Source organism: Mesorhizobium sp. NFR06 (assembly GCF_900115245.1).
In the GTDB taxonomy this organism is placed as follows: Bacteria; Pseudomonadota; Alphaproteobacteria; order Rhizobiales; family Rhizobiaceae; genus Mesorhizobium.
Window position 1 is genome coordinate 460891 of sequence record NZ_FOVT01000002.1, and the last position, 56323, is coordinate 517213.

The window sequence follows — 56323 nt, forward strand, 5'->3', positions numbered from 1 at the left end:
GTCGGCAACCCTATTCCCGTTCGCACGTCGAGCGCTAGGTTGCTGTCTAGGAGGTCATCCCAGTCGATAGAGACCGGGAGGAGAGAACATGAATGCATCGAACACGCTGCCGCGTCAGGGCCATCGCCTGCTGCAGTTCGGCGTCGCCCTCCTGCTTTTTTCGTCATTCGAGGGGTTTGCGATCCCATACCTCGCAGCGCCGCGGCTCGGATTGTCCGCGCACACGCTCAGCGGCCTGCAGGGCGTTCTCCTGTTGGCGCTGGGTCTCATGTGGCCCAGGCTCAAACTCGGCGCCGCAATGTCGCGGGTTGCATTCTGGTTCCTGATCTATTCGGCCTTGGCCATCCTGGCCGCCTATGTGATGGCCAGCATCTGGGGCGCCGGCAACGAGACAATGCCGCTGGCGGCCGGGGTCTTCCATGGGAGTGCCTTCCAGGAAGGCGTGATCAAAGGAGTGGGGTATTCGTCTGCGCCGGCCGGCCTGGTCTCTTTCGCCCTCATCCTGTGGGGCCTGCGTCTCGCGGGCGGTTCGTCCGCCGACGCCTAGAGCGAGATGTTCAGCCGCGCAGCTCCGCCATCGCCGCGGCGTGCAATTCCGGTGTCGCCGCCGCCAATATGTCGCCGCCCTTCTCCGCCGGTCCGCCTTCGAAAGTGGTGATGACGCCGCCGGCCTTCTCGATGATCGGAATCAGCGCGACGATATCGTAAGGCTTCAGGCCTGGGTCGGCGACGATGTCGACGCTGCCCGCAGCCAGCATGGCGAAGGCGTAGCAGTCGGTGCCGTAGCGGGCGAGCTGGACCTTCGTCTCGAACTGGTCGTAGCGCTCGCGCGCATCGCCCTTGAACAATGCCGGCGTCGTGGTGAACAGCGTCGCTTGCGCAAGCTCGGTCGTCTTGCGGGTCGCGAGCCTGCGCGGACCGCCCGGTCCCTCGAAATGCGAACCCGAGGCGTTCGCGTAAAACAGCTCGCCGGTGAAGGGTTGCGACATCATGCCGGCCACCGCGTCGCCGTCGACGGTCAGGCCGACCAGTGTCCCCCAGACCGGGATGCCCGAGATGAAGGCGCGCGTGCCGTCGATCGGATCGATCACCCAGACATGCCGGCTCGACAAGTTCTCGCTGCCATGTTCCTCGCCAAGGATGCCGTGATCGGGGTATTCGGCCGATATCAGTGCCCGGATCGCGCGCTCCGCCTCGCGATCCGCCTCCGTCACCGGGTCGAAACTCTCGGCCAGCTTGTTGGCGACTGCCCCCTGGCTGCGGAAGCGCGGCAAGGTCTCCGCGGCGGCGGCATCAGCGATACGCCGCATGAAATCGATGCTGATATCCAAGTTACTCTCCCCACTGCGGCCCTTGCCGGCCGTTCTTTCTCGCAGAACAGGCGCGCTGAAGACCCCTCAGACGCCCGCCTTCTGTTGCCCGAATGCCACATTTGAGCCGCCGAAGCAGAATTTCCACATCATATTGAATTAAAAAAGCCTGATGTCGATTGACATTTGTGCGCCGCACAATAATTTTGTCATCGGACAGGTTTTCCTGTCCATGCCCTCCTTGGGCGTTTCCTCCCTAGACTTCGACCGTGTCGTGCAAACGATGCGGTCTTTTTTTAAGCGGCGGTCATTCCGCCGCGAGCGGCAAATCGACGAAATGATGGTCGGGTATCGACATCAGATCGGCCGAAAAGCGGGTCAGGTCGTCGGCTAAAGCGTCGAAGCCGGCCGATTTCTGGAGCGTCCGTTCATCCATGTAAAGCCCGCGATTGACCTCGACCTGCAACGCGTGGAGCTGCCGCGCCGGCCGGCCATAATGCTCGGTGATGAAGCCGCCGGCATAAGGCTTGTTGTGCGCGACCGTATAACCCATGCCGACAAGCAGCCCGATCGCCATTTCCGTGAGCGCCGGCGAGGCCGAAATACCGAACCGGTCGCCGATGATGAAATCCGGCCGCACGCCATTGTCGCCGACCCGGATGCTGGCCGGCATCGAGTGGCAATCGATCAGCACCGCGTAGCCGAACCGGGCATGCGTCCTGGTCAGCAGCCGCTTCAGCGTCTCATGATAAGGCTTGTAAACCGCTTCGATGCGCGCCACGGCCTCGGCCAGCGGCAGGCGGCCGGCATAGATATCGAGCCCCTCGCCGACCAGCTTCGGCACCGTGCCCAGCCCGCCAGCGACACGCGCCGAGCGGATGTTGCAGAAGGACGGCACCGGCTCCGCGAACATGCGCGGATCGAGTTCCCAGGGTTCGCGATTGACGTCGAGATAGGCGCGCGGAAAATTGGCCGCCAGCAGCGGCGCGCCGAGTGGCACGGCGCCGCCGAAGAGCTCCTCGACATAGCAGTCCTCCGACCGGCGGATGGCGTTGCGGTCAAGCCGCGCCATGGCCAGGAAGCGCTCCGGATAATGGCGGCCGCTATGCGGTGAATTGAAGAGAAAAGGAACGCGCTGTTCGGCGCCCGATCGGATTTCGAAGGGTGGAACGACCGAAAAATCCTCGGTAGCCGTTTTCAATTTGTATGAACCGGGAAACAGCACTGCATCATGACGTAAAACTGCCACCTTGCGTCCGGCATGTCCAGCATTTCAGGTGGCGAAACCGCGCTTCGAGCCGGATGCGGGATGCCCTTCATTCACTTGATGTTTACCGGCACCACCTCATATACAGGATGGTTAACGGCCTTGCCCGGCGGCAGGCTCGGGGCGGGTGATTCGGACGGGACATGATGGCACGCATTCTACTGGCGGAAGACGATGACGATATGCGCCGCTTCCTCGTCAAGGCGCTGGAGCGCGCCGGCTACCAGGTAAGCGATTTCGACAACGGCGCCAGCGCCTATGAGCGGCTGCGCGAAGAACCTTTTTCGCTGCTCCTGACCGACATCGTCATGCCCGAGATGGATGGCATCGAGCTTGCCCGCCGCGCCACCGAGATCGATCCGGATCTCAAGGTGATGTTCATCACCGGCTTCGCCGCCGTCGCGCTCAATCCGGATTCCAAGGCGCCCAAGGACGCCAAGGTGCTGTCGAAGCCGTTCCATCTGCGCGACCTCGTCAACGAGGTCGAGAAGATGCTGCAGGCGGCGTGAGCGTCTCTGGCGTGCATCGGCAAGCTCTTCGCCGATGCGACAAACGGAAGCCGTCTTTCCACATTCCTGCTATTGACGCGCCGGATCAAAAATGGTGTATGCGCGGCTTCGGATGGGCGTGTAGCTCAGCGGGAGAGCACTGCATTGACATTGCAGGGGTCACAAGTTCAATCCTTGTCACGCCCACCATCCTTTCCATAAATTCGATCCCGGTTGTCACGAACCCCGTGCCGAGGCTGCGGCCGCGCTGTTACAGGAAATTGATGTCGCGACTGTCGTTTCGAGCCGGCATCGGGTCCAACGGCTTCCGGCGGCGCCGCCATAGCACCTACCCGAGTTCCCCTTCGGTCATGACTAGAACGCGGTTCGATGCCTGCAGCGCGGGCAACCGGAAGCAACCAAGCTGATCTTCCATCCGGACCACGCGATCCGACCGTTGTGGATAGCGCGGCGGCCCCGATTTCTCACATTGCTGCTAACTTAGACCCTTGCCAGCGGAGCGCCGCACGGGGGACTGGTTCAGATGCCGGCCATCGCCAGCAGGGTTTTCATCCTGGCGGCGGCAAGATCAGGGTCGGCCAACAGCCCCGCCTGATCGGCGAGGCGGAAGATGTCGGCGTAGTGGCATATGCCGCGCGCCGACTGCATGCCGCCCACCATCGTGAAGTGATCCTGATGCCCGTTCAGCCAGGCCATGAAGACGATGCCGGCCTTGTAATACTCGGTGGGCGCCTCGAAGATCTTTCGCGATAGCGGCACGGTCGGCGCCATCAGCACGTCGTAGCCTGCACGATCGCCTTCGGCCAGCCTCGCCAGCGCGGCGTTGGCCACCGGCGCGATGGCGTCGAAGATGCCGAGCAGCGCGTGCGAGTGTCTCCTGCCGTCGCCGGCGATCAGCTCCGGATAGTTGAAGTCGTCGCCGGTGAACATCACGACGCCGTCGGGCAGCCGGTCGCGCAACAGCACTTCCTTCTCGGCGTCGAGCAGCGATATCTTGATGCCCTCGGCCTTGCTGGCGTGGCGTTCGATGATGGCGACGACGGTGTCGAGCGCCGCATCGAAATGGTCGCTTCCCCAATAGCCCTTGAGCGCCGGATCGAACATGTCGCCCAGCCAGTGCAGGATGACCTTGCCTGACGCCTGGCTCAGCATGCGGTCATAGACGCGGGCATAGTCGTCCGGCCCCTTTGCAACCGTCGCCAGCGCGCGGCTCGCCATCATGATCGCCTTGCCGCCCTCGCCTTCGATGAAGGCGAATTGTTCTTCATAGGCGCCAATGACGTCGTCGAGGGTTTTGGCCGCCGCCGGCGCCAGATGGTCGGTCCCCGCGCCCGAAGCGAGGTCGGCGCCCGGCACTGTTCGGGCTTCCGCGATCGAGCGCCGGATCAGCTCCTTCGCGCTTGTCCAGTCGAAGCCCATGCCGCGTTGAGACGTGTCCATGGCCTCGGCGATGCGGAAGCCGAGGCGCCACAGATGATGGCGGAACGCCATGGTCCTGTCCCAGTCGACCGCCGGCCGCGACCACGGATTGGTCATCGCGAAGGGATCGGCAACGACATGGGCGGCGGCATAGGCGATGCGCGAAAAATGCGCTTGCTTGCTCGGCTCGACCGGTCTGCCGACGAGCCGGTATCTGACCCGGTCGCCATTTTCCGCAGGCAGGATGATATCCATGAAATTCTCCCGTTGCGGCCCCTATAGCTGGAACGTTCCAATAAATCAAGAACCTTTACGATTCAAGGAGCCCGCGCTGAGGAGGAAACCGGCCTGACATCGGAACCCTTGCATGGACTGATGTTTTGAACCGCTTCAATCAATTTTTCCAATCTTGAGAGAATCCCGATTGACTCCGATTTCGAACGATGATTAGAACGTTCCAATAAAATTTGTTCAAAATCAGGGAGGATTGGGCGAGGATGGCCAGTCGGGCCAAGGCGACGATCCTGGACATTGCCCGCGAGGCCGGCGTGTCCAAATCGACGGTGTCGCTCGTGCTGCAAGGCAGCGGGCTGATCCGGCCTGAAACCGCGGTCAAGGTGCGCAAGGCGATCGAGGATGTCGGTTATGTCTACAACCGTGGCGCCGCCAATTTGCGCAAGGCCCATTCCAACGTCATCGGCATGGTGATCAACGATCTCACCAACCCCTTTTTCGCCGAGCTTGCGGTCGGCATGGAGCGCGTCTTCCAGGCGGCGGGCGTGGTTCCCTTCATAGCCAACACGGCGGAGAACCCGGTGCGCCAGGAAGAGGTGCTGAAATCGCTGCTGGAGCAGGGTGTGGCCGGCCTGATCGTCTCGCCGGCGCGCGGCACCGTGCCGGGCGCTTTCCGCCGCATCGAAACGGCCGGTGTGCCGATCGTCTTTGCCATGCGCCGGCTGCCTGACAGCCGCATCCCGGTGATCACGCCGGACAACCATCGCGGCGCCGTCCTCGCCACCGAGCATCTGATCCGCAAGGGCCATCGCCGCCTCGCCTTCTTCGGTGGCTCATCCGACCTCGTTGTCTATCACGAGCGGCTGGGCGGCTTCCTCGAAGCGTGCGAAAGGCTCGGCATCCCCGCGGCCGACCGGTTGATCGTCGAAGGCGAGACCAGCCGCAAGGGCGGCATGGCTTGCCTGGAGACGGCGCTTGCCGCGGGCGAGCCGCCGACGGCGGCGCTGTGCTTCAACGATGCCGTCGCCTTCGGCGTCATGCTGGCGCTGCGCCGGCGCAATCTGGAAGCAGGCGCGGACTTTGCCGTCGTTGGCTTCGACGATGTCGCCGAAGCCGAGCACTACAGTCCGGCGCTGACCAGCGTTGCCGTCGACACCGCGGGCCTCGGCGAGCGCGCCGCGCACGTCATGCTGAAGATGATCCAGTCACGCACCACGCGCGCTGAGGACCATATCGGCGCCGTCACTCTCGTCGTCCGCGAAAGCAGCGGCCCGGATCGCGGCCAGCAAGTGGGAGACGCGGCATGAGCGTGCGATGGGGACTGATCGGCGCCAGCACGATCGCCAGACAGTTCATGATCAACGCCATCCGCGCGCAAGCCGATGGCGAGGTCGCTGTTGTGATGAGCTCGAGCCTGGAGCGTGCCGAGGCTTATGCCCGCGAGAACGACATACCTGCCGCCGTCTCGACCCTTGATGCGCTGCTCGCGTCCGACATCGACGCCGTCTACATCTCGACCACCAACGAGTTGCATCTCGAACAGGGGCTCGCCGCCATCAAGGCCGGCAAGCATGTGCTGTGCGAAAAGCCGCTGGCGCTTAACAGCTCGGATGCGCGCAAGATGGTCGCCGCCGCCAAGAGAGCCGGCATCGTCTTCGGCACCAACCACCATCTGCGCAATGCCGGCGCCCACCGCGCCATGCGCGAGGCGATTGCTGGCGGCCGCATCGGCAAGCCGATCGCCGCACGTGTCTTCCACTCCGTCTTCCTGCCGGAAAACCTGCAGGGCTGGCGCATCACCAGGCCCGAAGCAGGCGGCGGTGTGGTGCTCGACATCACCGTCCACGATGCCGACACGCTGCGCTTCGTGCTCGGCGACGATCCGGTCGAGATCTCGGCTTTCGCGCAGTCTGCGGGCATGGCCGGCGGCGGTCTGGAGGACGGCGCCATGTGCATCTGGCGCTTCAAGTCCGGGCTCATCGCGCAATCGCATGAGGGCTTCACGACGAAATTCGCCGGCACCGGTTTCGAGGTGCATGGGTCGGAAGGCTCGCTGATCGCCACCAATGTGATGACGCAGAAGCCGGTCGGCTCGGTGCTGCTGCGCAGCGTGAAGGGCGAGGAAGAATTGAGCTTCGACCGCGAGGATCTCTACACCCGATCGTTGCGCCAGTTCCATGCCGCGATCCGCGGCAAAGGCCAGCCCGCCGCCACCGGAGAGGACGGCATCTGGTCGCTGGCTTCGGCCGAAGCCGCGCTGCAATCCTCACGGACCGGCAAATCCGTGGCAATTGACCCGCAACTCGGGAGCCTCGCGTGAGCAAGCTCGTCTCGGCGGCCCACGCCGCCAGCCTGATCAAGGACGGCATGGTCGTCTCGGTGTCGTCGTCGAGCGGCCTCGGCTGTCCGGATGCCGTGCTTGCGGCGATCGGCGAGCGCTTCGACGCGGAAGGCCATCCGAAGGCGATCACCACGCTGCACCCGATCGCCGCCGGCGACATGTATGGCATCAAGGGCATCGATCATCTGGCGAAGCCCGGCCTGCTCAAGCGCACGCTATGCGGCTCCTATCCGTCCGGCCCCTCCTCCGCCGAGCCGCCGCAGATCTGGAAGATGATCGGCGACAATTCGGTCGCAGCCTACAACGTGCCTTCGGGCATCCTGTTCGACATGCATCGTGAGGCCGCCGCCAAGCGGCCCGGCGTGCTGACCATGGTCGGCCTCGATACTTTCGCCGACCCGCGCCACCAGGGTTGCGCCATGAATGCGGCGGCCAGCGAGCCGATCGTTTCGGTTGAGCAGTTCGACGGCGAGGAATGGCTCTATTTTCGTGCCATCGTTCCCAACGTCTCGATCATCCGCGCCACCTCCGCCGACGAGCGCGGCAACCTCACCTACGAGCACGAGGGCGCCTATCTCGGCGGCCTGGAGCAGGCGCTGGCGGCGCGCAACAATGGCGGCATCGTCATCGCCCAGGTCAAGCGCGTCGTCGAGAACGGCACGCTGAAGCCGCATGACGTGCGCGTTCCAGGCGTGCTGGTCGACCATATCGTCGTCGCGCCCGATCAACTCCAGACGACCCAGACGCCCTATGATCCGGCGATCTCGGGCGAGATCTTCCGGCCGCTGTCCTCCTTCCGCACCCCGGAGATGAACGTCCAGAAGGTGATCGCGCGCCGGGTCGCGATGGAGTTGCGCGACGGCATGGCCGTCAACATCGGCTTCGGCATCTCCGCCAATGTGCCGCGCATCCTTCTGGAGGAAGGCCAGCACGGCAAGGTCACCTGGGTGATCGAGCAGGGCGCGGTCGGCGGCGTGCCGCTGCTCGATTTCAAGTTCGGCTGCGCCTCGAACGCCGAGGCGATCATGCCATCGCCGCACCAGTTCATCTATTTCCAGGCCGGCGGCTTCGACGCCTCGCTGCTGTCCTTCCTGCAGATCGACCGCCACGGCTCGGTCAACGTCTCGAAGCTTTCGGCACGGCCGCATGTCACCGCCGGCGCCGGCGGTTTCGTCGACATCACGGCGCGGGCGAAGAAGATCGTCTTCTCCGGCTTCTTCAACGCCGGCGCCAAGCTCTCGCTGGCCGACGGCGCCATCCGCATAGACCAGGAGGGCAGGGTTAAGAAGATCGTCGAGGAGGTCGAGCACATCTCCTTTTCCGGCAAGCGTGCCGTCGCGCAAGGCCAGGACATCACCTATGTCACCGAGCGCTGCGTGATGAAGCTGACACCCGACGGGCTGATGGTCACCGAACTCGCGCCCGGCATCGACCTCGAACGCGACGTGCTGGCGCAGGCCGACATTCCGCTTGGCCTGGCCAACGACCTCAAAGTGACGCCTGCGGCGCTTTACCAGGACCGTCCGATAGGCCTGTCGCTCAATGGTGGCGCCTCGCTCGGAGGCGCGCATGGCTGAGCGCCTCGTCACTTTCGAGCAGGACGGCGCCATCGGCATCGTCACGCTGCGGCGGCCGGAAAAATTCAACGCGCTGGATATTCCGATGCTGCGCGCGCTCGAAGCGGCGCTTGACCAGGCCGAACTGGCCCAAGGCGTCCGCGTCGTGCTTATCCGCGGCGAAGGCAAGGGCTTTTGCGCCGGCGGCGACGTCGAGGCCTGGGCCGCGATGAGCGCCGCCGATTTCCAGGTGCAATGGGTTCGCTATGGCCACCGCGTCTTCGACCGGCTGGCGCGCCTGCGGCAGCCGACCATCGCCGTGCTGTCCGGCCATGCGCTGGGCGGCGGAATGGAACTGGCCGCGGCCTGCGATTTCCGTGTCGCCGAAACCCAGATAAAACTCGGCTTTCCCGAAACCTCGATCGGTGTGGTGCCGGGCTGGTCCGGGACCCAGCGCGCCGTACGCCGCTTCGGCGCGCAGACGGTGCGGCGCATGGCGCTTGGCGGCGAGATTCTTTTGGCAGCCGATGCGCTCGCGCTCGGCGTCGTCGACCGCGTGGTTGAAACCGGCAAGGCTTTCGATGAGGCCCGGGCCTGGGCCGAAAAAATCGCCGAGCGCGGTCCGCTGGCGACGGAGGCCGCCAAGCTGATGATCGGCATCGCCGAGGGCGAGGAAGACGCCGCCGCCACGGAAGCGCTGGCCAGCGGCTTCATTGCGCAGACGGCCGACCTGAAGACCGGCGTCGGCGCCTTCAAGACCAAGCAGAAGCCGGCCTTTTCGAGATCCTAGGAAAGCATGATGAACGCACCTCTCGACATTGCCATGCCGGCCGAGGCGTCCGAGGCGCCGAAAGCCTACAAGCTGCTGATCGACGGCAGGCATATCGATGCCCGTGACGGCCGCACCATCGACCGTGCCAGCCCCGGCCATGGCTTCGTCGTGTCCCGCTACGCCCAGGCTGGCGCGGCGGAAGTCGAGGCCGCTGTCCAGGCCGCGCACAAGGCTTTCGAGACCGGCCCCTGGCCGCGCATGAAGGCCTCCGAGCGCGCCGCGGTGCTGCTTAAGGCGGCCGACCTGATCGAAACTCGCCTTGAACGGATCGCCCGGCTCGATGCGCTGGAATCCGGCAAGCCGATCGCCCAGGCGCGTGGCGAGATCGGCGGCGCCATCGACATCTGGCGCTACGCCGCCTCGCTCACCCGCACACTGCACGGCGAGAGTTATGCCAATCTCGGCGACGACATGCTGGGCGTGGTGCTGCGCGAGCCGATCGGCGTCGTGTCGATCATCACGCCGTGGAATTTCCCCTTCCTGATCGTCAGCCAGAAACTGCCCTTCGCGCTCGCCGCCGGTTGCACGGCGGTGGTGAAGCCGAGCGAGATGACGTCGGCCTCGACCTTCCTGCTCGGCGACATCCTGCTCGAGGCCGGATTGCCGGCCGGCGTCGTCAACATTCTTGCCGGCTTCGGCGCCGATGTCGGGGCGCCGATGGTCTGCCATCCGCTGGTCGAGATGGTCTCCTTCACCGGCTCGACCCGCGTCGGCAAGATGACCATGGCCGCCGCCTCGGATTCGCTGAAGAAGGTGTCGATGGAGCTCGGCGGCAAGAACGGCCAGATCGTCTTCCCCGACGCCGACCTCGAGGCGGCGGCCGATGCCGCGGTGTTCGGCGGCTTTTTCAACGCCGGCGAGTGCTGCAATGCAGGCAGCCGCCTGATCGTGCACGCGGCGATCGCCGACGAGTTCCTCAGCGCGGTCAAGGCGCTGGCCGCAAAGGTCCGCGTTGGCGATCCGCTCGATGACCGCACCAAGGTCGGCGCCATGATCTCGTCCGAGCACATGGAAAAGGTAGCCGGCTATGTTGCGGCGGCGAAAACCGACGGCGGCGATGTTTTCAGCGGCGGCGCCCAGCTCGCCTCCAATGCCGGCCAATATCTCGATCCGACCATCATCCGCAACGTTACGGAAAATATGGTGATCGCGCGCGAGGAAGTGTTCGGGCCGGTGCTGTCCGTGCTCACTTTTGAAACGATTGAAAGGGCATTGCGCATTGCCAACAACACGCCCTATGGTCTGTCGGCAGGGGTATGGAGCGCCGACATCGATACCTGCATGTCGGTGGCGCGTGGTGTGCGTTCGGGGACGGTTTGGGTGAATACGTTCATGGAAGGTTTCCCCGAGCTGCCTTTCGGGGGCTACAAGCAGTCCGGTCTCGGACGCGAACTCGGCAAACGCGCGGTCGAGGATTATACCGAGGAAAAGACTATCCAGTTTCATCGCGGCCAGCGCACCGGGTGGTGGGTCGGCTGAGTTGGGAGGACCCCGGCGGACACCCGCCGGTTATGTGAATGCAACAAGGGAGGTAGTACATGTTGCGCAAACTGCTTATCGGAACGGCTCTCGCGACGAGCTTTGCGTTCTCGGCGCATGCCGCGGACGTCAAGGAAGTGCAGATGCTGCATTGGTGGACGTCGGGTGGCGAAGCGGCCGCTCTGAACGTGCTGAAGCAGGATTTGGCCAAGGAAGGCTATGCCTGGAAGGACGTGCCGGTGGCAGGCGGCGGCGGCGATGCCGCCATGACCGCGCTGAAGGCGATGGTCGCGGCCGGCAACTACCCGACCGCCTCGCAGATGCTCGGCTACACCGTGCTCGACTATGCCGCCGCCGGCGTCATGGGAGACCTCACCGAGACCGCCAAGAAGGAAGGCTGGGATAAGTCGGTTCCGGCGGCGCTGCAGAAGTTCTCCGTCTATGACGGCAAGTGGGTGGCCGCTCCGGTCAACGTCCACTCCGTCAACTGGCTGTGGATCAACAAGGCGGTGATGGACAAGATCGGCGGCACCGAGCCGAAGACCTTTGACGACTTCATCGCGCTGCTCGACAAGGCCAAGGCGGCCGGCGTCACCCCGCTCGCGCTGGGCGGCCAGAACTGGCAGGAAGCCACCATGTTCGACTCCGTCGTCCTGTCGACCGGCGGGCCGGAGTTCTACAAGAAGGCGATGAACGACCTCGATGAGGACTCGCTCAAGTCCGACACGATGAAGAAGTCCTTCGACAACCTCGCCAAGCTCGTCACCTATGTCGACGCGAACTTCTCGGGCCGCGACTGGAACCTCGCCACCGCCATGGTCATCAAGGGCGACGCGTTGGTTCAGGTCATGGGCGACTGGGCCAAGGGCGAGTTCCATGCCGCCAAAAAGACCCCGGGCACCGACTTCCTCTGCTACCGCTTCCCGGGCACTGACGGCTCCGTCATCTACAACTCCGACATGTTCGGCATGTTCAACGTTCCGGAAGACCGCAAGGCCGCCCAGGTCGCGTTGGCCACCGCCACCTTGTCGAAGAGCTTCCAGTCGGCCTTCAACGTGGTGAAGGGTTCGGTCCCGGCCCGCACCGACGTGCCTGACACCGACTTCGACGCTTGTGGCAAAAAGGGCATCGCCGACCTGAAGAAGGCCAATGAAGGCGGCACGCTGTTCGGCTCGCTGGCTCAGGGCTATGGCGCCCCACCGGCCGTCGCCAACGCCTACAAGGACGTCGTCTCGAAGTTCGTCCATGGTCAGATCAAGACCTCCGACGAGGCCGTGACCGAACTGGTCAAGGCGATCGACGACGCCAAGTAAGGCATTGCATTGAACTCAGGTCTCCCCCGCTTCGGCGGGGGAGGTCTCCTTTCGACAAAAGGCGCGGGACAAACCCTGGTGCGTTTTCGCGCCGGGCGGTTTCCGACCAACCGGTACTGGATGAGCCGATGAGCACAGTTGCCGAAACCCAGATCAAGCTGACACCGGAGCATGACGCCCGCCCCAGTACGTCGGTCCGTTCGCGGCTGCAGGACCTGTTGCCGAAGATTGTGCTGGCGCCGAGCTTCGCGGCGACGATCGTCTTCGTCTATGGCTTCATCCTATGGACGATCTATCTGTCCTTCACCAATTCCAAGACCTTCCCCTCCTATGACATCACCGGCGCCCGCGCCTATCAGCGGCTGTGGCGCTGGACCTTCGAGAGCGACCCGCCGTCCAGCTGGTATACCTCGATCACCAACATGGGCATTTTCGGCTTCCTCTACATCGTCATCTGCCTGGCGCTCGGCCTGTTCCTGGCTATCCTGCTCGACCAGAAGATCCGCGGCGAAGGCATGCTGCGGCCGATCTACCTCTACCCGATGGCGCTCTCCTTCATCGTCACGGGCGTCGCCTGGAAATGGTTCCTCGACCCAGGCCTCGGGCTGGAACAGACGCTGCATCAATGGGGCTGGACGAGCTTCCACTTCGACTGGATCAAGAACAAGGATTTCGTCATCTACACGGTGGTGATCGCCGGCGTCTGGCAGGCCTCCGGCTTCGTCATGGCGATGTTTTTGGCCGGGCTTCGCGGCATCGACGGCGAGATCATGAAGGCGGCGCAAATCGACGGCGCCACCACCTTCCAGCTTTACCGACGCATCGTCATCCCGTTGCTCAGGCCGGTGTTCCTGTCGGCCTTCATCGTGCTCGCCCACCTCGCCATCAAGTCCTACGACCTTGTTGTGGCGCTGACCAGCGGCGGGCCCGGCGGCTCGGCCTGGCTGCCGTCCAACTTCATGTATGAATTCACCTTCAAGCGCAACGAAATGGCGGTCGGATCCGCCAGCGCTGTAATCATGCTGATGACCATCACCGCGATCATCGTTCCGTATCTCTATTCCGAGCTCAGGGAGAAGTCGCGATGAGCGCCGTCACTTCACCCGCCCGCCCCGCCTCGAGCGGCGTACGCGCCAGGACGCTCAACCGCATCGTCATCTACGGCCTGCTCGCGCTGTTCGCGATCTTCTACCTGATGCCGCTCTTCGTCATGCTGGTCACATCGTTGAAGACCATGGACGAGATCCAGAACGGCAACATGCTGTCGCTGCCGCACGCGCCGACCTTCGAGCCGTGGATAAAGGCGTGGAGCGAAGTTTGCTCGGGCCTGACATGCGTCGGCATGAAGGGTTATTTCTGGAATTCCATCAAGATGGTGGTGCCGGCGGTGCTGATCTCGACCCTGCTCGGCGCGCTCAACGGCTATGTGCTGACCAAATGGCGCTTCCGCGGCCACACGCTGGTCTTCGCCATGATGCTGTTTGCCTGCTTCATTCCGTTCCAGTCGGTGCTCTTGCCGATGGCGACGATTCTCGGCAGCCTGGGCCGCTTCGGCGTCACCCTGCAGAACGCGACCGGGTTCAACTTCGGCCTCGGCAATTCGACGGTCAACCTGGTGTTTGTGCACGTGGTCTACGGCCTCGGCTTCACCACGCTGTTCTTCCGCAACTATTATGAGGCCTTCCCGACCGAATTGGTGAAGGCGGCGCAGGTCGACGGCGCCTCCTTCTTCCAGATATTCCGGCGCATCATGCTGCCGAACTCGCTGCCGATCATCGTCGTCACGGTCATCTACCAGTTCACCAACATCTGGAACGACTTCCTGTTCGCATCCGCCTATGCCGGCTCCGGCGACGTGATGCCGATGACGGTGGCGTTGAACAACGTCGTCAACACCTCGACCGGCGTCGTCGAATACAATGTCAACATGGCTGCGGCGATGATCGCCGCGCTCCCCACCCTGATCGTCTATGTCGTCGCCGGCCGCTACTTCGTGCGCGGGCTGATGGCCGGCGCGGTCAAGGGCTGACCCTCTTTCTTGAAGGAACGACCATGGCTTTTCTGGAAATTGACGGGCTGAAGAAGCGCTTCGGGAATGTCGAAATTCTGAAGGGCATCGATGTCGAGCTCGAAAAGGGCGGCTTCCTGGTGCTGGTCGGCCCGTCCGGCTGCGGCAAGTCCACGCTGCTCAACACAATCGCCGGGCTGGAGACGATCACCGAGGGCGAGATCAGGGTCGACGGCCGGGCGATCAACGACCTGCACCCGTCGAAGCGCGACATCGCCATGGTGTTTCAGAGCTACGCGCTCTATCCGAACATGACGGTGGCCGGCAACATCGCCTTCGGCATGGAAATGCGCGGCGTTCCGGCGGCGGAGCGGCAAAAGGCGATCGACAAGGTGGCCAAGATCCTGCAGATCGGCCATCTCCTGCAGCGCAAGCCGAGCCAGCTCTCCGGCGGCCAGCGCCAGCGCGTCGCCATGGGCCGGGCGTTGGTGCGTGACCCGAAGCTCTTCCTGTTCGATGAACCGCTCTCCAACCTTGACGCCAAGCTGCGCGTCGACATGCGCATCGAGATCAAGCGCCTGCATGCGACCACCGGCACGACGATCGTCTACGTCACGCACGACCAGATCGAGGCGATGACGCTGGCGACCAAGATCGCCGTGATGCGCGATGGCGAAGTGCAGCAGTTCGGCACGCCGGCCGAGATCTACAACAACCCGACCAACGTCTTCGTCGCCGATTTCATGGGCTCGCCGGCGATGAACCTGATCCCGGCCAAGATCGACGCCAACGGCAGCGGGCTTTCCGTGGTGCTCGACCGCGACACACGCCAGCCGATCGTACTGCCGATGCCCGGCGCGCCTGCCGGCCTCGCGGCCTTCAAGGACAAGCAAGTGATCTTCGGCGTGCGTCCCGAAGCGCTGACCGATCCGGAAGGTGCCGAGCGCAACGGCTCCGAGATCGCCACCGCCGACTGCCATATCGAAGTCGTCGAGCCGGCGGGATCGGATACCTTTGCCGTGACCAATCTCGGCGGCAAGGGCGTGGTGGCGCGGCTTCGCGCCGACGCCAGGATTCAGCCCGGCACCAGCACGCCGCTTGCATTCAACCTGAGCAAGGCGGTGTTCTTCGATCCCGCGACCGAGAAGCGCATTCTCTGATGCATGTCGCCCAAAAGTGGATCCGGTTTTGGGGCAACGACATGCATCAAAACAAAGATCTGAAGCGCGTCGCACCTGTCGGCTCATATACGACGCGCTTTAGGCCATGAACCCGGATATCGTCATCATCGGCTCCGGCATCGGCGGCGCCACGATCGCCTCCGGCTTGGCCGGCAGCGGCGCCTCGATCCTGATCCTGGAGCGCGGTGAGCAGCTGCCGGCGACGCCGCATGCGCGCTCGACGCGATCTATCTTCCTCGACGAGCATTATCGGCCGAAGGAGATGTGGCGCGAGGCCGGAGGTGCCGCCTTCAACCCCGGCAACTACTACTATGTCGGCGGCAATTCGAAATTCTTCGGCGCGGTGCTCATCCGCTACCGCAAGGAAGATTTCTCCGAGCTCGAGCATTTCGGCGGCGTCTCGCCGGCCTGGCCGTGTTCCTATGACGAACTCGAGCCGTGGTACTCGAAGGCCGAGCAGCTTTTTCGCGTGCGCGGCACGCTTGGCGAGGATCCGACGGAGCCGTTCCACTCGATCCCCTATGCCTTTGGACCGGTGCCCGACGAGCCCCCGATCGCGCGCGCCCGCGCCGAGCTGAAGAGCCTCGGCCTGCACCCGGCGTCGCTGCCGCTCGGCGTCGACATCGAGGCCTGGCTGAAGGAAGGCAAGACGGGCTGGGATGCCTTCCCCAACACCGGCCAGGGCAAGATCGATGCGCAGACCGGTCCGCTGACAGCTGCGCTTGCCGACGAGAACATTCGGCTCGAGACCAGCGCCCATGTCGACTGGCTGGAGGTTTCGCCGGACGGCAACACGATCGCCGCCATCCACTACACCCAGAACGGCGTGCAAAGGACGCTGTCGCCGAAACTGGTGATCCTGTCGGCCGGCGCGGTCAACTCGGCCGCCATCCTGCTGCGTTCGCCTTCACCCGAAGGCAAAGGTCTCGCCAACAGCTCCGACCAGGTCGGCCGCAATTTCATGAACCATAATTCGAGCGCGATGCTGGCGATCGATCCGCGCCGTCGCAACGACGCCGTCTACCAGAAGACGCTGATGCTCAACGACTACTATCTGTCGGACGGCAAAGGCGGAAAGCCGCTCGGCAATGTGCAGTTGCTGGGCAAGATCGACGGCAACATGCTCAAGGCCAATGTGAGGACGATGCCGAAATTCGCGCTCGACTTCATGGCCGGCCATGCCATCGACTGGTATCTGATGTGCGAGGATCTGCCCGACCCGGAAAGCCGCATCATGGTCGACGGCAGGGACATCGTCATGCAGTGGCGGCGCTCAAACATGCAGTCGCTCGAAGGCCTGACCAAGGTGATGCGTGAGAATTTCCGCGCCTGCGGCTATCCGATCGTTTTGTCTCGCCCCTTCGACAAGCGCACGCCCTCGCACCAATGCGGCACCGTGCGCATGGGCAACGATCCTGCGACAGCGCCGCTCGATCCGTTCTGCCGCGCCTACGACCACCGGAATCTGTTCGTCGTCGACGGCGGCTTCCTGCCGACCTCGGCCGCGGTCAACCCGGCGCTGTCGATCGCGGCCCAGGCGCTGCGCGTTGCCGACCACATCCGCAAGACGGAGCTTGCCGCATGAACCGCCCGGCAGCAATCATCACAGGCGGCGCGCGCGGCATCGGGCTTGCTTGTGCCGAGGCGCTGGCCGATGCCGGTTTCGATATCCTTGTCGCCGACCTCGCCGAGAAGCCGGCCGATGGGCTTGCCGAGAACATCGCCGCGCACGGCGCAAAGTTCGCTTATGCAAGCTGCGACATCGCCGATCTCGCCGGCCACGCCGCCCTCGTCGAGACCGCGATTGACGCCTTCGGCAGCATCGACTGCCTGGTCAACAATGCCGGCATAGGCGCTGTGCTGCGCGGTGACCTTCTGGACCTCGAACCGGAAAACTTCGATCGGGCGTTGGCTGTCAACCTGCGCGGCACGGTGTTCCTCAGCCAGGCGGTCGCCAAGGCGATGCTGGCGACGGTTGCCAACGCGGCCAGATCGATCATCACCATCACGTCGGTAAGTGCTGCGATGGCTTCGCCGGAACGCGCCGACTACTGCGTCTCCAAGGCCGGCCTTTCGATGTGGGTGAAGAACCTGGCGCTGCGGCTCGCAGCGGAAAACATCGGCGTGTTCGAGGTCCGGCCCGGCATCATCCGCACCGACATGACTGCCGGCGTCTCCGCGAAGTATGACGCGCTGATCGATGGCGGGCTGGTGCCGGCCAAACGCTGGGGCGAGGCTGCCGACATCGGCGCCGTCGTCACGGCGCTTGCTGGCGGAAAGTTCGGCTTCTCGACCGGATCGGTCATCGATGTCGACGGCGCGCTCTCCGTGCCGCGCTTGTGAGTGGGTGGAACCATGGCTGACTACATCATTGTTGGCGCCGGTCCAGCCGGCTGCGTGCTGGCCAACCGTCTGAGCGAGGATCCTTCCCATTCGGTCCTGCTCCTGGAAGCCGGCGGCAAGGACTGGCATCCGCTGATCCACATGCCGGCAGGCTTTGCCAAGATGACCAAGGGCATCGCCTCCTGGGGCTGGTCGACCGTGCCGCAGAAGAACATGAAGGACCGCGTCTTCTGGTACACGCAGGCCAAGGTGATCGGCGGCGGATCGTCGATCAACGCCCAGATCTACACGCGCGGCAATGCCCGCGACTACGACGCCTGGGAGAAGGAAGAGGGTCTCGCCGGCTGGGGCTATCGCGACGTGCTGCCCTACTTCAAGCGCGCCGAGAACAACCAGCGCTTCGCCAACGATTTTCACGGCGACCAGGGCCCGCTCGGCGTCTCCAACCCGATCTCGCCGCTGCCGATCTGCGAGGCCTATTTCCGCGCCGGCCAGGAGATGGGCATTCCCTTCAATCCGGATTTCAACGGCGCCAGCCAGGAGGGCGTCGGCTATTACCAGTTGACCCAGAAAGATGCGCGCCGCTCGTCGGCTTCCGTCGCCTATCTGAAACCAATCCGATCCCGCAACAATCTAACGGTCAGAACCGATGTGCTGGTCACCCGTGTCGTCGTCGAGAAAGGCCGCGCCGTCGGCGTCGAGATTGTCGACAGGCCGGGCGGCGAAAAGTCGATCCTGCGCGCCGGACGCGAGGTCATCGTCTCCTCCGGCGCCATCGGCTCGCCGAAACTCTTGATGCAGTCGGGCATCGGCCCGGCCGACCATCTGAAATCGGTCGGCGTCACACCCGTCCATGACCTGCCCGGCGTCGGTGCCAACATGCAGGATCATCTCGACCTGTTCGTGATTGCCGAATGTACCGGCGACCACACCTACGACAACTACGCCAAGCTCCACCGCACGCTATGGGCAGGACTGCAATACCTGCTGCTCAAGAAGGGTCCCGTGGCCTCCAGCCTGTTCGAGACCGGCGGCTTCTGGTATGCCGACCCGACCGCCGCCTCACCCGACATCCAGTTTCATCTGGGCCTCGGCTCCGGCATCGAGGCCGGCGTCGAGAAACTGAACAACCCTGGCGTTACGCTGAACTCTGCCTTCCTGCGCCCGCGCTCGCGCGGCACCGTGCGGCTCAAGAGCGCCGACCCGGCCGACCATCCGCTGATCGATCCGAACTACTGGTCCGATCCCTATGACCGCGACATGTCGATTAAGGGCCTTAGGCTGGCGCGTGAGATCATGCGGCAGAAGGCGCTGCGGCCATTCGTGCTGCGCGAGGTGCTGCCGGGTCCAAACCTGCAAAGCGATGCAGACTTGTTCGATTACGCTTGCCGCACCTCGAAGACCGACCACCATCCGGTCGGCACCTGCCGCATGGGCCATGACGCGATGGCGGTGGTGGCCCCCGATCTGAGGCTGCGCGGCATCGAAGGGCTGCGCGTCTGCGACGCTTCGGTAATGCCGCGCGTCCCCTCTTCCAACACCAATGCGCCGACGATCATGGTCGGCGAAAAGGGCGCCGACCTCATCCTCGGCCGCGAGCCGCTGCCGCCGGCCGTGTTCAAGGGCAACCAGTCGGCGTGAGGCGCAGGCGATGATCCGACACTGCGTCCTTGTCCGCTTCCGCGACGATGTCCCCACTGCCGAACGCGCGGCGATCCACGCCGATCTCGAGGCCCTGCGTTCCGTCATCGATGGCATGGGCAAGGTCCATTTCAGCGCCAATGTCAGCCCGGAGCCGTTCGCACGCGGCTTCACCCATGGCTTCACCGTCGACTTTCGTGACGCCGCCGCCCGCGACGCCTATCTCGTTCACGCGGCGCATCAGCGCGCCGGCGCCCGCCTGGTCGCCGCCCTCGAAGGCGGCACCGACGGACTGATGGTCATCGACCTCGAGTTTACGGAAATGTGACCGCCGGTTCACTGAAAACCGGCAAACCAGCCGTTCTCTTTTGCGCCGCATGGAACATATCCGTTCCTCCGGGGATGCAAAGGAGGACCGCCTTGACCCTCACCACCGAGCAGAAGAAAACCGTAGTCGCATCATTCCTCGGCTGGACGCTCGATGCGTTTGATTTCTTCCTTCTGACATTCCTGCTCACCGATATTGCGACTGAATTCCACACCGACGTGCCGGCGGTCTCGAAAGCGCTGTTCCTCACGCTCGCGACTCGCTTCATCGGCGCGTTCCTCTTCGGCATGCTTGCCGACAAATTCGGGCGAAAACCCATCCTGATGCTCAATATCGTCAGCTATTCGGTGATCGGCGCGCTGGCCGCCTTCTCGCCCAATCTCGGCATATTCCTGGCGCTGCGCGCGCTGTTCGGCATTGCCATGGGTGGCGAATGGGGCCTCGGCAGTTCACTCGCGATGGAATCCATTCCGCCGAGCGCGCGCGGCATGGTCTCGGGCATTCTGCAATGCGGTTATCCTGCCGGCTATCTGCTGGCGGCGGTGGTCTACGGGCTGCTCTATGGGCAGAAGATCGGCGATTTCACCTTCGGCTGGCGCGCCATGTTCCTTCTGAGCTTCCTGCCGGCGCTGATGGTGCTCTTCATCCGCTCGCACGTGCCGGAATCGCCGGCTTTCGTCGAAGGCCGTGCGCAGACGCGGCCTGGCCTTCTGGAAACGCTGCAGCGACACTGGGGTATCGCGCTCTATGCCGTGGTGCTGATGATGTTTTTCAACTTCTTCAGCCATGGCACGCAAGACCTCTACCCGACCTTCCTGAAGAAGCAGCATGGCTTTGATCCGCACACGGTGAGCTGGATCACCGTCGTCGCCAACATCGGCGCCATCGTCGGCGGGCTGGCCTTCGGTGCGCTGTCGGAAAAGATCGGCCGCATCAACGCCATCACGCTTGCCTGCCTGATCGCCTTGCCGGCACTTCCCCTATGGGCCTATTCGACGACGCCCTTCATGCTGGCGGTCGGCGCCTTCATCATGCAGGTGGCGGTGCAGGGTGCATGGGGCGTCATACCGGTGCACCTGAACGAGCTTTCCCCCGGTGCCGTGCGTGCGACCTTGCCCGGCTTCATTTATCAGGCCGGCAATCTCGCGGCGTCCTATGGCGGGCCGTATCAGGCCGGCATCGCCGAGGCGCCCGGCAGCAGCTATGGCTATGCACTGGCGCTGTTTGCCGGCGTGGTCGCCGTCTGCATCATCGTCGTCATCCGCTTCAGTCCGGAGAGACGCGGCCAGGTGATGACTGTGTTGGACCGTGAGGTGAGAGCAATTCCAGAAAAAGTGTGAGCGGTTAGGCTCGGCGACTTCGCCGTAGCCTTTCCGTCCGGATTTGCGTCACGACAAAGAGATAGGGAGGTCTGCCGTTTGCGTGAAGCGGCAGACCTCCCTATCCGAGTCTGAGCGCGACGACGCCGGCGACGATGCTGAGCGCGGCGGCGCCGCGCCAGCCCGTCATTTTCTCGCCCAGCGCGACGACCGAGATGATCATCGCGAACAGGATCGAAGTTTCGCGCAGCGACGCGACCGAGGCGATCGGCGCCCTGGTCATCGCCCACATGACGATCCAGTAGGCAGCGCCACTGAGCACGCCGGTGAACAACCCGGCCTTCCAGTCGCGTGCCAGCACGGGCAGCGACCGCGGCCCGCGAAAGATCACGCACAAAACCAGCGCCCAGGCTGCATCGCAGACGAACAGCCACGCCGCATAGCTTTGCGCGGTGGCGGCCAGCCGCGCGCCGCTGCCGTCGGAAAGCGTGTAGCTGGCGATGAAGATCGAGGTGGCAAGCGCGAAGCCGACCGCGCGCAGATTGAGCTTCTCCAGATGCGCGCCGCCGCGAAACGACATCACCAGCGTGCCCGCCGACAGAAGCACGATGCCGACAATGGCAAGCGGCGCCGGCACCTCTCCAACGACGACCATGCCGCCAAGCGCCGCCAGCAGGGGCGCCGTGCCGCGCGCCAGCGGATAGGTCTGGGCGAAATCGCCGGCCTTGTAGGCGCCGATCAGGAAGGTCCGGTACCCCATGTGGAAGAGGACGGAGGCGGCGATGTAGGGCCACACCTCCATCTTTGGCACCTCGACAAAAGGCAGCACGAAGACTGCAGCGAAGCCCATGCCGAGCGTCATCAGCGTGATCGACAGGAAGCGGTCGAGATGCACCTTGACCAGCGCGTTCCAGATCGCATGCATGGCCGCCGCCGAGAGCACGGCGAGGAAGACGAACAGCGTCATCTCGGGGTCCGCTGCGGGTCGAAGGCCGTTTCGAGATCGATATCGACTCTGAGCGGGAAATGATCCGAGGCGACTTCGCCGGTATCGGTGCTGATCGATCGCACCCGATCGGCCAGCATGCCCGTAATGAAGCAATGGTCGAGCCGGCGCTTGGCGAGCCTGCCGTCGATGATCTTCTCATGTGTGTGGAAGTCGGTTGCCGGTTCCTTCGCGACGGCGGCGGCGTCGACGAAGCCGTCGATATAGGCGGCACCGCGATGATAGGGCGTTGAGCCGACGATGCGCCGGTATTCGGCGCTTCCCGACTCCATGTTGAAATCGCCCAGCCAGATCGCTCCCGGCGGGTTTTCCGGTTCGGGCTGACCATTCGACCAATTGCGCTGCGGCTCGTCGTCAATGCCGCTCCAGGGTCCGCCCTCGTATGCTGCGCGCCGATGCTCGGCCAGCAGATAGTCGATCTGTTCCAGCCGCTCTTCCGCAGCGATATGGGCGAGATGCATCGAGAACACCCGCAACGGTCCGGCGGGCGTGCGGATCATGCATTCCAGCGCTGCTGCGCGGGTGTTGAGCGGCCTCAGCGTGCGCCGCAGCGGCAGCGTGTGCAGGCGCGACCAGACGATCGGCAGCTTCGACAGGATCATGGTACCGAATTGTCGCCGGCGATTGACGACATGGCCGTCGCGGCTCTCGCTGGCGTCCATGTCGAAAGCGGGACCGTAGGCCCAGTAATAGTTGGGCAGCAATTTTGACAAGATATCTGGCTGATCGTCTTCATTGCTGCGCTGCCAATGCCGCTCGACCTCTTGCAGGGCGATGATGTCGGCGCCCTCCACCAGCTTGGCGGAGCGCCCGAGATCGTAACGCCCGTCGCCGCCGTAGCCGTACTGGATGTTGTAGCTGATCAGCTTCATTGATTAACCGGCTAACTTCCGATGATCGCAGTAGGGCAATTCCGGGAAAACCGTGTCACACTTTTCCTGGCATAGCTCTAATAGGTGGTGAGCGGCTGGTAGCTTCCGGCTGGCGACGCCGCCAGCTCCGACCAGTCGATCTCCTCTTCCAGGCGGTGATAGGCCTCGTCGCCGATCGTGCCGTTGCGGCGCAACTCCTCCAGCGTGTCGCGCTGGCGGTTGATGGCGTAGAGGCGCAGCCTATCGTATTCGGTGGCGGCTTGGGCGTCCTCGGGGTTTTCCGCGACCCGCCGCTGCGCCTCGTACTGCTCGCGCACCACGGCCGCCGCGGCCGAGGTCTTACGGTTCAGCACGTCGAGCGCGGCCTGCATGATGGCCACCCGTGCCGCGGCGACCTCGCGATCGATCGAAGTATCCCGCTCGAAGTTGAGACGGCGCAGCAGCGGTTTCAGGGTCATGCCCTGCAGCACCAGCGTCCCAAGCACGACCGCGAAGGCGGCAAGCACGATCGGGTCGCGGCCAGGAAAATTGGCCGGTAGCGCCATCGCCACCACCAGCGTCACCAGCCCGCGCATGCCGCACCATCCGACGAGCACGGCGCCGCGAAAGGTCGGCGCATCTCGCCTCTGCTCGTCGCTGTCGAAACGCCCAAACCGCCTTATCACCGCGACGTAACCCATGACCCATAAGAGACGCGCCGCTATGACGACGGCCAGCACGATCGCGGCGAACAGAAAGGCCTCGCCTTGCCCGTCGCCGGAAAGCCGGCCGACGATCGACCGTGCCTGCAGGCCCATGAGCACGAAAGCCAGCACGTTGAGCACGAACACCGCCGACTCCCAGACCGAGTAGGTGCTGACGCGGCGTCTCGCCGACATACGGCGTGGCGCGGTGCGCGCGATGGTGATGGCATAGACGACGATGGTGATGATGGCGGAGAGGCCGAGCTTGTCGGCAATAATCCAGACCGCGAAGGTTCCGGCGAACTGCACCACGGTGCTGCTTGCCGCGTCCTCGATCCGCGTCAGCGTCAGCAGCGAGAAGCGGCCGAACAGATAGCCGGCCACAACGCTGCCGACCGTCGACAAAAGGATGACCGGCACGGCGTCTCTCGCCACCAGCGATCCGATGGCGGCGGCAACCGATATCCGGTAGATCAACAGCGCCGTGGCATCGTTGAGCAGGCTCTCGCCTTGCAGGATCGCAGTAAGGCGGTGCGGCACCTTGAATTGGTTGAGCACCGCGCTTGCCGCCACCGCATCCGGCGGCGCGACGATGGCGCCGAGCGCGATCGCCGCCGCGATCGGCAGGCCGGCCATCTTCCAGCCGACAAAGGCAACCACGACGGTGGTGAAAACGACGGCGCCGAGCGCCAGAAGCACCAGCGACAGCCGGTAGCGCTTCAGGTCGCGCAGTGAGGTATCGTAAGCGGCATCGAGAAGCACCGGCGCGATGAACAGCGCGAGCGCCAGTTCCGGGTCGATCTCGATCATCGGCGCGCCTGGCACGAAGGCAATGCCGGCCCCGGCGAGCGCCAGCAGCGATGGGTAAGGTACTTCCAGCCATCGCGATACCGCCGTCAGCGCGACGGCGATGAGAAGCAGGATCAGGGTGAGTTCGAAAAGCGCCATGGCTCATCGTAACGATGGTACCAGGCGTTTGGCACTGCAAAAAATGAATGGTGAATGGGTATCATCGGAAGAATTTGAGCGCGTAAAGTGCTCTCTTCACTGATTGCTATTCACCATTCACTATTCACTATTCACTCTTCCCTAGTGCAGAACCAGCATGTCGCCCGACGAAAATGAGATATCGGCCTTGTCGCCGACGACCGGCGGCGGCGTCGTCGAATTGTTGAAGGTGTCGAGCGACACTGTGTTGCCGCCGATGCCGACGCGTACCCGGATGACCGAGCCGAGGAAATGCACCTCGGCGATCTCGCCCGACAGGCTGGTGTCGTGGCCCGGCTGACGTCCCAACGAGATCGCTTCCGGCCTGAGCGCCAGCGACAGCGTATCGCCCGACTTCGAGCCGTTGAGCTTGCCCTTGAGCGATACTTCCTGGCTGTTGACCTGCACCTTGCCCGAGGCGGCGTCGGTGACCTTGCCTTCCAGCACGTTGAGCGTGCCGACGAAATTGGCGACGAACTTCGTTGCCGGCCGGTTGTAGATCTCGAACGGCGTTCCGACCTGCTCGGCCTTGCCGCCGTACATCACCGCGATGCGGTCGGAGATCGACAGTGCCTCTTCCTGGTCATGCGTGACGAAGATGGTGGTGATGCCGAGCTTCTTCTGGATCGAGCGGATTTCCTCGCGCAGCGACACCCGCACCTTGGCGTCGAGCGCCGACAGCGGCTCGTCGAGCAGCAGAAGCTTGGGTTTGGGCGCGATGGCACGCGCCAGCGCGATGCGCTGCTGCTGGCCGCCTGAGAGCTGGTAGGGGTAGCGGTCGGCCATCTGCGGCAGCTTGATGATATCGAGCATCTCGGCGACCCGCCTGTCCGCATCCGCCCTCGGCATGCCGGCGACTTTCAACCCGAAGGCGATGTTCTGCGCCACCGTCAGGTTCGGGAACAATGCGTAGGCCTGGAACACCATGCCGACATTGCGCTGATTGGGCTTCAGCCTGGTGATGTCCTTGCCGCTGACCACGATCTTGCCGGCCGACGGCTCCTCGAAGCCGGCGACCATGCGCAGCACCGTCGTCTTGCCGCAGCCCGACGGGCCGAGGAAGGAGACGAACTCGCCGGGCTCCACATCAAGGTTGAAATCCTGGACCACAGTGGTGGCGCCGAAGGACTTTCGCACATGCTGAATGGAGAGGAATGGCTCGGCCATGGCTTTTGCTTTCAATTCGGGCGGTTGGCCGATTTCGGCGCGAAACGGGACAGGATCTGGATCAGCGACATGCAGCCCCAGGTAATGGCGAAGGCTATGATGGCAAGTGCCGCCGGTTCGTAGGCGCGGTTGGCGCCGATATTCTGCAGATACGGTCCGAAGGCCGGCCGGTTGAGAAGGCTGGCCATCGTGAATTCGCCGATGACGATGGCGAAGGTCAGGAAGGCACCCGAAAGCACCGCGATCAGCACATTGGGCAGGATGACGCGGGTGATGATCGTGCCCCAGCCGGCGCCAAGGATCTGCGCCGCTTCCGTCAATGTCCGCACGTCGATGGTGCGCAGGCCCGTGTCCACCGCCCGATACATATAGGGTAGCGACAGCGTCGCATAGCCGATCACCAGTAGGGCATTGGTGGCCGTGTCATTCGCCAGGAAGGGCAGCGGCGAGTTGGAGCCGTACATCCTGATGTAGCCGAAGACGATAACGATGGCCGGAATGACCAGCGGCAGCAGGGTGATGAACTCGACGACCGGCCTGATCTGCGGCAGGCGCAGCCGGATCCAGTAGGCGGCCGGCACGACGATCAGCACGCCGAGGATGATGGTGAAGACAGCGGCGACCACGGAATACGTGAAGGTCGCCTGGAAGCGGGCGTCGCCCAACACGATCTGGTAGGCGTCAAAGGAATAGGCGCCGCGCCGCATGCGCATGGAGAATTCCACCGTCGCGATCAGCGGTATGAAGAAATAGGCGGCGCCGAGGATGAAGACCACCCAGGCCCAGAATTTGCCCGACTTCATTTCAGCCACCTCTCGGAACGGGTCCGGAACCAGATGTAGAAGACGTTGGCGAGGCCGGTGATGACGATCATGCCGAAGGCGATCGCATAGCCGAGATGGGCATTGTGCAGCACGTCGCCGCGGATCTGCGCGTAAAGCAAGATCGGCACGATGTTGAGCGACGAGCCAGTCAGCGCATAAGCGGTGGCGATCGCCCCGAAGGCATTGGCGAAAAGCAGGATGACGGTGCCGAGGAAGCTCGGCCAGATCACCGGGATCACCACCATGCGCCAGTATTGCGCGGTGGTGGCGCCGAGCGTCGCGGCGGCCTCGCCCCACTCCTTTTTCAGCCCGTCGATCGCCGGCACGATGATGACCACCATCAGCGGGATCTGGAAGTAGACATAAGTCAGCGTCAGGCCCCAGAACGACAGGATGTTGAAGCCGTGCGCATAGATGTTGAGGCCGAACAGGGTGTTCAGGATCACGGTGGCGAGACCGAGCCGGCCAAGCGTGGCGAGGAAGGCGAAGGCCAGCGGCACGCCGGCGAAATTCGAGGCCACGCCGGAGAAGGTCAGCGTCGCCGACCGGATCCACTCCGGCAGGCCGCCGCGCACGATGGCGATGGCGATGGCCAGGCCGGCGAAGGCGCCGATCAGCGCCGAGGCGAGGCTGACTTTGATCGAGATCCAGTAGGCGGCAACGATCGAGGGCTGCGCCAATGCTGAAATGTTCTCGAGCGTGAACTCGCCGGCATCATTCTGGAAGGCGCCCAGCATCAGGTAGAGCGTGGGCAGGATCAGGAACATGATCGCGAAGACGAAGAACGGCGTCACGCCGAGCCACTGCGTCGGCAGCCGCAGGGTGCGCGCCTCGCTGGGCGGCGCGGCCTTCCCCGCGATGGTCTGGTTGGAAAGCGAGAGATCGGTCATGCGCCGGCTACCGTCTTCGAGGGTGCCGGGCGGCCCTCAGGGCCGCCCAGATATTTTTACAACTTACTTGACGTTGGCGCCAACAACGGCGTCCCAGTTCTTGGTGATGGCTTCCTTGGCCTTGCCCTGCTCGTCGAGCGTCGGGAACACGGCCGAGGCATAGGCCTCCGCCGGCGGCAGCTTGGCCATCACGTCGGCCGGGAGCTTGCCGTTCTTGGCAAGATCGTTGAAGCGGATCGGATGGCAATAGCCCTTCAGCCAGCCAATCTGGCCTTCGTCGGAATAGAGATATTCGAGCCAGAGCTTGGCCGCATTCGGATGCGGCGCAAAGGCGCTGATCGCCTGCACGTAGACACCGGCGACGACGCCGGTCTTCGGCACGATGACGTCGACCGGCGGATTGCCCTTCAGCGTGTCGCGGCCAGCCAGCGCGTTGTAGTCCCATGTGACGAGGATCGGCGTCTGGCCCTGGGCGAGCGTCGCCGGCTTGCCGATCACCGGCACGAAATTGCCTGCGGCGTTGAGCTTCTTGAAGAACTCGAGACCCGCCGTGCCGGCGGCTTCGCCAGCACCTGCGCCGCCGGACAGGCCGGCCGCGTAGACGGCCTGGATGGCCTGGTTCGAGGCGCGCGGGTCACCGGCCAGCGCGACGGTGTTGGCATAGTCCGACTTCAGCAGATCAGCCCAGTCTGCCGGTGCTTCCTTGACCAGATCCTTGTTCACCAGGAAGGACAGCACGCCGTAATAGTCGCCGGTCCAGAAGCCTTCGGCATCCTTGGCGCTGTCCGGGATCGAGTCCCAGGTCGACACCTTGTAAGGCTGAATCAGGCCGTCGGCCTTGGCGGTCGGTCCGAAGGACAGGCCGACGTCGATGACGTCGGGAGCCTGCGGGCCCTTGTTGTCCTTGTTGGCCTTGATCGCCTCAACCTCATCGCCCGAGCCGGCGTCCGGGTTGAGTTCGTTGACCTTGATTTCAGGATACTTAGCCTTGAAAGCGTCAATCACTGCCCCGTAGCCGCACCAGTCATGCGGAAGCGCGATGACAGTGAGCTGGCCTTCCGCCTTCGCGGCCTTGACGAGATCGTCCATCGAAGCGGCGGACGAAATCACCGTCGACGCGAAGAGCGCCGCGGCCGAGAGGGAAAGCACTTTCCCCGTGAACTTGAACATGTGTTCTCTCCGTTGAACCGGCGCGCTCGGCGCCTGCGATGCGGGTATCGTTTTCGTATGACAGCCAGATGAAGGCTTTTTGAAACCGGAGCCCCGCGGCGAAAAAAGTTAACTCTTTTTAACGGACTGTAGCAATTAGCCCGCACTTAATTTTCCGGCTAATGGTTAGTTGCCTTGCCTTTTTGCCCTCCCCTTCCCCTCTCAAGTGCCCTTTCATTCAACGCTTCGGTATTGAAAGCCGGCTCTCAAAGCGAGCCGGCGATGGCGTTTTCGAGCAGCGTCAGCGCCGCTTTCTTGGTGAGCTTCACCGGATTGCCGCCGGCGGTCGGGTCGACCACCGCCATGTCGGCGATCAGCGCCTTGCGCTTCTTGTCCATGTCGAGGCCCTTGATCAGGCCCGGCAGCGCGTGCGGCACCTTGAGCTCCTTGCGCAGCTTGATGATCGCCTTGGCGAAACCGTCGAAGCCGCCCTTGATGCCGCAATAGGCGGCGAGGCGCGCGATGCGGTCCTCGATCGCCTCGCGGTTGAAGGCGAGCACGTAGGGCATGAACACAGCATTGGTCATGCCGTGATGGGTATCGTAGAGCGCGCCGATCGGATGCGACAGCGAGTGGATCGCGCCCAGTCCCTTCTGGAAGGCCGCGGCACCCATGGCGGCCGCGCTCATCATATGGGCGCGGGCGACCAGATCCTTGCCGTTGGCGAAGGCCTTGGGCAGGTTATTGAACACCAGCCGGATGCCTTCCACCGCGATGCCGTCGGCCATCGGATGATAGCCCGGCGCGCAATAGGCCTCAAGGCAGTGCGCCAGCGCGTCCATGCCTGTGCCGGCGGTGATGAAGGCAGGCATGCCGACCGACAGTTCCGGATCGGCAATGACGATTGCCGGCAAAAGTTTCGGATGGAAGATGACCTTCTTGGTGTGGGTCGCCTCGTTGGTGATGACGCCAGCGCGGCCGACCTCCGAGCCGGTGCCGGCCGTGGTCGGCACCGCGATGATCGGTGCGATCGCGTCGGCATTGGCTCTGGTCCACCAGTCGCCGACATCCTCGAAATCCCATACCGGGCGCGTCTGGCCCGCCTGGAAGGCGATCAGCTTGCCGAGGTCGAGCGCCGAGCCGCCGCCGAAGGCGATGACGCCGTCATGCTTGCCTTTCTTGAACGCCGCGATGCCGGCGGTGAGATTGGAATCGACCGGGTTCGGTTTCACCTCGGAGAACACGCCATAGGGAACCTTGGCGTCGTCGAGGATCTTCAGCGTCGAGGCGACGACCGGCAGCTTCGCCAGGCCCGGATCGGTGACGAAGAGCGGCCGCTTGATGCCGGCCGCCGCCAGGACATCGGGCAATTCCGCGATGCGCCCGGCGCCGAAGCGGACGGTGGTGGGGTAATTCCATTTGGAGATCAGCTTGGACATGATTTGTCTTTCGAGAGGTCAGATAGCTTCGCGCAGGTGATAGGATTTCGGCCGGGTCAAATTGTCATAGCCGATGGCCGAGAGCGCGGCGCCCTTGCCGGTGTCCTTGACTCCGGTCCAGACCAGCGCCGGGTCCAGATAGTCGCACCGGTTCATGAACACGGTTCCGGTCTCGACACGGTCGCCGATCGCCACCGCGCGCTCGGTGTCGCGCGTCCAGATCGAGGCGGTCAGCCCATAGGGACTGTCGTTCATCAGCGCGATCGCCTCCTCGTCGTTGCGCACCTTCATGATGCCGACGATCGGGCCAAAACTTTCCTCGCGCATGACGCTCATCTGGTGGTCGACGTCGGTGAGCACTTCCGGCGCCAGATAGGGCGAGCCGGCTCTGTCGTTCTCGACCTTCATGTTGATGTGCGCCCTAGCGCCCTTGCGCAGCGCCTCGGCCTTCTGCTCGCGGATCAGGTCGGCGAAACGCGCCTGCGCCATCGGTCCAATCGTCGTCGCCTGCTCCAGCGGATTGCCGACGACGTAGTTCTTCGTCTCGGTGATAAAACCCTCGACGAACTCGTCATAGACCTTCTCGTGCACATAGACGCGCTCGATGCCGCAGCAGCACTGGCCGGAATTGTAGAAGGCGCCGTCGACGAGGTTGGCGACCGCATGATCCATCTTGGCGTCGGGCAGCACGTAGGCCGGGTCCTTGCCGCCGAGCTCGAGGCCTAGCGTCATGAAGGTGCCTGCCGCCGCCTTCTCGATGGCGCGGCCACCGCCGACCGAGCCGGTGAAGTTGACATGATCGATCTTACCGGAGCCGAGCAGTTTCTCGGTCTGGGCATGGTTCATGACCAGGTTCTGGAACAGACCTTTGGGGAGCCCCGCCTTGTCGAAAGCCTGTTGGAAGCGCTCGCCGACCAGCAGCGTCTGCGCCGCATGCTTGAGGATGACGGCGCTGCCGGCCATCAGCGCCGGCACGATGGTGTTGACGGCGGTGAGATAGGGGTAATTCCACGGCGCGATCACCAGGACGACGCCAAGCGGCACCTTTTTCACATAGCGACGGAATCCGTCCTTCGGGTTCGAGGCCATGACCGGCTTCAGCGCCTGCTCGGCGATCTCGACCATGTAGTTGGTGCGTTCCTTGACGCCGCCGAACTCGCCGCCATAGCGCACCGGCCGCCCCATCTGCCAGGCGATCTCAGGCACGATCTCATCGGTCATGGCGACCAGCGCTTCGAGCATCGCCAGCATGTATTTGCCGCGCTCGACGACCGGTGTCTCGGCCCATTTCTCCTGCGCCGTCTTGGCGCGCTCGACAGCCGCGTTGATCGCCTGGTCGGTTGCGACCGGCCGCTCGGCATAGATCGAGCCATCGATGGGGGATTTAAGTTTTACGGTTTCCAATTAAACATCTCCAGTTGTCTCAGCAGGCGATAGCTCGAGCGTGGCCTTGGGCTGCATAAGCCAGGATGGCCCTGTCCCGCGTTATGATCGTCAAATCGCGCTCTCTTGCGGTGGCGATGAGTATCCGGTCGACGGGATCGTTGTGCACAGCGCCAGGAAGATGGGACGCAGCAACAAGGATGCGCGGAGTGACGCCTTCCACTGTAACGGCCGCCGCCTCGACGAACTCTTCGAACCAGCGCTCGGGAGTCCTGATGGAGGGCAGCCTGCCTTTCGAGACCAGCATTCCGATTTCCCAAGCTGACATGACCGAGACAGCGATCACGCCGGTGTTTTTTCGTGCGCGGTTCACCGCTTCAACTGCCGTTCGCGTGACTGGCTGCCGCGCCGAGGACCAAAGGACGAAGCATGTGTCCAGCAGCAGCCCGTCATCTGTCATACACTTTGCCCCAATCGGGCTCCGCGGGGGCGGTGTAGTCGACGTCAGGAAGCAGTTTTAGTGTTCCAGCCATGCAACCGAACAAATGGTCTGCACCCGCAGGCGGCACGATGTAGTCTTCCTTCACGTCCGTATCGTTGAAATCCATGTGCCCCTCCATGAAACCCGGTTCGCTTTCATCCGCAGCACGATGCTTTCTGTCCGCGGGGTCGCTTGAGGAACCCAGGTGGACCAGTATCTCGCTGACGGGCCGATCGAAAATCTCAGCGATCTTGCGTATTTCATCAACTTGCATACGCCGTTCGCCGTTGAGGGTTCGCGACAGCGCGCTGTAGTGCATTCCCATGCGGCTGGCCATGCTGCGAACCGTTAGGTTGCACTCCTGCATCCTGTTCATGAACCACGCCTTGTCGACGCCAGTCCTGCCTTCCGACAACGTCGCCTCCTGTGGTTCGGCGCTATAATCACAACACTATTGCTTAAATCGCAACAAAGTCAATATCGCTCGAACCCCCTGTGCAGCTCCCAATCCGTGATGCGGCGGTCGTATTCGAACTGCTCCCAGCGGGCGGTGTGCACGTAATGCTCGATCACCTCCTCGCCGAAAGCCTGCTTGAGCATCACTGACTTCGCCAGCGTCTCGGTGGCGTCGCGCAATGTCTTCGGGATCTCTGGCAACTGCGACGCCTGATAGGCGTCGCCGACGAAGGGCTTCTGCAGTTCCAGCTTCTCGTCGATGCCGGCAAGGCCGGACGCGATCAGCGCCGCGAAGGCCAGGTAAGGATTGAGGTCGGCGCCGCCGATGCGGCACTCCATCCGGATGCCCTTGGTGCCCTCGCCGCAGAGGCGGAAGCCGGCGGTGCGGTTGTCCTCGCTCCACATGATCTTGGTCGGCGCGAAGGTGCCGGCCTGGAAGCGCTTGTAGGAGTTGATGTAGGGCGCCAGGAACCAGGTGAACTCCTTGGCGTATTTGAGCTGACCCGCCGCCCATTGCTGGCCAAGCGTCGACAAGGTCCATTCGGCGTTTTTGTCGAAGAACAGCGGCACCCCGCCGTCGGCGCTCCACAGCGAATTGTGGATGTGGCTGGAATTGCCGGCGAGCCCGTAATTGTACTTGGCCATGAAGGAGATCGCCTTGCCTTCGGAATCGGCGATCTCCTTGGCGCCGTTCTTCAGGATCACGTGGCGATCCGCCATGTCGAGCGCCTCGGCATAGCGCACATTGATTTCTTCCTGGCCCGGACCCCACTCGCCCTTGGAATTCTCGATCGGAATGCCGGCAGCATCCATCTCGTTGCGAAGCCGGCGCATGACGCCTTCTTCCTTGCTGGTGATGCCGATCTGGTAGTCGCCGATATAAGGCGAGGCGGAGTCGAGGCCCTGCCAGTGCTTCTTGCGCGCCGAATCGTATGTTTCGCTGAACAAATAGAACTCGAGCTCAGAAGCGAAGTAGCCGATATAGCCGCGGTCCTTGAGCCGATTGACCTGCTTCTTCAGGATCGCGCGCGGCGAGTGAGCCAAATCCTCATGCGTGTGATGATCGAGCACGTCGCAGATCACCAAAGCCGTCTTTTCGAGCCATGGAATGCGCCGCAGCGTCGACAGGTCCGGCTTCATGACAAAGTCGCCATAGCCCTTCGACCAGCTCGCCGCCTTGTAGCCAGGCACCGGCTCCATATCGATGTCGCAGGCCAAGAGATAGTTGCATCCATGCGTCTCGCCATACGCGGAATCGACAAAATACTGAGCCAGGAAGCGTTTTCCCGAGAGCCGGCCCTGCATGTCGACGATGCAAGCAAGCACCGTGTCGATCTCACTGTTCGAGACCGCTTTCTTCAACTGATCGAACGAGAAATTGGCCATTCTTTTGGCACTCCAGTGCTTGTCGATTGAGGAAACGAGGCCATGGCCGGCATTGCGCCGGCCATGGCCGTGAAGAGAAGTATCAGTGGCCGGTCTCGCCGACCGCCTGTTCGGCCGCCTTGATCGCCGCCTGGCGCGCCGCAATGATGTCGCCGAGCGGCGGACCCTGGAAGCGGTTGCGCTCGAAGGCGAACCAGACGATCGCCGTCAGGATGAAGAAGCTGACGGTGATGTAGAGCGCCCAGTCGTTCGGCGGCTGGATGCCGATGACGAAGATCAGGATCATCGACACGAGCGACAGCACGGCGAACAGCATGAATACACCGCGGCCCATGTTCCACGGGCCCATCTTGTCCCACTTCGGCGTTCCCCAGGCCGCCATGCCGAGCACGATTGGCACGGTGAAGGAGAGGAACAGGAAGATGACGGTGCAGGACACCACGATGGTGTAGGCCGAGGTGCCGGCGACCGAAACCACCGACGAGCCCCACACGAACAGCACCGACAGGATCGAGGCCGTCCAGATCGCCGCCACTGGCGTGCGGTAGGTCGGGCTGACCTTGGAAAGCGCCGCCGAGCCCGGCAGGCCACCGTCGCGCGAGAAGGCGAAGATCATGCGCGAGGCCGAGGTGACGGTGGCGAGACCGCACAGAAGCTGCGCCAGGAAGACGACGAGGTAGACGAACTCCTTGACGCCAGGGCTGACGCGCTGGTCGAAGGCCCAGAAGAACACGTTCCAACCCTGCTTGGCGGCGTCGTCCATGTTCGGGATCATCAGCACGAAAGCGGCCAGGAACAGGTAGCCGAACAGGGCCGACCAGATGACCGACATCACCATCGCGCGCGGCACGGAAGAAGCCGCCTTGATGGTCTCTTCCGACGTATGCGCCGAGGCATCATAGCCGGTGATGGTATAGATCGGCAGCAAGAGGCCGAGCGCGAACACCCAAGCATTCGATACTGACGGCCAGACACCTGCGCCCGCATCGCCGGAGTAGTTGTGGAAGGTAAACAGCCGGCTGAAATCCCAGGTCTCGGCGGCGGCGAGGCAGACGATCGCGATCAGGATCGAGCCGAGAAAGATGAGATAGCCCGAGAAGTCGGTGAGCTTCGCCGTCAGCTTGATGCCGAGATGGTTGATCAGCGCCTGGGCGCCGGTGATGATGACCAGGAAGATCATCTGGTTGGTCAGCGTGCCCTCGATGCCGAGCGCCGGCCCGAACGCGCCGACGAAGAACGTCCAGGTGCCGACGTTGATGGCGCCGAGAACGGTGATCAGGCCGAGCAGGTTGAGCCAGGCCGTCACCCAGCCGGTGCCGCGGTTGCCGAGGATCGACCCCCAATGATAGAGGCCGCCGGCCGTCGGATAGGCCGAGCTGATCTGCGACATGGCGACCGCGAAGGTCAGCGACACGAAGCAGCCGACCAGCCAACCGATGCCGATGCCGATGCCGCCGGCGCCGGAGGTCGCCTGGGCCAACGAGTTAATGCCGCCGGACAGGATGCAAATGATGGAGAAGGAGACCGCGAAGTTCGAGAAGCGGCTAAGGCGCCGCTCCAGTTCTTGAGCGTAGCCCATGCTGTGGAGGACCTTTATGTCCTCCTGCTTGTCAACGTCCGAATAGTCTGGTGTTGTCATGTTGGAATTCCCCTTTGGTTCTTTGCTGGCCACCACTGCATGCCGACAATGCAGACCTGCACTGTACCGATCCTACCGCGGGAAAGACCTTCTCCTTCAATTGCTCGAACGAGAAATTCCCGGCCATTCGGCAACAACCCTTCAATGCTGAAACCTACCTGTCGACAGGATGCCCGGCCGATCTGAACCGGTCGGGCAATTTGCCTTTCCGTCAGCCCGCCGTCTGGCCGACAGCTTTTTCCGCAGCCGCGATCTCCGCCGCACGACGAGCAATATCGGCACCGATCGGCGGGCCCTTGAAGCGGCGCGATTCAATACCGAACCAAAGGGCCACGAGCAGAATGATCAATCCGATCGCATAGTTGATCAGGATGTCGAACGGCGGCTGGATGCCGGCATACATCAGCACCAGAACGCCCAGCACGGTGATAACGGCGAAAGGCTTTGACCAGACGCCGAGGCGGAACGGACCGAACTCGGTCCAGGTCTTGCCCTCCGCAAGCAAGCCTGCCGCCACCGGCATGGCATAAGACACGTAGAGGAAGAGAGCACAGCCTGCGGCGAGCGCCGCGAAGGCCGGCGAATAGAGCGTGGCGGCGATCGCCAGCACGACGCCAAGCCAAATGGCCGGGACGGGCGTGCGCCAGGTCGGCGAAACCTGCTTCCACAAGGACGACCCTGGCAGACCTCCGTCACGCGAAAAGGCGAAGATCATACGCGAGGTCGAAGTAAGTCCGGCCAGCGCGCACAAATAATTCGCGAGCACAATGCAGATGCCGAGCAGATCCTTCAGCCACGTCGGCGCCGGCAGGTTGTTGAACAGGTTGAACCAGGCATTGCCGCCGTCCTTGGCCGTCGCCGCGAGATCGGGGCTTGCGAGGACGAAGGACACCGCCATGACAAAGCCGAAGACGAGTGACCACAGGACGGCGTGGATCATGCCCCTGGGCACGGCGACACGGGCATTGTGTGTTTCCTCGGCCGTATGCGCCGAAGCATCAAAGCCGGTGATCGTGTAAAGCGGATAGAGAAGGCCGATCAGGAAGGCCACGAGCGCGGTTCGGGCCGTCGGGACATAGCCGCCGCCGGGATCGCCGGTCGTGTTGACGAAAGTCGTCAACCGCGAAAGATCGAAGCCATGCGCGCCCCAGATGAGGAAGGTCAGCGTCAGCACCACCGCGACCACGAGGATGAGGTAGCCGGAAAAGTCGGTCAACCTCGTCGTGGTCTTGATGCCGAGATGATTGAACAGGCCTTGGGTGACGGTGATGATGACGACTGCCGCCGTCTGCTGCCAGAAACCCCAGGTTGATGTGTCCAGGCCGAGGATCGGACCAGCGACCAGCCCCTGGAACAGCAGATAGACACCGACATTGACCGAGGCAACGACGAAGATGAGGCCGAGCAGATTGATCCAGGCCGTTGCCCAGCCCCACCCGCGCCCACCGAGAATCGAGGACCAGTGGTAAAGGCCGCCGGCGGTAGGATAAGCCGAACCGATCTGGCCGAGCGAAGCGGCGACGACAAGGGCGAACACACCGCCGACGATCCAGCCGATGGTCGCCTCGAACCCGCTGCCGGTGCCCATGGCCAGCGGGAATGAGGTGATGCCGCCGGCCAGGATGCAAATGATCGAAAAGGAAATAGCGAAGTTGGAGAAGCCGCTCATGCGGCGAGCCAATTCCTGGGCGTAGCCCATGCTGTGAAGGATCTTTACATCCTCCGACTTGTCCGTGTGATCCGGTTTTATCATGTTGGAAGTCCCCTTCTTATTTTCTTAGCTGGCCTGTTTTATTGACTTTCCCATTGCGCGTTGTCGGGAGCCCCTGGCCTCATCGGGCTCCAGATTCGAAAATATGCCTGTGAGCAGATCCGCCCATTTCCGCTGCCCGGTCTCGCCGGAGATTTCATCGTTGCGGATTTCGATCATCGCGCAGGCAAGGCCGCGTGAGCGCGCATGCCGTTCCAGCGTGAAATAGACGCGGTCGGCCGGTGAATAGGGTTCGTTGACGCCGACCGTGACGCCGGCAAGCCGCTGCAGCGCAGCGATGAGCGGCGCCGCCAGCCGGCGGTCGTCGTCATGGATGATGCCGATGTGCCAGGGCCGGCTCTTGCCCTTGTAGACCGGCGTGAAGGAGTGCACCGACACCAGCCGCGTCTCCTGGCCGCGCGCCAGCCGCCCGTCGATGATCCGGGCAATCGTGTCGTGGAACGGACGCCAGGACAGGTTGATCCGCGCGGCGCGCTGTTTGTCGGACAGACCGGTGTTTCCCGGGATGGCTGTCGTCTCGCTCACCGGCGGCACAAGGTCCGGCGCGTCGAGCGGCCGGTTGCAATCTATGACGAGGCGCGAGACGCGGGTCTCGACCAAGGCAGCATCCAGCGCTCCGGCCATGCGGCTGGCCACGGGAAGCGCTCCCGGATCCCACGCAATGTGACGGGCAAGGTCTTCGGCGGGCAGGCCGAGAGTCCCGAATTCGGCGGGCAGGAAGTTCGAGGCGTGGTCGCAGGTGAAGACGAAGGGACTGGATCCGCCGGGGTTGGTCACCCTGACGGTTTCAGACGGTGCAAGGCTAGCGAGCCGCGCTTTCTCCATATCGTCCCCTACGGGACGCTGTATCTTATGTTACGTATTTTGTCTCATTGCGTCCCAGTGAATGATTTCATACAGTTTGGCAGGCTTTGTCAAACGCGAATTCGGGAAAACGGCGGCAGCAGGCCAACAGGCGGGGGAAAACCATGATTTCCAGTATTGCCGAACTGATCTCGGACCGCATCGGCACCATGCCGGCGGGCGAACGCCGTGCCGCGCAGACGCTGATTGCCAATTATCCTCTGACCGGGCTGAAGACAGTCGCCGAGTTCTCGGCCGCGGCCGGCGTCTCCTCGCCGACCATCCTGCGCTTCGTCGCCAGACTCGGTTTCCAGAACTACCCCGAATTCCAGTCGGCGCTGCAGGATGAGCTGGCGGCGCAATTGCAGTCGCCGGCCTCGCGCACGCTCGATCCGTCCTCGTCCGGCGGCGCCGCTTCGCCGATGCTGGAAGCGACGCTCGACAACATGCGCGAGACGTTCAGGCATCTGTCCGACAAGCAGCTGGCCGATATCGCCACGCGGCTTGCCGAGCGACGCGGCAAGACTTTCCTGATCGGCGGCCGCTTCACCGATCCGCTGGCGCGCTACATGGCCGCCCATCTCGCCATCATCCAGCCGGATGTCTACCACCTCGCCGGCCAGGAGAGCATCTGGCGCGACCGGCTGATCGACATGGGAAAACGCGACGTGCTGGTGATCTTCGACATCCGCCGTTACCAGGAGAGCCTGATCCGCTTTGCCGAGAAAGCACATGAGCGCGGCGTGCAGATCGTGCTCTTCACCGACCAGTGGCTCTCGCCGATCGCCCGCTTCGCCCGCCATGTGATCGCCGGACGCACCGCCGTGCCTTCGGCTTGGGATTCCTCGGCGGCATTGTTCGTCGTCGCGGAGACGCTGATTGGTGCCGTCACCCGGCAGCTGGAAGCAGCCGGCGCGAAGCGCATCCGCGACCTCGAAAGCTTGCGTTAGAGCAATTCCAGGAAAGGTGTGACACGGTTTTCCGTCAGGATTTGCGTCAAAACAAAGAGATAGGGCGTTTCGCCGTTTCCGTGAGACGGTGAAATGCTCTGGCGGGTCGTCGGCGGCTTGGACTGGCCCACCGTCTCGGTCGTCTATCTCCTGCCCGCCCGCTTCGTCACGCCCAAGGCGCCTGAGGAAGTGCGGTTGAAGCGCGAGCTCGCGGAGGCCGCCCATATCGACGGCGAGCCAGCGCATTAGTTATTTCACCAGCCGGCCTTCGATCGACCAGCGCGCCGCCAGGAAGTTCAGCACCGCCGCCGCCACGACGCCGATGATCTTGGCCGGCCAGACGCCGACGGTCCCCGCCAGCACGGCGATCGAAAGGCTGGAAACACCAAGCGAAATCAGCGCTCCCAGCGAGACGAAGCGCAGGAAGGAGTGGTGCAGCCGGATGTCCGGGTCCCGCTCGAACGACCAGAACCGGTTTGCCGCGAAGGAGAAGAGCACCGCGATGAACCAGGCGCCCACATTGGCGGCCAAGGCCGGCACCGCAAGCTTGAGCAGCAGGAAAAATGCGGAGAGGTCGATACCGGTGTTGACCAGCCCGACCAGGGCAAAGCGAACGATCTTGTTGCCGGTCGAACGCCGCGGCTGGCCGGCACCGCTCATGCGCTGACGTCCATGACGCGGGCTCCGACCCGGTCGAGGCTGGCGCCGAAATCCTGCGAAGAAAGCATCGCATATTCAACCTCGCGCGCGCCCTGCATCGGATCGCGCGCCCGCAACGTGGCGTCGACATGGCCCGGATGGCACATGAACAGCCCTTGTTCGGGCAAGGTATCGATCGCGGCGCGCAGCGTTGAAGCGAATTTCTCCGGCTGCCGCCAGTCATAGATGCCGCAAAGCGGTGTCATGACCCGAAAGCCGGCCCGCTGCATCGATCTGTTGAAGCCCGCCGCCAGCGTGGCGATCGCCGCGATCTTGGCCGCCGCCGCGTCCAGGCCGGCGAACCCCGGCGCGCCTCGCAGCGCCGGCTTGCGCGCGCTTTCGCCAAAACGCGCGAGCAACCAATTTCGCACCACGGGAAGAAAATGCACATGCTGGTGCCCGTCGATATAGTCGGGCGGGCCAGCCAGCGCTTCGACGAAGCGGTCGTGTTGGGCGTCGAGCTCGGCATGAATGTCGCGCTCGTAGATACGCCCGCGCCGCACCGGCAGCGCAAGAGAAGCCAACCCGGGCAGCTTGCCTTGCGGCGCCAGGCTGGACAGGCCGGTCACGGCGAGCTGATCGGTGAGGGTAAGATGCAACCCGACGGCGGCCCTTCGGCGAAAGGGCCTGATGCGCGCCGCCGCCTCTTCCCATTCGGGAAAGCCGGTCATGCAGCCGGTTCCGGTCAGGCGACCGCGCTCGATGAGGTCGAGGATCGCGCTCGATACTCCCGGCGCCAGCCCGTAGTCGTCGGCAATCAGGCGGATCGACCGGGTCATTTGCCGGCAGCGGCCCGCTCGGCGGCGTTGCCGTGGAGGACATCGCGCACGATGTAGACAGGCCGGTCCTTGCTTTCGCTGAGTGTGACCCAGACATATTCGCCGATCAGGCCAAGCAGCGCCAGGTTGAGGCCGCCCAGCAACACGACGGCGACCATGAGGCTGGGATAACCGGGCACGGCGATGCCGTAGAACAGCACCTCGAACAGCACCTTCACGCCGTAGGCAAGGCCGGCGAATGCCGCCAGTAGTCCGATGAGGCTGATGACGCGCAGCGGGATCACGGAGAACGAAGTGAACCCTTCCAGGGAGAACGCGATCAGGTTGAACCTGCTCCATTTCGACGTGCCGCTGGCGCGGTCTTCCGGCGAATAAAGCACCGCCTTCTGGCGGAAACCGGCCCAGGCGAACAGCCCCTTGTTGAAGCGCCGCTTGTCGCGCACGCTGGTCAAGGCGCGCGCCACCGCGCCGCGCATGACGCGGAAGTCCCCGGCATTTTCGGGGATATCGAAACGCTGGCTGCTGTTGATCAGCTTGTAGAAAATCCGCGCCAGTTGGCTGCGTCGCCAACTCCCCACGCGCCGGTCGTTCTGCGCGTAGACGACGTCGACCTCCGGGTTCCCGACCAGTTCGCCGATCATCTTCAAGCTGATATCCATGGAATGCTGAAGGTCGGAGTCCATGATCAGCACCATGTCGCCTCGAGAATGATCGAGGCCGGCGAGCACCGCCGCTTCCTTGCCGAAATTGCGGCTGAGCCGCACGATTTCCCAGGAGCCCGACAATGCCGCGGCGAACGTCTCGGCGCTGCCGTCACGGCTGCCGTCGTCGACGAGTATCTTGCGGACGGTCATGCCGAATCGCTCCGCCATGGCCGCCTCGAGCCTGTTGAGCAACGCGACAAACGCAACCGCGGATTCGGCCTCGTTGAAGAATGGCGCGATCACGTCGAGCATCTCAGCCATGCGCGACAGCTCCGGCGACCTGCATCTGTTGTCTGCTCCGCGTCCAGAACCAGCCAATGAGCATGCAGGCAATCATGCTGATGCTGATCGGCCGGAACCACGGGTGGAAAACATCGTGCAGGCGGCCATCGACACTGGTCAGTCCGGTAACGAAGAGCAGCGTGGCCAGAAACCAACGCATTGTTCCGGAGCCCGTCTCGCGCCACAGCAGGGCGATGGAAAGGCCGGCAGGCACTGCCACCATGGCAAAGGTGTTCTGCTCGACCCGCGGATTGAAGACGCACATATAGAACGCCGCGGTGAGGAAGACGGCGAGCCCGCTGACGTTCGGGCCGAGTCTGCGGTCGAACTGGAGCACCAGCCAAAGGGTGAGCAACGCCGCGACGACGCGCACGATCGTCGCTTCAAGCTCGGCAAGCGGCATCCCAAGCCTTGCGAAAGGCGCCGTGAAGTCGGCCGGGACGAAGGGGCCGGTTGGATCGATCGTCATCGACGTCAGCATCCGGAAAAAATCATGGTACTGGGCATTGATGTAGTCGGTGGGCGCGAAGCCATAGGGGATGGCGAGCGCGAAAAGGACCGCCAGTACCAGCACTGGTATCAGCCACGGACGCAGCGCTCCCGCCAGGAGCAGCATGATGATCGCCGTGGGCTTGGCGATGACCGCAAGCGTGGCCCAAAAGAAGCTTTCAGCCCGGCGCCCCTCGAGCGCCGATAGCGTGAGAAGCCAGCAGGCTCCGGTCAGCAGGATAGTTGCCTGGCCGTTGCGAAGCGCCGCCAGCGTCACCGGCAAGGCAAGGAAGAGACCGAAGGACAGCAGCCATGTCTGCTCCTGGCAGCCGACCTTGCGCACCTGACGCATCGTGGCAAAGGTGAGCACCCCAAAGCCAAACGCGTGCCATAGGATATTGCCCAGATGCGGCCCGAGCTTCAGCAGGGGAACGTAGAGTACCGCGAAGGCGGGGGCGTACAGATAGCCCATGGCGGCTTGGACCTGATACAGCGGTTGGCGGCTCAGAAAGGCCTCACTGCCATTCCTATAGATATGGACCACCGACCGCGTATTGGGCGACCACAGCACCAGGCCGAGCACAGCCAAAAACGACCCGACCCACAGCCAAAACCCCAAACGGTCGAAAACCGGCTTGGAAATCGTCATCGAACGCCCCACGCAATGTTCGAGGATCAGTTGAGCACCGTCCCGGCATTTTGATGGCGAGCGGCATATCATGGCAAAAACGGCACGTGCTAGCTGCCGCCAAGCCTCTGCCGGTCGATATCACGGTTTTATAAACACCTTTCCGTTGGGCTTGGCGAGTTCGTCCGGCAGTCGCGCCATCGCCTCGTCCAGCGGCACGACCGCCGTGACGTCGGTCGACCAGCGTCCGTCGGAAAAGCGCTTCTGCGCTTCCAGCACCGCCGGCCCAAGCCTGTCGCGCAACTGGCGCATCCATTCGGTCAGCCAGAAGCCTTCGACGCGCTTGTGTTGGAAGATCAGTTGGCCGGGCTCGCGGATCACCGTCGGCTCGGCGTCGAGCCGGCCGTAGACGATCCAGCGCGCGCGCTTCGGCATGGCGTTGAAGATAGTCGAAGCCAGCGGGCCGGTGACCGCGTCGAGGAAGATGCGCGGCTGCTCGGCCTTCATCGTCTCGCGCAGAGCGGCCTCGAAATCCGTCGCCTTCTCGTTGAGTACATGGGCGGCGCCGAGGTCCCTCAGCACGGGGATCTGCTCGTCCCGGCGCACGGTGACGATCGGCCGAAAACCTTGCTCCTTCGCGAGGCTGATGACCAGCTTGCAGAGCTGGCTGGCGCCGGCGGTCATGATGAAGGCCTTTTCGCCCTCCTGTTTGACGATGTCGAACATGGCCAAAGCGGTCAGCGGATTGACGATCATCGCAGCACCGTCCTCGTCGCGCACCGTGTCAATGAGCGGAATGCAGGACGCGGCCTCGGCAACCGCGTAATCCGCCCATGCTCCCCAGTTCGATACGCCGGTGGTAAAGGCGACGCGCTTGCCGGCAAGGCTGCTGGCATAGGCGTCATCGCCCGTGGCGACGACGATGCCGACGCCTTCGAAACCCGCCGGCCGGCCCTTGACGCGCGGCTGGCCGTACTGGCCCTTGATGAAGGCGACGTCGGACGGGTTGACCGAGGCGAGGCTGACCTTGACCAGCGCCTGCGTCGGACCGGGCACGGGCACGGCAATGCTGCCGGGCTGGAGATAAGGCTCCGTTGCTTCCAGCGCGCCAGGCGAAGGCGTCCTGGTATAGCCCTCGCCGACAAGCAGCAAACCCTTCATTTCGGACGGAAGCGTCATCGCGGTCAGACCCGTTCCTGCGTGTATTTTTTGAGTTCCGAGCGCGCCACCTGCCGCCGGTGCACCGCGTCCGGCCCATCGGCCAGCCGCAGCGTCCTCAAATGCGTCCACGAGCGCGCCAGCGGCGTATCCTGGCTGATGCCCTGCGCGCCGAACATCTGCACCGCCTCGTCGGTGACTTTGAGCGCGACGCGCGGCGCGATCACCTTGATCTGGCTGATCCAGGGCGCCGCGGCGCGCGCATCGCCCTGGTCGATCATCCAAGCCGCCTTGAGGCACAGCAGCCGCGCCATCTCGATCTCCATCCGGCATTCGGCGATGACGTCGAAATTGGCGCCGAGCTTGGCCAGCGGCTGGCCGAAGGCCTCGCGCCGCACCGAGCGCTGGCACAGCATCTCCAGCGCCATCTCGGCCTGACCGATGGCGCGCATGCAGTGATGGATGCGGCCGGGCCCGAGCCGCCCCTGCGCGATCTCGAAACCCCTGCCCTCGCCGAGGATCAAGTTCGCCGCCGGCACCCGAACATTCTCGAACCGCAAATGCATATGGCCGTGCGGCGCGTCGTCGTCGCCATAGACCTGCATTGGCCGCAGCTTGGCGATGCCCTTGCTGTCGGAAGGCACCAGGATCATCGAATGCCGGCGATGCTGCGGCTCCTCTTCCGATCCGGTCCTCACCATGACGATATAGATGGCGCAGCGCGGATCGCCGGCGCCCGACGCCCACCATTTCTCGCCGTTGAGCATATAGTCGTCGCCCCGCCGCTCGCAGCGCATCGAAATATTGGTCGCATCCGAGGAGGCGACGTCCGGTTCGGTCATCAGATAGGCCGAGCGTATCCGGCCTTCGAGCAGCGGCTCCAGCCACTCCCGCTTATGCGCTTCCGAGCCGTAGCGCTCCAGCACCTCCATGTTGCCGGTGTCCGGCGCCGAGCAGTTGAAGGTTTCGGCGCCGAGATGCGCCTTGCCCATCTCTTCCGCCAGATAGGCGTATTCGACGGTGGAAAGACCGTAGCCGCGCTTGGAATCGGTCAGCCAGAAATTCCACAGCCCGCGCTCTCGCGCCGTCTTCTTCAAGCCTTCCAGGATCTCCGTCTGCCTGGCCGTATAGGCCCAGCGGTCGCCGCCCTTGCCGACTTCGGCGAGGAACGCTTCGCCGAGCGGCGCAATCTCATCGCGCACCATCGCCGCCACGCGCTGATGGATTGGCTTGAGCCGCTCGGTCATGCCGAGATTCATATCCGCCATCGCTTCCGGCCCTTCCGAAGATAAATCTTTACCCGTCGCAAGGATGACCGTACTTCGGCTAGCCTTGTCAACGCGAGTCCCCCGCCGGGGAGAATGCGGAGGAATGCGATGAGCTATCTGGACAAGTTGTTCTCGGTCGCCGGCAAGACCGCGCTGGTGACGGGTGCGGCGACGGGCATCGGCCGCATGGTGGCGACCGGGCTGGTGCGCGCCGGCGCCCAGGTGATGATCGCCTCGCGCAAGGGCGAGGACTGCGTGAAGGTCGCCAACGAATTGAACGCGGCCGGCGGCTCCGGCCATGCTGAGGGCTTCGCCGGCGACGTGTCCAGCGAAGCCGGCATCGCGGCCCTTGTCGCCGAGGTCAAGTCGCGCACGCAGCGCCTGCACATCCTGGTCAACAATGCCGGCATTTCCTGGGGCGCGCCGCTGCAGGAGTTCCCCTACCACGCCTGGGCCAAGGTTTTCGGCGTCAACGTCACCGCCGTCTTTCACCTGACACGGGAGCTGCTGCCGCTGCTCGACGCCGCCGCCAGCGACGAGGATCCGGCCCGCGTGATCAATCTTGGCTCGGTGATGGGCACCCAGCCGTTGGCCGACGACGCCTATTCCTACGCTGCCTCCAAAGCGGCGGTGCATCATCTGACGCGCACGCTGGCGATCGAGTTCGCCGCGCGCCGCATCACCGTCAACGCGTTTGCCCCCGGTCCTTTCCAGAGCCGGATGACAGCATTTGCCACCGCGACCGAGGAGCAGGCGAAACATGTCGGCAACAACGTTCCGCTCGGCCGCATCGGCGTAGCGGATGACATTGCCGGCGCAACGCTTTATCTGTGCAGCCGTGCCGGCAGCTATGTCACCGGCGCCATCCTGCCGATCGACGGCGGCCAGTCGGTGCAGCATGGGATGACGTTGTTCAAGGAATAAGCGCCCGGTAAAAGGAAACCTAGTCCGGGCCGGGGTGCGGAGGACATCAGCGTGGAACCGATCAGTCTCGATACGCTTCTGGCAAGCGTCGGCAAGGAGGTCGGCGTCTCGCCCTGGCGAACGGTGACGCAGCGCATGATCGACCAGTTCGCCGATGCCACCGACGATCACCAGTTCATCCACTGCGATCCGGAGCGCGCCAGGCAGGAGACGCCGTTCGGCGGCACCATCGCGCATGGCTTTTTGTCGCTGTCGCTGCTGTCGGCGATGACCTTCGAGACAATGCCACCGCTCGAAAATGGCAAGATGGGCGTCAACCATGGCTTCGACACGTTGCGCTTTCTCGCCCCGGTGAAGACGGGTTCGCGCATCCGCACCCGTTTCGTGCTGGCCGACGTCAAGGTGAGGCCCTCCGGCTGGGTCCAGACGGCGCATGACGTGACCATCGAGATCGAGGGTTCCAAAAAGCCCGCCCTGACGGCCCGCTGGCTGACACTGACCTTGCTTGAGCGCCAGCCCGAGACCGCATGAGCGGCGACGCCAATGCCTCGGACAAGTCGGCGCCCGCGCTCGACAAGTCGGCGCTAGCGCCCTATCTCGAGGTGCATATTCCGGGTTTTGCCGGGCTTTCCGCCATTGAGAAGTTCAAGTCCGGACAGTCCAATCCAACCTATCTCTTGACCGCCGCCAGCGGCCGCTACGTGCTGCGTGCCAAGCCGCCGGGACAGTTGTTGAAATCCGCGCATCAGGTCGACCGCGAATTCCGGGTGATGCAGGCCCTTGCCGGCACTTCCGTGCCGGTGCCGCGGATGCTGCATCTTTCAGGCGAGGGCACGCCGATCGGCCGCATGTTCTATGTCATGGAATATCTCGACGGCCGCATCTTTTGGGATCCGTCCCTGCCCGACGCCTCGGGCAATGACGAGCGCGCCGCGATTTATGATGCCATGAATGCCACGCTGGCCGTCTTGCACGATGTCGATGTGGAAGCCGTCGGTCTCGGCGATTTCGGCAGGTCCGGCAGCTATTTCGAGCGCCAGCTCGCCCGCTGGACCAGCCAGTACCATGCCTCCGAAACCGGAACCATCGCCGACATGGACCGGCTGATTGGGTGGCTCGAAACGCATATGCCGGCCGACGACGGCCGCGTTTCGCTCGTCCATGGCGACTATCGGCTGGACAACATGATGTTCGCGCCAGATGCGCCGAAGGTCATAGCGGTGCTCGACTGGGAACTGTCGACGCTCGGCCACCCCTTCGCCGACCTCGCCTATCAATGCATGCAATGGCGTCTGCCGCATGCCTCGGGCTTTCGCGGCCTTGGCGGCGTCGACCGAGCGGCGATCGGCTTGCCCTCCGAGGAAGCCTATGTCGCGGCCTATTGCCGTCGGCGCGGCATCGACAGCATCGGCAACTGGACTTTCTTCCTCGCCTTCTCCTTCTTCCGGCTGGCGGCGATCTGCCAGGGCGTCTATCGCCGCGCGCTGGACGGCAATGCTTCCAACCCTGAAAAGGCAAAGACCTATGGCGAAGCGGTGAAGCTGCTTGCCGCGCTTGCGGTGGACCTGATCAGCGGGAAGAACTGAACGTAGCGGAACCGGAACGCTCTCTTGTCCGTTTCCGTACAGCGTATATAATTTCATCAGGCAACCAATCATAAAGGCAGGCAGACATTGGCGCTGAGCGTTCAGAAACGCCGCGAAAAACAAAAGGCTGAACTTCGCTCCGAACTGGTCGCCGCGGCTCACAAGCTGGTGCAGGAAGAGGGCTATGAAGGCCTGACCATCCGCAAGCTTGCCAAGCGCGTCGGCTATGCACCGATGTCCGTCTACTCCTATTTCGCGGACAAGCAGGACATCCTGTTCGCGCTCGCCGAAGACGCCTTCGAGACGCTCGCCCGGCGCATCGAGGAGCATCCCTCTGATGACCCGATCGAGGCGCTGCGCGCGGTGATGACCGAATATGCCGCTTTCGGGCTCGGCAATCCCAATGAATACCGCACCGTCTTCATGACAGAGAAGACCAAGCTGCCGGAAGGCCGCAGCTACGAGGAGATGGAAGAGGGCAACCCGGCGATGAAGGTGCTGATCAAAAGGGTCGAGGCCTGCGTCGCCGCCGGTAAGCTCAAGGGCGACCCCCGCGCCATCGCCACCATGCTGTGGACCGTCGGCCACGGCACGATCTCGCTGCTGATCACCTTCCCCTTCTATCCGTTCGGCGACCCCCAGGCCTATGTGAAGCGCATGTGCGACTTCATGCTGGCTTCATTGTCTGCGCAGGACATACCCCCGCTCACGGAAACACCCGTCAACTGCTGATCGGCTATCTCTGGCCGTTTTCGTTCATTGATCGCTTGATCCGCGGCCGCGAATTCCTACCTTCAAAAAAATTTGTCGTACGCGTACAAAATTACTTCTTGTATTCAGCTTCTGTTAACCGTATATGTACGTTGTATTGTACATGTACGGAAGACTGGAGACGGAAATGAAGAAGACAATCCTTGCTCTTGCCACCGTGCTGGCCTTCTCGGGCGCCGCTTTCGCTGGCGCGAACCAGCCGGTCAAGCACACCCCTGCCGCCTGCGCACAGACTCACACCAATGTGACGCTCGACTGCACCGCGACCGGCTCAGTCGAAAAGGCCGACGCCAGCAAGACCCAGGCCACCAAGGGCCCGCGGCTCGGCATCGACGTCAGCCCGTGGTTCGTGCCCGGCCTCTAAGCGCCGCAAAATTGGAAACGAAAACGGGCGGCACTTGGCCGCCCGTTTTCGTTTACGCCGGCGCTCCCGAACGCCCGTAGCGAACGGTACTATTTCTTGCGCGGTTTCTTTCCCGGCGCTGTCTTGGCTTTGGCCGGCTTCGCAGGCGCGCCCGTAATCGAAGTGCTGATGATCGAAACCGGATCGCTGGCCGGGAATGTGTCCTCCAGGCCTTCTTCAAGTTCCTCATCCTCGATGTCGTGATGCTGCTCCCGCTCCAGTGAACGGACGGCCGCGGTCTTCTTGGGCGACTTCGGCGCTGATTTGGATAGCATCGGCCTTCTCCCTCGCTAGTCGCAAACAACGGGGACGGATCGGCGACGGTTCCTGCGACGCCGCCTACGGTTGACGGCGGTCGGGAAATCAGTTCGCCGCGTCGCTCGCCGCTTCCGACAGCAGAGTAAAGACATAGTCCGACAAGGAACGCCAGCACTCCACGCGGAACGCGTCGGCGGCGGTGCGCATCAGCACGATCTCGGATTTGCCCAGAATGGTGCGCGAGGCCGCTCCGACCGGAAACGCATCGAGCGACAGGTCCTGCGGGCAGCCGGCATTGACCGTCACGGCGGCTGCCGGCCCAGTGACCGAGATCGCGACATTGCGGTGCGAGATACCGACCGCCGAATGCAGCGCCGAGACCTTGGCACAGTCGGCCAGCGGATCCTTGCCGGCCTCGTCGATGATCAGCCACTCGTCCGGCCCGAGCCACAGCGCGGTGCGCCCGCCCTTCGTGGCCGAGGTTTTCGGCTTGGCCGGCAAGGTCACGCCGAGCGCCTTGGAGAGAGCAGCGAGCGAAGCCTGCGGCGCGCGCAGCGAGATGCGCTCGGCCGGCGGCAAGATCTCGACCTTGACGCCCGCGGCCGACACCGCGCGGCCGGCAAGTGCTGGACGCCGCTCGACGGAAGGCGAGGCGGCGTTTGTCTTGGCGGCGGCCTTAGCCATTGAGGCGTTCTCCCTTCTCGTCGACGAACACCATGCCTGTGACCTCAACTTCGATCGTGCCGTTCGGCATCGGCACGTAAAGCGTCTCACCCATGCGGTCGCGGCCACCGGCGACCAGCGCCAGCGCGATCGAGCGTCCGCAATTCTCCGACCAGTAGCTGGAGGTGACATGGCCGATCATCTTCATCGGGATCGCCTGCTTCGGATCCGCGACGATCTGCGCGCCTTCCTCCAGCACCACCTTCGGGTCCTTTGTCTTCAATCCAACGAGCTGCTTGCGGCCCTTGGCCACCAGGTCCGGCCGGGCCAGGCCACGAATGCCGACGAAGTCGGTCTTCTTCTTGCCGACCGCCCAGTCGAGCCCGGCATCGTTCGGCGTTACCGTGCCGTCGGTGTCCTGGCCGACGATGATGTAGCCCTTTTCGGCGCGCAGCACGTGCATCGTTTCGGTACCGTAGGCAGCAGCGCCATGTTTCTGCCCTTCGGCCCACAGCGCTTCCCAGACGGCCTCGCCATAATCGGCTGGCACGTTGACCTCGAAGCCGCGCTCGCCGGTGAAGGACATGCGGAACAGCCTAGTTGGCACGCCGCAGATCCTGCCCTCGCGCACCGACATATGCGGCAGCGCCTCGTCCGACATATCGATGCCCTCGACCAGCGGCGCGATGATGTCGCGCGACTTCGGGCCTTGCACGGCAATCACCGCCCACTGCTCGGTGATCGAGGTCAGCCAGACATTGAGATGCGGAAACTCGGTCTGGAGATAATCCTCCATGTGATGCATGACGCGCGGCGCGCCGCCAGTCGTCGTCGTCACATGGAAACGGTCCGGCGCCAGCCTGCCGACGACGCCGTCGTCATAGATGAAGCCGTCCTCGCGCAGCATGATGCCATAGCGGCAGCGGCCGGGCTCAAGCTTCTCCCATGGGTTGGTGTAGAGCAGTTCCATGAACTTCGCCGCGTCCGGCCCGACCACCTCGATCTTGCCGAGCGTCGAGGCGTCGAACAGGCCGGCCGTCTTGCGCACCGTCACGCATTCGCGATCGACGGCGGCGTGCATGTCCTCGCCCGCCTTGGGGAAATACCAGGCGCGCTTCCACTGGCCGACATCCTCGAACACCGCGCCATGCGAAGCAGCCCAGCCATGCGTTGCCGTGCGGCGGGTCGGGTCGAACAGCGCACCACGCGCGTGGCCGACGATCGAGCCGAACGTGACCGGCGTGTAAGGCGCTCGGAACGTGGTGAGGCCGACCTGCGGGATCGGCTTGCCGAGTTCCTCGGCGGCGATCGCCAGGCCGTGCATGTTGGACGTCTTGCCCTGGTCGGTCGCCATGCCGTTGGTGGTGAAGCGCTTGACGTGCTCGATCGAGCGCATGCCTTCATGCACCGCCTGGCGGATGTCCTTGGCGGTGACGTCGTTCTGGAAATCGACGAACGCCTTGACGGTTGTGCCCGGCCCGGCGCCGGGCGCTGCGCCAAGCATGCCGCGCGACCAGCTCTCCGACGCATCGACCTTCGGCTTGATGCCCTTGCCAGTCTTCGCACCGGCATCCTTCGCCGCCTTGGCGCCAGCCGCATAGGCCTCGTCCACCGTCGCCGACAGGCCGTCAGTGCCGTTGCAGGCGCCGACCGAGACGCAATCCTGCGCATAGGTGCCGGGCACGAAGCGCTTGGTCTCGTCGTTGAAGGCGACCTTGCCGCGCGATTGCGAGAACAGATGCACCGACGGCGTCCAGCCGGCCGACATCAGGATCGCGTCAACGGGAATAGTGCGTTCGCCGCCGCCATTCTTCGGCTGCACGGTCATCGACGACACGCGCAGCTTGCCGCCGGCGCTGACCACGGCACGGCCGAAATTGATCTCGATGCCGAGCGCCCTCGCCTCGTCGATCACCGGCCCCGACGGATTGTCGCGCAGATCGACGATGGCCGCGACATTGACGCCGGCCTTCTTGAGGTCGATGGCCGCGGCATAGGCGGAATCGTTTGCCGTATAGACGCCGACATTCCTGCCGACCGCGACGCCAAAGTGATTGAGGTAGGTGCGCGCCGCCGAAGCGAGCATCACGCCTGGACGATCGTTGTTGGCGAACACCATATGGCGCTCGATGGCGCCGGTCGCGATCACGACCCGCCTGGCGCGGACCTGCCACAGGCGTTCGCGCGCCAGCTCGCGGCCCGGGCTTTTGAGATGGTCGCTGACCCGCTCGACCAGGCCTACGAAATTCTGCGCGTAGTAGCCGAAGGCAGTCGTGCGCGACAGCACGCGCACATTGTCCATAGCCTTGAGCTTCGCGACCGCGGCCTGCGCCCAGGAATAGCCGTTCTCGCCGTCGATCTTGGCGCCGCTCTCGAAGCGCAGGCTGCCGCCGAATTCGGCCTGCTCGTCGGCGAGGATCACCCGCGCGCCGGTCTCGGCCGCGGCAAGCGCCGCCGCGATACCGGCGGCGCCGCCGCCCAGCACCAGCACCTCGCAATGCGCGTAGCGCGCGGCGTAGTGGTCCGGGTCCGGCTTATCGGGAGAAACGCCAAGGCCGGCAGCGGCGCGGATCTTCGGCTCGTAAAGGTTCTTCCAGGCCGACTTCGGCCACATGAAGGTCTTGTAGTAGAAGCCGGCCGAAAACAGCGGCGAGGCGATGTCGTTGACCGCGCCGACGTCGAAGGCGAGCGAGGGCCAGCGATTCTGCGAGTTGGCGGTCAGCCCGTCATAGAGCTCCTGCACGGTCGCCCGCACATTCGGCGTCTTGCGCGCATCGTCGCGCACGATCTGCACCAGCGCGTTGGGTTCCTCCGCGCCGGCCGAGAGGAAGCCGCGCGGCCGGTGATATTTGAAGGAGCGGCCGACCAGGTGCACGCCATTGGCAAGCAGCGCCGAGGCCAGCGTATCGCCCTCGATGCCGGTGTAGGATTTGTCGTCGAAGCTGAACGACGCGGTCTTCGCCTGGCTCAGGCGCCCGGCGCCGGGGATGCGGAAGGCGGCGTTCATTTCGAGGCTCCAGGCAGCTTCTCGGGCTTGGGCTCGCCGGCCTTGTAGGTCATGACGAACTTGTCGGTGACGGTGTCGCGCACGGCGTTGAAGAAGCGCGCGCAGCCGTGGATATGCCGCCAGCGCTCGTAGATGACGCCTTTCGGGTTGGCGCGGATGAAGAAGAATTTTTCGAAATCGTCGTCGCTCTCGGCGGCAATGTTGGCCGAGCGCGCGATATGCGCCTCGCCGGCATTGCGGAACTCGAGTTCCGGGCGCTCTTCCTCGCAATAGGGGCAGCGGATGAGAAGCATCTGGGTGATCCTAGAATTTGCCGTGACCGACGCGGGCGCCGGCCGGTTGATCGCAAAGCGGCTGAGGGGCCATTTCCGCCATCGTCAGTGCGCCACCGCGGCCGCGGCGGCTTCGTCGATGAGACGGCCGGTGCGGAAGCGCTCGAGCGTGAAGGGCGCGTTGATCGGATGCGGGTCGTCCTTGGCGATCGTATGCGCAAAGACGTGGCCCGAGCCGGGTGTGGCCTTGAAGCCGCCCGTGCCCCAGCCGCAATTGACGTAAAGGCCCGGCACCGGAGTTTTCGCCAGAATCGGCGAACGGTCGGGCGTGACGTCGACGATGCCGCCCCAGGAGCGCAACATCTTCATGCGCGTGAAGATCGGGAACATCTCGCAGATGGCGTCGAGCGTATGTTGCAGGATGTGCAGGCCGCCCGTCTGCGAATAGGAGACGTACTGGTCGGTGCCGGCGCCGATCACCAGCTCGCCCTTGTCGGACTGCGAAATATAGGCGTGCACGGTGTTCGACATCACCACGCAGGGCACCACCGGCTTGACCGGTTCCGACACCAGCGCCTGCAGCGGATAGCTTTCGAGCGGCATGCGCACGCCGGCCATGTTCATGATGACCGAGGAATGGCCGGCGGCGACCACCCCGACCTTCTTGGCGCCGATGAAGCCGCGCGTCGTCTCGACGCCGCTGACCGCGCCATTGGCCGCGCGCTTGATGCCGGTGACCTCGCAATTCTGGATGATGTGCACGCCGCGCGCCGAAGCGCCGCGCGCATAGCCCCAGGCGACGGCGTCGTGGCGCGCCGTGCCGCCGCGCCGCTGCAATGCCGCGCCCATCACCGGATAGCGCGCATCCTTGGAGATGTTGAGCGGCGGGCAGAACTCCTTCGCCTGCTCCGGCGTCAGCCATTCATTGTCGATGCCGTTGAGGCGGTTGGCGTGGACGTGGCGCTTCAACACCTGAACGTCGTGGACGTTATGCGCCAGCATCATAACGCCGCGCGCCGAATACATGACATTGTAGTTGAGCTCCTGGGAGAGCCCATCCCACAGCTTCAGCGCATGATCGTAGATGCCGGCGCTTTCGTCATAGAGATAGTTGGAGCGGATGATGGTGGTGTTGCGGCCGGTGTTGCCGCCGCCGAGCCAGCCCTTCTCCAGCACCGCGATGTTGGTGATGCCGTGCTCGCTCGCCAGATAATAGGCCGTCGCCAGGCCATGACCGCCGGCGCCGACGATGATGACGTCGTATTCCTTCTTCGGCTCGGGCGATGTCCACTGCTCTTCCCAGCCCTTGTGGCCGCGCATCGCCTCGCGGGCAATGGCGAATACCGAGTATTTCTTCACGTTCCAGCCTCGCGCCAGTAGCTTTCGCGGATTTGCGGCCGGGCATCCCTGTCCCGGCCTGCGAGGTGTATCACTAGCGAAACCACGCTGCCATCCTTGCGCTGTTTGCGACGGCGCTTGCCGTTTTGCGCCGTGGTCAGAATGTTGCATCCGGTCTGGCTTCAGCGGGGGTCTTCGGCGACACTTCCTGCTGCGTGACTCTGGGGGACGACGATGGGCAGCACCTGGTGGAATCTGACCTTGCGCTTTCTGCTCGAGCTTGCCGCGCTGCTTGGCCTCGGCATGGCGGACTGGAGTCTCTCGGCCGGGTTCTGGCGCTGGATTCTCGCCATCGCCTTGCCGCTCGTCGCGGCCGTGTTGTGGGGCACCTTCGCCGTGCTCGATGATCCGAGCCGGTCGGGCCGGGCGCCCGTGCCGGTGCCAGGCGCCGTCAGGCTGGCGTTGGAGCTCATCATCCTGTTCGGCGGCGCGACGGGTTTCTATCTGGCCGGTCATGCGTCCACCGGCATTGTCATGGCTCTGCTGGTTGCCCTCAGCTACGCCTTCTCACTGGACCGGCTGGCTTGGTTGTTGCGGCAGTAGCGCAGGAAGAGCCGGTTTCGGGTGGTCGCGATCATCCTCATTTGCGATCAAGCCCCGAACGCCGGTTGAGGCCGGCACAAAAGAAGGATGCCAAGACATGTTCACCCTCACCGGCAAGGTTGCCATCATCACCGGTGCCAGCTCCGGCATCGGCCGTGCCACGGCGAAGCTGTTCGCGGCGCAAGGCGCAAGTCTCGTCGTCGCCGCGCGTCGGCAGCAGGAGCTGGGCGCGCTTGTCGACGAAATCGAGGCGGACGGCGGCACGGCGGCCGCGCTTGCCGGCGATGTAAGAGACGAGGCCCATGCGAAGGCCCTGGTCGAACTCGCCGTCGCAAGGTTTGGCAGCCTCGACATCGCCTTCAACAATGCCGGTGCAGTCGGCGAGATGGGACCGGTGCCCGACATGGCGCCGGCGACCTGGCACGACACGATCGATACCAACCTAACCAGCGCCTACCTCGCCGCCAGGCATCAGATACCGGCGATGCTGGAGCGCGGCGGCGGCTCGCTGATCTTCACCTCGAGCTTCGTCGGCTACACCGCCGGCATGCCGGGCATGGCGGCCTATGCCGCCGCCAAGGCCGGGCTGATCGGGCTGACGCAGGTGCTGGCCGCCGAATACGGCCCGAGGGGACTGCGCGTCAACGCGCTGCTGCCCGGCGGCACCGACACCCCCGGCGCAACCACGACCACGCCCGAGGCGCGCGCGTTCGTCGAAGGCATCCATGCCTTGAAGCGGATGGCGCAGCCGCAGGAGATCGCCCGCTCGGCGCTTTATCTGGCTTCCGACGCCTCGAGTTTCACCACCGGCACGGCGCTGTTTGCCGATGGCGGCGTCTCGATCAACCGGACGTGAGGCATTTCGCGGTCGCTGCCGGCAACGATCGACCACAAAGCCGCCCGACCGATCTTGCTTTTTCAACCTGATTTGGCGATTCGGTGGGGCAGGACTTCTGTTCGAGGACGGACATGCTGCTGATCAGGACATACGTTGCGCAGAGCGCCATCGAAGGCGTCGGCGTCTTCGCCGCTGAGCCGATCCGGAAGGGCGCCTCGATCTGGCGCCTCGATCCGGATTTCGACCGGCTGATCCCGATGGAAAAATATGAGACCGCGCCCTCGCATCTGAGGGAACTGCTCGATCGCTACGCCTATCCCAGCCCAGACAGGCCTGGCTTCATGGTCTATGAGGTCGACAATGGCCGCTTCATGAACCATTCGGAACGGCCGAACACGGATTTCTCGCAATATGGCGGCGCTACCGCTACCCGCGACATTGCCGCGGGCGAGGAAATCACCTGCGACTATGGCGAGTTTTTCGAGGACTTTGCCCGCCTCCATTTGGCGGCGGCGGATGGCTGAGGCCCGGCCGGGCGCAGCACTGCGGTTTTTGATTGCCGTTTCCAGCAATCAGCGGTGGACAGCCCAGCGTGATTCTGCTATCAGCCGCCACAATTCGCGGTGCAGCTTGCCGCGGAGGCATTT

The 56323-nt window shown here is 63.8% G+C and carries 55 protein-coding genes and 1 tRNA gene; 27 read left to right on the forward strand and 29 right to left on the reverse strand.

Going from position 1 to position 56323, the window contains the following annotated elements; genetic code table 11:
* Nucleotides 1-88: 88 nt before the first annotated feature.
* Complete coding sequence (locus F3H96_RS06365; RefSeq protein WP_149791073.1) at nucleotides 89-547, forward strand: hypothetical protein; 459 nt, start codon at nucleotides 89-91, stop codon at nucleotides 545-547.
* Nucleotides 548-557: 10 nt separating this feature from the next.
* Here the strand turns inward: F3H96_RS06365 and hisN are convergent, their stop codons facing one another.
* Both hisN and F3H96_RS06375 read right to left on the reverse strand, forming a co-directional pair.
* The gene (hisN, locus tag F3H96_RS06370) at nucleotides 558-1331 is read right to left on the reverse strand and encodes a histidinol-phosphatase (RefSeq protein ID WP_149791074.1); all 774 of its coding nucleotides are present in this window, start codon (nucleotides 1329-1331) and stop codon (nucleotides 558-560) included.
* 286 nt (nucleotides 1332-1617) lie between these two features.
* Entirely contained in the window at nucleotides 1618-2559 is a 942-nt protein-coding gene (locus F3H96_RS06375) for an N-formylglutamate amidohydrolase (RefSeq protein ID WP_149791075.1), read from the reverse strand.
* A gap of 164 nt (nucleotides 2560-2723) precedes the next feature.
* On the opposite strand from F3H96_RS06375, the gene F3H96_RS06380 reads away from it, so the two are divergent.
* Nucleotides 2724-3086 (forward strand): response regulator, encoded by a 363-nt coding sequence (locus F3H96_RS06380; protein WP_006199474.1) that lies wholly within the window; start codon nucleotides 2724-2726, stop codon nucleotides 3084-3086.
* Nucleotides 3087-3200: 114 nt separating this feature from the next.
* Nucleotides 3201-3275, forward strand: a tRNA-Val gene (locus F3H96_RS06385).
* 330 nt (nucleotides 3276-3605) lie between these two features.
* On the opposite strand, the gene F3H96_RS06390 is transcribed toward F3H96_RS06385, so the two are convergent.
* Complete coding sequence (locus F3H96_RS06390) at nucleotides 3606-4760, reverse strand: dihydrodipicolinate synthase family protein (protein ID WP_149791076.1); 1155 nt, start codon at nucleotides 4758-4760, stop codon at nucleotides 3606-3608.
* A gap of 242 nt (nucleotides 4761-5002) precedes the next feature.
* Between F3H96_RS06390 and F3H96_RS06395 the strand changes: the two genes are divergently transcribed.
* The 14 genes from F3H96_RS06395 (at nucleotide 5003) to F3H96_RS06460 (ending at nucleotide 21101) form a co-directional block, all read left to right on the forward strand.
* The gene (locus F3H96_RS06395) at nucleotides 5003-6046 is read left to right on the forward strand and encodes a LacI family DNA-binding transcriptional regulator (RefSeq protein WP_149791077.1); all 1044 of its coding nucleotides are present in this window, start codon (nucleotides 5003-5005) and stop codon (nucleotides 6044-6046) included.
* On the forward strand, nucleotides 6043-7059 hold the full coding sequence (locus tag F3H96_RS06400) for a Gfo/Idh/MocA family oxidoreductase (protein ID WP_149791078.1): 1017 nt from the start codon (nucleotides 6043-6045) through the stop codon (nucleotides 7057-7059). Before F3H96_RS06395 ends, F3H96_RS06400 begins: the two co-directional genes overlap by 4 nt.
* Nucleotides 7056-8657: an acyl CoA:acetate/3-ketoacid CoA transferase gene (locus tag F3H96_RS06405; RefSeq protein ID WP_149791079.1), complete on the forward strand. Its 1602-nt coding sequence runs from the start codon at nucleotides 7056-7058 to the stop codon at nucleotides 8655-8657. Before F3H96_RS06400 ends, F3H96_RS06405 begins: the two co-directional genes overlap by 4 nt.
* Nucleotides 8650-9426 carry an enoyl-CoA hydratase/isomerase family protein gene (locus F3H96_RS06410; protein ID WP_149791080.1) on the forward strand — a complete coding sequence of 259 codons (777 nt, stop codon included), beginning with the start codon at nucleotides 8650-8652 and terminating at the stop codon, nucleotides 9424-9426. The genes F3H96_RS06405 and F3H96_RS06410 overlap by 8 nt, the downstream gene beginning before the upstream one ends.
* A 9-nt stretch (nucleotides 9427-9435) precedes the next feature.
* Entirely contained in the window at nucleotides 9436-10947 is a 1512-nt protein-coding gene (locus F3H96_RS06415) for an aldehyde dehydrogenase family protein (protein WP_149791081.1), read from the forward strand.
* Between the two features lie 59 nt (nucleotides 10948-11006).
* Entirely contained in the window at nucleotides 11007-12260 is a 1254-nt protein-coding gene (locus tag F3H96_RS06420) for an ABC transporter substrate-binding protein (protein ID WP_149791082.1), read from the forward strand.
* Between the two features lie 128 nt (nucleotides 12261-12388).
* Nucleotides 12389-13348, forward strand: a complete 960-nt coding sequence (locus tag F3H96_RS06425) for a sugar ABC transporter permease (RefSeq protein WP_149791083.1) — start codon at nucleotides 12389-12391, stop codon at nucleotides 13346-13348.
* Nucleotides 13345-14289, forward strand: coding sequence for a carbohydrate ABC transporter permease (locus F3H96_RS06430; RefSeq protein ID WP_149791084.1), 945 nt, complete (start codon nucleotides 13345-13347; stop codon nucleotides 14287-14289). Before F3H96_RS06425 ends, F3H96_RS06430 begins: the two co-directional genes overlap by 4 nt.
* Before the next feature lie 23 nt (nucleotides 14290-14312).
* Entirely contained in the window at nucleotides 14313-15428 is a 1116-nt protein-coding gene (locus F3H96_RS06435; RefSeq protein WP_149791085.1) for an ABC transporter ATP-binding protein, read from the forward strand.
* Nucleotides 15429-15534: 106 nt separating this feature from the next.
* Complete coding sequence (locus tag F3H96_RS06440; protein WP_149791086.1) at nucleotides 15535-17034, forward strand: GMC family oxidoreductase; 1500 nt, start codon at nucleotides 15535-15537, stop codon at nucleotides 17032-17034.
* On the forward strand, nucleotides 17031-17792 hold the full coding sequence (locus F3H96_RS06445; RefSeq protein ID WP_149791087.1) for a 3-ketoacyl-ACP reductase: 762 nt from the start codon (nucleotides 17031-17033) through the stop codon (nucleotides 17790-17792). Before F3H96_RS06440 ends, F3H96_RS06445 begins: the two co-directional genes overlap by 4 nt.
* Nucleotides 17793-17804: 12 nt before the next feature.
* Entirely contained in the window at nucleotides 17805-19433 is a 1629-nt protein-coding gene (locus tag F3H96_RS06450) for a GMC family oxidoreductase N-terminal domain-containing protein (protein WP_149791088.1), read from the forward strand.
* A gap of 10 nt (nucleotides 19434-19443) precedes the next feature.
* The gene (locus F3H96_RS06455) at nucleotides 19444-19761 is read left to right on the forward strand and encodes a Dabb family protein (RefSeq protein WP_149791089.1); all 318 of its coding nucleotides are present in this window, start codon (nucleotides 19444-19446) and stop codon (nucleotides 19759-19761) included.
* A 92-nt stretch (nucleotides 19762-19853) separates the two neighbouring features.
* The gene (locus tag F3H96_RS06460; RefSeq protein WP_210248148.1) at nucleotides 19854-21101 is read left to right on the forward strand and encodes an MFS transporter; all 1248 of its coding nucleotides are present in this window, start codon (nucleotides 19854-19856) and stop codon (nucleotides 21099-21101) included.
* Nucleotides 21102-21201: 100 nt separating this feature from the next.
* Here F3H96_RS06460 and F3H96_RS06465 read toward each other — a convergent pair whose 3' ends face one another.
* The 15 genes from F3H96_RS06465 to F3H96_RS06535 form a co-directional block, all read right to left on the reverse strand.
* Nucleotides 21202-22047 (reverse strand): EamA family transporter, encoded by an 846-nt coding sequence (locus tag F3H96_RS06465; RefSeq protein ID WP_149791091.1) that lies wholly within the window; start codon nucleotides 22045-22047, stop codon nucleotides 21202-21204.
* Complete coding sequence (locus tag F3H96_RS06470) at nucleotides 22044-22958, reverse strand: endonuclease/exonuclease/phosphatase family protein (RefSeq protein WP_149791092.1); 915 nt, start codon at nucleotides 22956-22958, stop codon at nucleotides 22044-22046. The genes F3H96_RS06465 and F3H96_RS06470 overlap by 4 nt, the downstream gene beginning before the upstream one ends.
* A 77-nt stretch (nucleotides 22959-23035) precedes the next feature.
* Nucleotides 23036-24589 carry a sodium:proton antiporter gene (locus F3H96_RS06475; RefSeq protein ID WP_149791093.1) on the reverse strand — a complete coding sequence of 518 codons (1554 nt, stop codon included), beginning with the start codon at nucleotides 24587-24589 and terminating at the stop codon, nucleotides 23036-23038.
* Nucleotides 24590-24730: 141 nt separating this feature from the next.
* A complete protein-coding gene (locus F3H96_RS06480; RefSeq protein ID WP_149791094.1) occupies nucleotides 24731-25795 on the reverse strand; it encodes an ABC transporter ATP-binding protein in 1065 nt (354 codons plus the stop codon).
* Nucleotides 25796-25806: 11 nt separating this feature from the next.
* Entirely contained in the window at nucleotides 25807-26598 is a 792-nt protein-coding gene (locus F3H96_RS06485; protein ID WP_149791095.1) for an ABC transporter permease, read from the reverse strand.
* Nucleotides 26595-27386 (reverse strand): ABC transporter permease subunit, encoded by a 792-nt coding sequence (locus F3H96_RS06490; RefSeq protein ID WP_244619926.1) that lies wholly within the window; start codon nucleotides 27384-27386, stop codon nucleotides 26595-26597. The genes F3H96_RS06485 and F3H96_RS06490 overlap by 4 nt, the downstream gene beginning before the upstream one ends.
* A gap of 186 nt (nucleotides 27387-27572) precedes the next feature.
* Nucleotides 27573-28679 (reverse strand): ABC transporter substrate-binding protein, encoded by a 1107-nt coding sequence (locus F3H96_RS06495; protein WP_149791097.1) that lies wholly within the window; start codon nucleotides 28677-28679, stop codon nucleotides 27573-27575.
* Nucleotides 28680-28924: 245 nt separating this feature from the next.
* A complete protein-coding gene (locus F3H96_RS06500) occupies nucleotides 28925-30097 on the reverse strand; it encodes an iron-containing alcohol dehydrogenase (protein ID WP_149791098.1) in 1173 nt (390 codons plus the stop codon).
* Between the two features lie 18 nt (nucleotides 30098-30115).
* The gene (locus F3H96_RS06505; RefSeq protein ID WP_149791099.1) at nucleotides 30116-31501 is read right to left on the reverse strand and encodes an aldehyde dehydrogenase family protein; all 1386 of its coding nucleotides are present in this window, start codon (nucleotides 31499-31501) and stop codon (nucleotides 30116-30118) included.
* Nucleotides 31502-31520: 19 nt separating this feature from the next.
* Nucleotides 31521-31940 carry a type II toxin-antitoxin system VapC family toxin gene (locus tag F3H96_RS06510; RefSeq protein ID WP_149791100.1) on the reverse strand — a complete coding sequence of 140 codons (420 nt, stop codon included), beginning with the start codon at nucleotides 31938-31940 and terminating at the stop codon, nucleotides 31521-31523.
* On the reverse strand, nucleotides 31930-32337 hold the full coding sequence (locus F3H96_RS06515; protein WP_149791101.1) for a helix-turn-helix transcriptional regulator: 408 nt from the start codon (nucleotides 32335-32337) through the stop codon (nucleotides 31930-31932). The genes F3H96_RS06510 and F3H96_RS06515 overlap by 11 nt, the downstream gene beginning before the upstream one ends.
* Before the next feature lie 98 nt (nucleotides 32338-32435).
* Nucleotides 32436-33803 carry a glutamine synthetase family protein gene (locus tag F3H96_RS06520; protein ID WP_149791102.1) on the reverse strand — a complete coding sequence of 456 codons (1368 nt, stop codon included), beginning with the start codon at nucleotides 33801-33803 and terminating at the stop codon, nucleotides 32436-32438.
* Nucleotides 33804-33885: 82 nt separating this feature from the next.
* A complete protein-coding gene (locus F3H96_RS06525; RefSeq protein WP_149791103.1) occupies nucleotides 33886-35442 on the reverse strand; it encodes an amino acid permease in 1557 nt (518 codons plus the stop codon).
* Between the two features lie 211 nt (nucleotides 35443-35653).
* Entirely contained in the window at nucleotides 35654-37195 is a 1542-nt protein-coding gene (locus F3H96_RS06530; RefSeq protein WP_149791104.1) for an amino acid permease, read from the reverse strand.
* A 24-nt stretch (nucleotides 37196-37219) separates the two neighbouring features.
* A complete protein-coding gene (locus F3H96_RS06535) occupies nucleotides 37220-38038 on the reverse strand; it encodes an N-formylglutamate amidohydrolase (protein WP_149791105.1) in 819 nt (272 codons plus the stop codon).
* A gap of 143 nt (nucleotides 38039-38181) precedes the next feature.
* On the opposite strand from F3H96_RS06535, the gene F3H96_RS06540 reads away from it, so the two are divergent.
* Nucleotides 38182-39006, forward strand: a complete 825-nt coding sequence (locus F3H96_RS06540; protein ID WP_149791106.1) for a MurR/RpiR family transcriptional regulator — start codon at nucleotides 38182-38184, stop codon at nucleotides 39004-39006.
* A 93-nt stretch (nucleotides 39007-39099) separates the two neighbouring features.
* Nucleotides 39100-39255 (forward strand): hypothetical protein, encoded by a 156-nt coding sequence (locus F3H96_RS30410; protein WP_188131304.1) that lies wholly within the window; start codon nucleotides 39100-39102, stop codon nucleotides 39253-39255.
* Here F3H96_RS30410 and F3H96_RS06545 read toward each other — a convergent pair whose 3' ends face one another.
* The 6 genes from F3H96_RS06545 to F3H96_RS06570 all read right to left on the reverse strand — a co-directional run bounded on the left by F3H96_RS06545 (nucleotide 39256) and on the right by F3H96_RS06570 (nucleotide 45013).
* Nucleotides 39256-39666, reverse strand: a complete 411-nt coding sequence (locus tag F3H96_RS06545) for a GtrA family protein (protein WP_149791107.1) — start codon at nucleotides 39664-39666, stop codon at nucleotides 39256-39258.
* Nucleotides 39663-40484 carry a ChbG/HpnK family deacetylase gene (locus tag F3H96_RS06550; RefSeq protein WP_149791108.1) on the reverse strand — a complete coding sequence of 274 codons (822 nt, stop codon included), beginning with the start codon at nucleotides 40482-40484 and terminating at the stop codon, nucleotides 39663-39665. Before F3H96_RS06550 ends, F3H96_RS06545 begins: the two co-directional genes overlap by 4 nt.
* A complete protein-coding gene (locus tag F3H96_RS06555; protein WP_149791109.1) occupies nucleotides 40481-41449 on the reverse strand; it encodes a glycosyltransferase family 2 protein in 969 nt (322 codons plus the stop codon). The genes F3H96_RS06550 and F3H96_RS06555 overlap by 4 nt, the downstream gene beginning before the upstream one ends.
* Complete coding sequence (locus F3H96_RS06560) at nucleotides 41442-42608, reverse strand: glycosyltransferase family 87 protein (RefSeq protein ID WP_149791110.1); 1167 nt, start codon at nucleotides 42606-42608, stop codon at nucleotides 41442-41444. The genes F3H96_RS06555 and F3H96_RS06560 overlap by 8 nt, the downstream gene beginning before the upstream one ends.
* A 120-nt stretch (nucleotides 42609-42728) precedes the next feature.
* Nucleotides 42729-43766, reverse strand: coding sequence for a zinc-binding dehydrogenase (locus tag F3H96_RS06565; protein WP_149791111.1), 1038 nt, complete (start codon nucleotides 43764-43766; stop codon nucleotides 42729-42731).
* A gap of 5 nt (nucleotides 43767-43771) precedes the next feature.
* The gene (locus tag F3H96_RS06570) at nucleotides 43772-45013 is read right to left on the reverse strand and encodes an acyl-CoA dehydrogenase family protein (RefSeq protein ID WP_149791112.1); all 1242 of its coding nucleotides are present in this window, start codon (nucleotides 45011-45013) and stop codon (nucleotides 43772-43774) included.
* 108 nt (nucleotides 45014-45121) lie between these two features.
* Between F3H96_RS06570 and F3H96_RS06575 the strand changes: the two genes are divergently transcribed.
* The 5 genes from F3H96_RS06575 to F3H96_RS06595 all read left to right on the forward strand — a co-directional run bounded on the left by F3H96_RS06575 (nucleotide 45122) and on the right by F3H96_RS06595 (nucleotide 48658).
* On the forward strand, nucleotides 45122-45937 hold the full coding sequence (locus F3H96_RS06575) for an SDR family oxidoreductase (RefSeq protein WP_149791113.1): 816 nt from the start codon (nucleotides 45122-45124) through the stop codon (nucleotides 45935-45937).
* 45 nt (nucleotides 45938-45982) lie between these two features.
* Nucleotides 45983-46468 (forward strand): MaoC family dehydratase, encoded by a 486-nt coding sequence (locus F3H96_RS06580; protein WP_280177771.1) that lies wholly within the window; start codon nucleotides 45983-45985, stop codon nucleotides 46466-46468.
* Nucleotides 46465-47523 carry a phosphotransferase gene (locus F3H96_RS06585; protein WP_149791115.1) on the forward strand — a complete coding sequence of 353 codons (1059 nt, stop codon included), beginning with the start codon at nucleotides 46465-46467 and terminating at the stop codon, nucleotides 47521-47523. Before F3H96_RS06580 ends, F3H96_RS06585 begins: the two co-directional genes overlap by 4 nt.
* 87 nt (nucleotides 47524-47610) lie before the next feature.
* On the forward strand, nucleotides 47611-48255 hold the full coding sequence (locus F3H96_RS06590) for a TetR/AcrR family transcriptional regulator (RefSeq protein ID WP_149791116.1): 645 nt from the start codon (nucleotides 47611-47613) through the stop codon (nucleotides 48253-48255).
* A gap of 166 nt (nucleotides 48256-48421) precedes the next feature.
* A complete protein-coding gene (locus F3H96_RS06595; protein WP_149791117.1) occupies nucleotides 48422-48658 on the forward strand; it encodes a DUF680 domain-containing protein in 237 nt (78 codons plus the stop codon).
* Between the two features lie 89 nt (nucleotides 48659-48747).
* On the opposite strand, the gene F3H96_RS06600 is transcribed toward F3H96_RS06595, so the two are convergent.
* The 5 genes from F3H96_RS06600 to F3H96_RS06620 all read right to left on the reverse strand — a co-directional run bounded on the left by F3H96_RS06600 (nucleotide 48748) and on the right by F3H96_RS06620 (nucleotide 54256).
* Nucleotides 48748-48972 carry a hypothetical protein gene (locus tag F3H96_RS06600; RefSeq protein WP_149791118.1) on the reverse strand — a complete coding sequence of 75 codons (225 nt, stop codon included), beginning with the start codon at nucleotides 48970-48972 and terminating at the stop codon, nucleotides 48748-48750.
* Between the two features lie 88 nt (nucleotides 48973-49060).
* Nucleotides 49061-49639 carry a sarcosine oxidase subunit gamma gene (locus tag F3H96_RS06605; RefSeq protein WP_149791119.1) on the reverse strand — a complete coding sequence of 193 codons (579 nt, stop codon included), beginning with the start codon at nucleotides 49637-49639 and terminating at the stop codon, nucleotides 49061-49063.
* On the reverse strand, nucleotides 49632-52625 hold the full coding sequence (locus tag F3H96_RS06610; RefSeq protein ID WP_149791120.1) for a sarcosine oxidase subunit alpha: 2994 nt from the start codon (nucleotides 52623-52625) through the stop codon (nucleotides 49632-49634). The genes F3H96_RS06605 and F3H96_RS06610 overlap by 8 nt, the downstream gene beginning before the upstream one ends.
* Complete coding sequence (locus F3H96_RS06615) at nucleotides 52622-52918, reverse strand: sarcosine oxidase subunit delta (RefSeq protein WP_149791121.1); 297 nt, start codon at nucleotides 52916-52918, stop codon at nucleotides 52622-52624. Before F3H96_RS06615 ends, F3H96_RS06610 begins: the two co-directional genes overlap by 4 nt.
* 84 nt (nucleotides 52919-53002) lie before the next feature.
* Nucleotides 53003-54256 carry a sarcosine oxidase subunit beta gene (locus tag F3H96_RS06620; RefSeq protein WP_149791122.1) on the reverse strand — a complete coding sequence of 418 codons (1254 nt, stop codon included), beginning with the start codon at nucleotides 54254-54256 and terminating at the stop codon, nucleotides 53003-53005.
* Between the two features lie 213 nt (nucleotides 54257-54469).
* On the opposite strand from F3H96_RS06620, the gene F3H96_RS06625 reads away from it, so the two are divergent.
* The 3 genes from F3H96_RS06625 (at nucleotide 54470) to F3H96_RS06635 (ending at nucleotide 56200) form a co-directional block, all read left to right on the forward strand.
* Nucleotides 54470-54838, forward strand: a complete 369-nt coding sequence (locus tag F3H96_RS06625; RefSeq protein ID WP_149791123.1) for a YrdB family protein — start codon at nucleotides 54470-54472, stop codon at nucleotides 54836-54838.
* A gap of 97 nt (nucleotides 54839-54935) precedes the next feature.
* Nucleotides 54936-55694, forward strand: coding sequence for an SDR family oxidoreductase (locus tag F3H96_RS06630; protein WP_149791124.1), 759 nt, complete (start codon nucleotides 54936-54938; stop codon nucleotides 55692-55694).
* 113 nt (nucleotides 55695-55807) lie between these two features.
* Nucleotides 55808-56200 carry an SET domain-containing protein-lysine N-methyltransferase gene (locus F3H96_RS06635; protein ID WP_149791125.1) on the forward strand — a complete coding sequence of 131 codons (393 nt, stop codon included), beginning with the start codon at nucleotides 55808-55810 and terminating at the stop codon, nucleotides 56198-56200.
* Nucleotides 56201-56323 lie beyond the last annotated feature (123 nt).

Bases quoted from the DNA above. Each gene is read 5' to 3' on its own strand.
- F3H96_RS06625 (WP_149791123.1), top strand. From the start codon at position 54,470: ATGGGCAGCACCTGGTGGAATCTGACCTTGCGCTTTCTGCTCGAGCTT.
- F3H96_RS06605 (WP_149791119.1), bottom strand. From the start codon at position 49,639: ATGGCTAAGGCCGCCGCCAAGACAAACGCCGCCTCGCCTTCCGTCGAG.
- F3H96_RS06635 (WP_149791125.1), top strand. From the start codon at position 55,808: ATGCTGCTGATCAGGACATACGTTGCGCAGAGCGCCATCGAAGGCGTC.
- F3H96_RS06520 (WP_149791102.1), bottom strand. From the start codon at position 33,803: ATGGCCAATTTCTCGTTCGATCAGTTGAAGAAAGCGGTCTCGAACAGT.
- F3H96_RS06600 (WP_149791118.1), bottom strand. From the start codon at position 48,972: ATGCTATCCAAATCAGCGCCGAAGTCGCCCAAGAAGACCGCGGCCGTC.
- F3H96_RS06530 (WP_149791104.1), bottom strand. From the start codon at position 37,195: ATGATAAAACCGGATCACACGGACAAGTCGGAGGATGTAAAGATCCTT.
- F3H96_RS06500 (WP_149791098.1), bottom strand. From the start codon at position 30,097: ATGTCCAAGCTGATCTCCAAATGGAATTACCCCACCACCGTCCGCTTC.
- F3H96_RS06420 (WP_149791082.1), top strand. From the start codon at position 11,007: ATGTTGCGCAAACTGCTTATCGGAACGGCTCTCGCGACGAGCTTTGCG.
- F3H96_RS06535 (WP_149791105.1), bottom strand. From the start codon at position 38,038: ATGGAGAAAGCGCGGCTCGCTAGCCTTGCACCGTCTGAAACCGTCAGG.
- F3H96_RS06525 (WP_149791103.1), bottom strand. From the start codon at position 35,442: ATGACAACACCAGACTATTCGGACGTTGACAAGCAGGAGGACATAAAG.
- F3H96_RS06555 (WP_149791109.1), bottom strand. From the start codon at position 41,449: ATGGCTGAGATGCTCGACGTGATCGCGCCATTCTTCAACGAGGCCGAA.
- F3H96_RS06575 (WP_149791113.1), top strand. From the start codon at position 45,122: ATGAGCTATCTGGACAAGTTGTTCTCGGTCGCCGGCAAGACCGCGCTG.
- F3H96_RS06400 (WP_149791078.1), top strand. From the start codon at position 6,043: ATGAGCGTGCGATGGGGACTGATCGGCGCCAGCACGATCGCCAGACAG.
- F3H96_RS06545 (WP_149791107.1), bottom strand. From the start codon at position 39,666: ATGAGCGGTGCCGGCCAGCCGCGGCGTTCGACCGGCAACAAGATCGTT.
- F3H96_RS06465 (WP_149791091.1), bottom strand. From the start codon at position 22,047: ATGACGCTGTTCGTCTTCCTCGCCGTGCTCTCGGCGGCGGCCATGCAT.
- F3H96_RS06495 (WP_149791097.1), bottom strand. From the start codon at position 28,679: ATGTTCAAGTTCACGGGGAAAGTGCTTTCCCTCTCGGCCGCGGCGCTC.
- F3H96_RS06415 (WP_149791081.1), top strand. From the start codon at position 9,436: ATGAACGCACCTCTCGACATTGCCATGCCGGCCGAGGCGTCCGAGGCG.
- F3H96_RS06560 (WP_149791110.1), bottom strand. From the start codon at position 42,608: ATGACGATTTCCAAGCCGGTTTTCGACCGTTTGGGGTTTTGGCTGTGG.
- F3H96_RS06395 (WP_149791077.1), top strand. From the start codon at position 5,003: ATGGCCAGTCGGGCCAAGGCGACGATCCTGGACATTGCCCGCGAGGCC.
- F3H96_RS06540 (WP_149791106.1), top strand. From the start codon at position 38,182: ATGATTTCCAGTATTGCCGAACTGATCTCGGACCGCATCGGCACCATG.
- F3H96_RS06425 (WP_149791083.1), top strand. From the start codon at position 12,389: ATGAGCACAGTTGCCGAAACCCAGATCAAGCTGACACCGGAGCATGAC.
- F3H96_RS06610 (WP_149791120.1), bottom strand. From the start codon at position 52,625: ATGAACGCCGCCTTCCGCATCCCCGGCGCCGGGCGCCTGAGCCAGGCG.
- F3H96_RS06380 (WP_006199474.1), top strand. From the start codon at position 2,724: ATGGCACGCATTCTACTGGCGGAAGACGATGACGATATGCGCCGCTTC.
- F3H96_RS06615 (WP_149791121.1), bottom strand. From the start codon at position 52,918: ATGCTTCTCATCCGCTGCCCCTATTGCGAGGAAGAGCGCCCGGAACTC.
- F3H96_RS06470 (WP_149791092.1), bottom strand. From the start codon at position 22,958: ATGAAGCTGATCAGCTACAACATCCAGTACGGCTACGGCGGCGACGGG.
- F3H96_RS06630 (WP_149791124.1), top strand. From the start codon at position 54,936: ATGTTCACCCTCACCGGCAAGGTTGCCATCATCACCGGTGCCAGCTCC.
- F3H96_RS06475 (WP_149791093.1), bottom strand. From the start codon at position 24,589: ATGGCGCTTTTCGAACTCACCCTGATCCTGCTTCTCATCGCCGTCGCG.
- F3H96_RS06365 (WP_149791073.1), top strand. From the start codon at position 89: ATGAATGCATCGAACACGCTGCCGCGTCAGGGCCATCGCCTGCTGCAG.
- F3H96_RS06485 (WP_149791095.1), bottom strand. From the start codon at position 26,598: ATGAAGTCGGGCAAATTCTGGGCCTGGGTGGTCTTCATCCTCGGCGCC.
- F3H96_RS06585 (WP_149791115.1), top strand. From the start codon at position 46,465: ATGAGCGGCGACGCCAATGCCTCGGACAAGTCGGCGCCCGCGCTCGAC.
- F3H96_RS06515 (WP_149791101.1), bottom strand. From the start codon at position 32,337: ATGAACAGGATGCAGGAGTGCAACCTAACGGTTCGCAGCATGGCCAGC.
- F3H96_RS06480 (WP_149791094.1), bottom strand. From the start codon at position 25,795: ATGGCCGAGCCATTCCTCTCCATTCAGCATGTGCGAAAGTCCTTCGGC.
- F3H96_RS06455 (WP_149791089.1), top strand. From the start codon at position 19,444: ATGATCCGACACTGCGTCCTTGTCCGCTTCCGCGACGATGTCCCCACT.
- F3H96_RS06410 (WP_149791080.1), top strand. From the start codon at position 8,650: ATGGCTGAGCGCCTCGTCACTTTCGAGCAGGACGGCGCCATCGGCATC.
- F3H96_RS06490 (WP_244619926.1), bottom strand. From the start codon at position 27,386: ATGTTCCTGATCCTGCCCACGCTCTACCTGATGCTGGGCGCCTTCCAG.
- F3H96_RS06595 (WP_149791117.1), top strand. From the start codon at position 48,422: ATGAAGAAGACAATCCTTGCTCTTGCCACCGTGCTGGCCTTCTCGGGC.
- F3H96_RS06445 (WP_149791087.1), top strand. From the start codon at position 17,031: ATGAACCGCCCGGCAGCAATCATCACAGGCGGCGCGCGCGGCATCGGG.
- F3H96_RS06390 (WP_149791076.1), bottom strand. From the start codon at position 4,760: ATGGATATCATCCTGCCTGCGGAAAATGGCGACCGGGTCAGATACCGG.
- F3H96_RS06430 (WP_149791084.1), top strand. From the start codon at position 13,345: ATGAGCGCCGTCACTTCACCCGCCCGCCCCGCCTCGAGCGGCGTACGC.
- F3H96_RS06435 (WP_149791085.1), top strand. From the start codon at position 14,313: ATGGCTTTTCTGGAAATTGACGGGCTGAAGAAGCGCTTCGGGAATGTC.
- F3H96_RS06510 (WP_149791100.1), bottom strand. From the start codon at position 31,940: ATGACAGATGACGGGCTGCTGCTGGACACATGCTTCGTCCTTTGGTCC.
- F3H96_RS06440 (WP_149791086.1), top strand. From the start codon at position 15,535: ATGAACCCGGATATCGTCATCATCGGCTCCGGCATCGGCGGCGCCACG.
- F3H96_RS06450 (WP_149791088.1), top strand. From the start codon at position 17,805: ATGGCTGACTACATCATTGTTGGCGCCGGTCCAGCCGGCTGCGTGCTG.
- F3H96_RS30410 (WP_188131304.1), top strand. From the start codon at position 39,100: ATGCTCTGGCGGGTCGTCGGCGGCTTGGACTGGCCCACCGTCTCGGTC.
- F3H96_RS06550 (WP_149791108.1), bottom strand. From the start codon at position 40,484: ATGACCCGGTCGATCCGCCTGATTGCCGACGACTACGGGCTGGCGCCG.
- F3H96_RS06565 (WP_149791111.1), bottom strand. From the start codon at position 43,766: ATGACGCTTCCGTCCGAAATGAAGGGTTTGCTGCTTGTCGGCGAGGGC.
- F3H96_RS06570 (WP_149791112.1), bottom strand. From the start codon at position 45,013: ATGGCGGATATGAATCTCGGCATGACCGAGCGGCTCAAGCCAATCCAT.